Below are 57671 nucleotides of genomic sequence, written 5' to 3' on the forward strand. Positions count from 1 at the left end.
CTAATGCGTTTAATGTTGCGATATGAATCGCCGTTGGGAATGCATCGTTTGTTGATTGCGCCATGTTTACATGACTATTTGGACTAATATAATGATAGTCTCCCTTTTCCATTCCTAATAATTCAAGCGCACGATTGGCAATGACTTCATTTGCATTCATGTTCATTGAAGTACCTGCTCCGCCTTGGATTGGATCTACGATAAAATGATCATGCCATTTTCCATCGAGAATTTCTTGAGCAGCTTCTGCGATCGCGCCGCCCTTGTTCAATTCCAATCTTCCTACATCTGTATTCGCAAGCGCTGCAGCTTTTTTTACAACTGCGAACGCTCTAATTAAACCTTCATGGATTTTGTATCCTGTAATTGGGAAGTTTTCAACTGCACGCATTGTTTGTACGCCGTAGTATGCATAGTTTGGTACTTCTTTTTCACCTAAAAAGTCTTTTTCAATTCGAATACCATTTTTAACTTCAGTTAATGTTGCCATGATTATTCACTCCTTAACGATTTCTTATGCTGCTTTTGTTTCTTTGACTGTTTCTACATATTGTTTTGCTTTCTCATTATCGAATTCGCCTTCCCACTTCGACATAACAATGGCCGCTAATGCATTTCCTAATACATTGACAGATGAGCGAATCATATCTAAAATGCGGTCAATTCCCGCAATTAACGCGATACCTTCTAGTGGTAACCCCATTGAACCTAACGTTGCTAATACAACAACGAACGATGCACCTGGAACTCCCGCCATACCTTTGGATGTTAACATGAGAACGAATAATAACGTTATTTGCTCTGTCAGTGACATGTGCACACCGTACATTTGTGCAACAAATAATGCCGCTAACGCTTGATAAATAGCCGATCCAGTCAAGTTAAATGTATAACCTGTCGGAATTACGAAAGAGGCAACTGCCTTTGGACAACCGAACTCTTCCATTTTTCTCATTATATTAGGTAGAACAGCTTCTGAACTTGCTGTCGTAAATGAAAGAATAAGTTCTTCTTTTAAAATTTTCATTAATGTAAAAATGTTTACGCCAACCATTCGTGCATTTATACCTAATACAATCACAACGAATAGTATAACAGTTACGTATACAGCTAGCACTAGTTTTCCTAAAGGAAGTAGTGTTGCTACACCAAATTTTGCAACCGTAACAGCAATTAATGCGAATACACCAAATGGTGCAAATTTCATCACTTGATTTGTAACCCAAAACATCGCTTCGAGTACACCTTCAAAGAAGTTAAAGACAGGCTTTCCTTTTTCCCCAATTGCTGCGACTCCTAAACCAAATAATACTGAGAAGAAAATAATCGGTAATAAGTCACCTTGTGCAATCGATTCAAATACATTTTTCGGTACGATATGAACAATCGTCTCAGCGAATCCTTGCTTCTCTGTAGCATCTGCTGTTTGTTTATAAGAAGAAATATCACTTTGCTGTAAGTTATTCATATCAACGCCAGTACCTGGCTGGAATATATTCGCCGCAAGTAATCCCATTAAAATAGCGATTGTCGTAATGATTTCAAAATAAAGAATTGTCTTTCCGCCTAGTTTCCCAAGCTTCTTCATATCGCCTACACCAGCTACTGCAACAATTAATGCTGAAATAACAATCGGTACTACAATCATTTTAATTAAGTGAATAAATATATCCCCAATTGGTGTAATATAAGAAATCGCCGTTTTATTGCCATAAAAGACTGCCCCTACTACAATCCCTAAAACAAGCGCGACAAAAATTTGTGTTGCCAATCCGAATTTTTTCATTTATGTTCATCCCCTTTATGCGAACGCTTTCATTTCGTATTTATAAAAGCTTACTCACACATCATATAGGCGAACCTACAAAATCATACAAAAACCTACAAGTTCGTCACAAAAAATTCAAATATTTTTCTTCTTTTTTTCATTGACACCATTTTGTTAAAAAACGATAAAATAAACTTGATAAGTAGTCAGATTGTTTCGTATAATCAAAAAGATATATACTTACAACAAATCAAAATGAAAAGGAGTGGATGATATGAAAAATTATGTGCAAAAATTCGTTCTATCTTCTTCTTTTCTTTTTCATTTTCTTAAAAAGGAACAAAGGCATTCGCCTTTGTTCCTTTTTTATTGCAATCTATATAGGGGGAATTGTTATGAGACCATATAAACGTGTCTTAATTAAATTAAGCGGCGGTGCACTTGCCGATCAAACTGGAAATAGCTTTAACTCCAAACGATTAGAACATATCGCAAACGAAATTTTATCCATTGTTGATTTAGGTATCGAAGTATCCATCGTCATCGGTGGCGGTAACATTTTTAGAGGTCATCTAGCTGAAGAATGGGGAATCGATCGTGTAGAAGCTGACAATATCGGGACGTTAGGTACAATCATTAACAGCTTAATGCTACGCGGCGTTTTAACAAGTAAAACAAATAAAGAAGTGCGCGTTATGACTTCCATCCCGTTTAATGCTGTAGCTGAACCATACATTCGCCTACGTGCAGTCCACCATTTAGATAACGGGTATATCGTTATTTTTGGAGGTGGTAACGGGCAACCGTTCGTTACGACAGATTACCCAAGTGTTCAAAGGGCTATTGAAATGAATAGTGACGCAATATTAGTCGCAAAACAAGGAGTAGATGGCGTCTTTACTAGTGATCCAAAACATAATAAAGCAGCAAAAATGTACAAAAAACTAAACTATAACGATATTGTTAGGCAAAACATACAAGTAATGGATCAAGCCGCTTTATTGCTTGCCCGTGATTATAATTTACCAGCACACGTCTTTAACTTTGATGAGCCTGGAGTAATGAAAAGAATTTGCTTAGGTGAACATGTGGGGACGTTGATTAATGATGATGCTTCATTGCTTGTGCATGAAAAATAATTATTTCCCATCAAAAAAGGGCGTCTTTTCTAGACACCCTTTCTTCCTTTATCATCACAAATAAAAATCAATCCATCCCGCAAATTTCTCCTTACAACGCTCCCAAAATGATAACTTCTCAAAAAATTCTTTCGTCATTTCTTTTGAATCATGAAAATCCTCCGTTAATGCATTATTAACTTGTCCTACAATTGAACCACCATGAATATACAAGTTCATTTCATCATTTATATTGAAGCTACGCGAAGTAAAGTTTGTTGTGCCAATAACGGTTAATTCATTATCAATAAGCATTAATTTTCCATGGAACATTCCTTTTTTATACCCATATACAGTAATCCCATTATTAATAGCTTGACGTATGTATGGATACGCCGCTTCTTTTATAAGAGGTAAATCTGGTTTATATGACCAAAGTATTTTCACTGTAACACCACGCTTTTGTGCTGCGATTAAAGCATTCATGCATTCTTTATTTTTCGGTATAAAATACGGCGTTGCAATTACAATTGAGTGCTGAGCTTGTTTTATTAGCTCTATATATTTTTCAGCAACGTAATGCCCATTGTAACTGACCATAGTATGCAATGTATTCCCTTTACTAGCCTTATTCGTACTCCTCTTTATATCTTCTTTCGTATCTCGTTTCCAATCTAAAGCAAATTGTTCCTCTAAATCTTTTGCTCCTTCCCCTTTAAGGCGCACATGATAGTCACGCCAATATCCAAAATGCTTATCTTTACCTAAATACTCATCTCCTATATTAAAACCACCTGTATAGCCAATCTCCCCATCAATTGTCGTAATACGGCGATGATTACGATGGTGAAGTGAATAAAACCCGAATGGTAATTCAGGCTTTCTACTATATGTAAAATGTACACCACTTTCCCGCAATTCACTTATCATCTTTCTTTCAAATGATAAATCATTAATGCGATCCACTGATAAATAGACGTTTACTCCTTCTTTTGCCTTCTCTTTTAATAAACTTAAAAAAGTATGGCTACTTTTATCATCCGACAAAATAAAAAAATATGTATAAATAGATTGCTTTGCTTCTCTTATGTCAGTAAATAGCTGTTTATAAAACGACTTCCCTTCTACATATAATTGAAAATCACTATAGTGAGGGACATACTCTGTCGGCATATTTTTGCCAGCTTCCATTTTCCTTCCTAAGGTAACGTCAATATGCATCCAAATTAAAATAAAAACGAAAATAGCAATAATAATAGAAGTAACTCGCAATATTTTTTTAATCATTTTAATTTCCTTCCGCTCGTTTTCTTTCCTCCTTTCTATTTTGTCATTCAAATTTAGATTTCATGCTTTATACAAAAAAGGATGTGACTTTACATCACACCCTTTTTGTATTAAACAAAGTTTCTCGCATCATTATTTCTTCCAAATTTATAAATGGCAATTAAGAAGAACGCAATCGCAAAAGCGAATAAAATTAATATGTTTAAATACAACTCAGAGAACGGAATTCCTTGTTGTAATTTTGCTATCGTATCTAATAACCAACGCTGCGGAAGAAAATTAGCTACTTTTTGTACTGCATTTGGCATAATGTCGTACGGGAAATAACATCCAGCAAGCAAACATGTTGGTACTATCACTAAATTTTGCATTGCATTTGAAGCAGCTGAACTTTTTGAAAAAGACACAATGACTAATGATAAACCAATTGCAATTAAAGCGAATATCATAAGCACACCAATCATTACTATGAAAGGCATATTAATATTTGTATGAAAAACATTCGTCAGAAATAGTACTGCAATGACAATTTGCAATGTTAATATCATCATATTTACTGCCACATTGGACAATATAAATTTCTTTCCGTCAATTGGTGTTGATAATAATCTAAAGTACGTTCTATTCTCTTTTTCTTTTAAAATAAATCCTGATAAGTTCACTGCTGAAAACAACATAAACATAATAAGATAACCCATCGTTTGATTTGTCATATCTTTATTTTTCGAAGTATCTTCTAGCGTCTCCGTTTTCATTTTAAATGAACTTTTTTGATACCCTGCGTACATCTTATCAAATGCACTTTGATCTGTTCCTGCTACTTTACTAATAGCTGCTACATTATCAATATAATTGTATAAATATGATTTTATAAATCCTGTTACTTGATCACCTTTAATCGATGCAATTTCAATATGATCTGGTTTCCCTTCTCGAACGCTTTTTGAAAAACCAGAAGCTAATGTAATAACTCCATCAAGTTTTTTAGAAGTGAGTTTATCTTCTATTTCAGACTCCTTAACCTTACTCACATTCACATGATTTAATCCTTCTAAAAACTTTATCGTATCGTTTGCTATCGGCTCATTTTCTTTATTTACAATCCCGATATTTAACGTTCCTTGCCCTGCATTTCCGTATATCGAAAAAGAGATGAGCGTCCCAATTATTGGCAAACTAATAATAATCAATAACCCTTTTTTATTTTTCAAAAGTACAGATAACGTTTTTTGTATGAGCCATAAAATATCTTTCATACTATAGCCCCTCCCGTCTACGTAATGCAATAATTGCAATTAATAAAAAGAGTGCTGATATTCCAATGTTTAAAGAAATGACTGGTAGTGCTGCCCCTACATCATTCGCATAAATAATTTTCATAACAGCTGTATTTGCCCACGTTAATGGTGATAAATTCGTAACGAAATTTTCTTCTATTACGAAATATGCACCGCCAAAAATAGAAGCTAATTGCACTACCACCATAATAATTGCTCTAGACGATTCAGGTGTTTTTGTAATATATCCAATCCCTAAACCGAAGCTAATTGCTAGAAAGACTTCTGTTAATAAAATAAGAAATATGATTCCAAGGTGATCTCCCCAATTCGCTTGAAAGACAAATTTACTAAATAACATAACGAGTAATATGCACAGGGCATTTGCTACTAGACTACCAAGCACTTTCCCAATGAAAATTTCAGCCTTACTTATAGGTGCAGCAATAAGGCGATCTCCTGTTTTACGTATTCGTTCTCCTCGAATTAGAAAACTTGCTCCCATCGCAGCATACAGCGCAATCATCGTCGTCATTACAACCGCATAGTAATCCATAGAACCCGGTTTATTCGCAGCTTGTAAAGATGTTTCTTTTATATAATCATTATGATTTCCATTTGAAATAACTGCGCTCACCTTACTAGGATCAACTTTTGCAACTTCGGCTGCTACATTGTACTTATCAACAAATGTTATAAGCATACCTTCCACAATACTTCCCTCAATACTACTTTTGTCACTTCCGTAAGTTTTTGCACCATCTTTATTTAATTCTACATAAGCAGCATATTTATTTTGCTTCACTGCTTCCTTCCCATCTATACCTTCAGAAGCTTTTTTAAAATGAATCCCCGATTTATCAACTTCTTTCGCAAATGCTTCAAATGCTTGAGAAAACGTGCTACTCGCTTCATCTTTATATAGCACCTGTATATCTTTAATTGAATGACTATCACTATTAAACGCATTACTTAATGCTGTACCTAACACAAGCATAAGCACAATCGGAAAAGCTAACATAAAAACTAAAGTTCTTACGTCTCTGAAATCCCTTTTCATATGCATAATTGCAATATTGAAGATGTTCAATTGATGAACCTCCCTTTACCTTTTCTTCATTTACTCTTTATTTATCTCGTAAGTTTCTTCCAGTTAACGTAAGGAATACCGTTTCTAAGTTAGGAGCCTGCTCCTCTAACGAACGGATTTCAATGTCATGATTGATGAAGTGCTGAACAATTTTATTTAAATTATTTAATCCTGCATCAGAATTTACTTTAATTACGTTCTCTTCAATTTGAACAGCTTTCACACCGTTTATCTCTTTTAATTTTTCTACATCTAAATTCTCTACCGATTTCACTTCAATCCAAATATCTTTCGTATCAGTAATAATCGCTTTTAACTGCTCTTTCGTTCCTTCTGCAATCACTTTACCGTGATCTACTATCGCTATTTTCGTACAAATCTCTTCTACCTCTTCCATATAGTGACTCGTATAAATAATCGTACTTCCCATTTCGTTTAATTTCCGAACAGACTGCAGGATATAATTTCTTGACTGTGGATCAATTCCAACTGTCGGCTCATCCATAATAATTAACTTTGGTCTATGAGCAATTGCACAAGCGATATTCAGTCTTCGTTTCATCCCACCAGAAAAGTTCTTTGGATAGCTTTTCTGTTTATCGCTAAGTCCTACAAATTGAAGAGCTTCCTCGACCCTAGCTTTTAATTCAGCTCCTCGTAATCCGTACAATCCAGCAAAGAATTTCACATTTTCATAGGCTGTTAACTCTTCATAAATTGCAATATCTTGCGGAACGATACCGATATTCATCTTCGCAAATCGATTATGTTTCTTTATATTTTTTCCTAGTATGCTAATTTCACCTTCATTACTTCTTAACAAACCAGCAATCATGTTGATTGTCGTACTCTTACCAGCACCATTCGATCCTAAAAAGCCAAATATTTCTCCTTCTTTAATAGATAAAGACATATTATCAACTGCGATGAAATCACCAAATTTTTTCGTTAAATTTTTAATTTCTAAAGTATTCATCGTTTCACCCCTATTTCGGTTTCTCTGCTTTTAGTATAAACAAAAAGAATGAACCTGCTCAGTGCAGAAGTTCATTCTTTTCACATGAGATTATTCACTTTTTTCATATGAGATGATTCATCCTCATATCGGTAGCAACATTGTTACTGAAAAACCACTTGTTCCATCTACAATAATTTTACCATTTACAGACGCCGTTCGTTCCTCCATCCCCATAATCCCGAGACCTTTTTTAACAAGTGTTGCACCTTTTCCATTATCCTTCACTTGCACTTTCACCATCTTGTTAAGTACATGAATATCGATTGAAATGACTGTCGCATCAGCATATTTCATCGCATTTGTTAATGCCTCCGTAACATTTTCACCGATAATCTTCCACTGAATTGGTGAAATCATATCTAAATTCCCTTTATATACGAAAGGAATATTTATATCATGCTTACCGGCAAATTCCTCTATGAATAATTTCATACGATGAATGCCAATTTGCTCAGTTGGTGGCTTCATATTTTTTAATGTAATCCGAATGCTTTCAATACCATCTTTTGAAATATGAATTGCATTTTGTAATAACTCAGCTGATTTTTCTTTATCCATCTCCATTAACCTCTTTGCTGCTTCCATTTGAATGAGTGCCCCTGTCATCGAGTGGCCAATTTTATCATGAATTTCCTGTGATAACCGGTTTCTCTCTTCTAACTTAAATGTGTACTCTGATTGTCTTATATACTCTTTATTTTCATTTAAGCTTTTCGTCAGCCGCTGCATATCTTTTCGCCTCTGATCATTTTGTGATTCAAGCTTTAATACGCGCGATATATACCGTTCTGCCATAGTTAATACGAGAAAGGAAAATGCAACAATTAATCCATATGTCATTCTAATACTTTCATTTGTAAAGATAATAGGAATCATCATAATGATAAATAGCTGCCATTTCTTCTCTATATAACGGAATATAACTTCATATAAGTTCAATGGCAAAAACAAAATAAAAAACGGATGAATCTTCCATGTAAATAACATAACTAGACCAATTGATACGCAAGTTAATATGTTTTTGTACGTATCTTTTTTACATATAGAAATCAGCACGTTTACAGAAAGATATAAAAGCAAAGTAAGTATAATCCATGGTAAGTTCGCAACATTTAAATACATGTAACTAAACACAATATATATAAAGACAATTAATTTACTTACAATTAACCAAAATTCCATATCTTTAATCTACTTTCCCTGTTAAATAATAAATCGCGATTTGTGTACGATGTTCCAGTCCAGTTTTCCCTAAAACTGACGTAATATAATTTGCAATTGTTCCTTCTGATATGAAAAGTTGCTTCGAGATTTCTTTATTCGAAAAGCCTTTTGCAATTAATGCGATAATACTCAGCTCTCTTTCAGTAAAAAGACTTTTATCTATTTTACATTCTTCCTCTTTACTTTCCATTAAATTAGACTTAATTTTATCGAGAACTACATCTTGCATAACGGTTTGACCGTTATATACTCCTTTAATCGCATCTCGAATACGCTCTGGATCATTATTTTTTAATAAATAACCTTTTGCTCCGTTTTTTACTGCGTCCAAAATATATTCATCATCATCGAACGTCGTTAAAATAAGCGGTTTCGTTTCTGTCTCTTCACAAATCAATTTCGTTGCCTCTACCCCGTTCATATTTGGCATACGAACGTCTAAAAGTGCGATATCAACGTCGTTCTTTTTGCAATATTCCACTGCTTCTTTCCCATCATTTACTGTATCTACCACTTCGAACTCTTCATATGTATTTAAAATAATTTTCATACCTTCTCTTATAAAAGAGTTATCATCTGCTATTAATATTTTAATTTTCATGTTTGTTAGTATGGATCTTCCCCTACTAACATTCACATCCTTTCTTCCCGTAACATTTCTTACTTGCTCATTATATACTTCTCTTTACCATTTTTTCACACCTTTTTTCATCTAGCCCCCTTCCTAAAAATATATTATTCTTTTTTTACAACATGTGTAGGGTGACTTATCATTCTTTACGTCTATATAATAGAATGCGTCAAAAAGGAGGGAGAGACCCATTGAGGAAAAACAATTAATTGAAAAAGCACAGCAAGGAAGCGAACATGCTTTTCGTATCCTTGTGCAAACATATCGTCATTATATTTTTCAAGTTATCTTTTCTATTTTAAGACATGAAGAAGATGCGAAAGATGTTACACAAGAAGTATTCGTAAAAATTCACGCCTCTCTCCCAAATTATCAATTTCGCGGATTAAAAACGTGGATGGCGCGTATTGCCACCAATCACGCTATTGATTATAAGAGAAAGAAAGCTAGAGAAAACGAAGAACTCTCTTTATGTAAAGAAACTGAGGAAAATATAAAATCCTCTCATAATATTGAGGCTTTATTATTGACGAAAGAGCAGAAATTACTCATTGCTCAAAAACTGAGAGAACTTCCCGATAATTACCGTGACGTCGTTCTCGCACATTACTTAGAAGAAAAAAGCTATCAAGAAATTGCTTTACAGGAAAACATCGAAGTGAAAACAGTCGAAATGAAACTGTATCGGGCAAGAAAATGGATTAAAAAACATTGGAAGGAGGAAGAGTTTCTATGATGCATTATTCAAAAGAAGATTGGCGCAATTATACATTAAATGTTATAGAAAGCAATGAACGTGAATCTATGGAAGAACATCTTTATGAATGTGATCATTGTTTAGCACTTTATATGGAAAGTATTGATGAACAACAGGAAAACCTTCCAATGATAAATGATGATTCATTTACGAACGAAGTTATGACGCAAATTAATTTTGAAACGCTACAACCTAATGAAAATATAAAAACAAACTCACTAAAGCGCACCATCGTTCACTACATAATTGCGACTGCGGCTACAATTATTTTTATGGTAAGTGGTTTATTCCAATATATTTTCACAGCGACATCAAATTTCGAGAAATCTTCAAAACATAACGAGTCTTCTATCTCACAACAAATTGTAAACAAATCGGTAGATACATCAAAAAAGGACGGAGGTTCAAAGCATGAATAAAAATCCCTTTTTAGCACTTGTATTAGGGCTAATTCCTGGGCTTGGACATTTATATTTAAAGAAGTTTGGACGGTTTATTTTATATGGTGGAGGAGCTTTATTACTATTTTCCATTGCAGTTTTTTGCGTAGTAGAATTAATAGCGCGCGAACTTGCTTTTCTTTCTCTATTTTTACTAGCCGTGTTATGGGTGGTCAACTTACTAGATTTAGTTATCACAATTATTAACCAATCGAAAAAACAAGCAACCGGAGAATTGACAGAGTCCTCTAAAGAGAGCGAACGATTTTATATCATTCTTCTTTCCATCATCCCTGGACTTGGTCATTTTCAATTAGGACTTATGCAACGTGGCCTTACATTTTTAGTAGCTTGTACAGGAATCGGAAGTATGATCATTTTCGTTGCTCTTTTAACATCTCAAGAAAGTTTTCTTATCTTTCTCGTGACGTTACCTGTTTTATGGATTTATAATTTCTTCGATGTTGTTCAGCAACTCCAGAAAAAAGAACGTGGTGAGCAATTAATTGATCGTACCATTTTCGAAGATTTTGAAGAGCACCGTGAACAAGGAAAAAAAAGTAAAACATTCGCTTCTATTTTAGCGATGTTTCCTGGAGCAGGACATATGTATTTAGGCTTACAGCGCCGTGGTCTTCAGCTTATGGCAACCTTTTTACTTTCAATATATTTACTCGACTTATTAAGACTTTCAGCGTTTTTATTTTTAGTACCCATCATTTGGTTCTATAGCTTTTTTGACGCTTTACAACAAACTGCAAAATATGGAAAAGAACGTGTAAATGATGAACCTATCATTGATTATTTTATCAATCATCAAAGGTGGATCGGTATTGGATTAATTACACTCGGTGGTTATTATTTATTAGATCAAACAGTCCTTCCTATTTTGAATGATTACTTCGCAACTATATTTAACATTCATCTTAGCGAGCTGTATTATCGCTATTTCCAAACATCTATCGTTGCACTCCTCTTAATTGGTGGCGGCTTTAAATTGTTACTTGGAAATAAAGAAAATAAAGGTGGTACGAAAGAATGAGAACATGGCGCGTTGGAACATTTTCAATGGGGCTTTCTATTATTGCATTAGGTTGCTTCTTACTATTTTCAGTTATAAAAGGTACTGAGGTATTAGATTCCTTAACAGCATGGTGGCCTGTTTTACTTATTATACTTGGCGCGGAAATTTTACTTTACCTTCTATTTTCTAAGAAGGAACAATCATTTATTAAATATGATATTTTTAGTATTTTCTTTATCGGTGTTTTAGGAAGTGTTGGCATTGCTTTTTACTGTTTATTATCAACTGGATTACTAGATGAGGTTCGTCATTCTATTCATACTACTCGCCAAACGAGTAATATTCCAAGTGGACAACTTAATATACCTGAATCTATAAAGAAAATTGTAGTGGATGCAGGGCAGCACCCTCTAACAATAGAGGGAAATGATACAAATCAAATTCATCTTCTTGGAACATATGAAATGACGACGAAAGCTAATGAAAAACTTAATTTAAAACAAGAAGATTTTCTTTCCGTTCAAACAGCCGGGGAAACGATGTATATCACTTTAAAATCATTACCAATTCAACATACGTTATGGAATTCCGCACCACAGGTCAAACCGACACTCGTTCTTCCACAAAATAAAAATGTAGAAGTTCGTGCTTCAAATAACGAACTATCCCTTTATCCAGGTCAATTACAAAATAATTGGTTTGTACAAGAAAGTTCAAGAGTGTCTGTCCATCTTGCAAAAGAGAGTGATGTATCTTTAACAGCAGTAACAAACCAAAAAGAAGCTATCGGAAATACACCTTGGGAACAAGTAGAAGATTTAACGAAAAAAGAAAATAATTCTTCAGAAGAAAATCCAGAATTCAACGGGCAAGAACATTGGTATAAAAATTCGATTAAAACTGGAAATGGAACGTACAAGTTAAATATTGAGAAAGCTTACAATTTAAATATGAGCGTTATTGAAAAATAAAAAAACCTTCCGCAATTGCGGAAGGTTTTTCTCATATAATCGCTTTAATTCCCTCTAACACTAAGCCAATCATAAATCCGCAAACAGCTCCGTTTACTCGGATCCATTGCAAATCTTTACCGACGTTATTTTCAATCATTTCAATTAACGTTTTATCATCTAACTTATCAAGATTTTCTTGCACAAGCTTTCCGATTTTCGAATGGTTATTCTCAACAAGCTTCACAACTTGTTTTTGTAACCAATCTTCTATTTTTTGAACAGTCACTTCGTCATCTTTTATTTTATTCATTTGTTTTTGTAAAAATGGAATAACATACTTATCCGCAAATTCTTCATTGTTTACAAAGGCAACTGCTTTTTGCTGCACTTGTTCCAGCATCTCTTTAATTTTGTCAGTAGCGTTCCAATTGGCAATCCATTTTTCTTTCCAATTTTCTAATTCTTGTAGTAAAGCTTCATTTTCTTTTACATTTATTATTTCTTGACGAATTTTCGCTAATATAAGTTGTCTCGTGCTATTATCAGCATCTTGTAAGCTGCTAATATTACTAATAATAAACTTCTGCAAAATACCGCCAATTTTATCTTCATCTACAATATTCATAAATGATTTCAAAGTAAACTGCAAGAATCCATCTACTTTTATATTTTCCATCGCCTTCATACCTAAGCTTCCGAGTTGGTAACGCGCTTCATCTTGCGCTGTCCAGTCTTTCACTTTTACTAATATGTAATCAAGTGTCTTTTCATCATATTCTTGCACTACTAATTGATCAACAAGCACTTGTAAAATGTTACTTGTATTCATTGTATGCAAATACGTTTTTAATTCTTTTTCAATAATAACCGCTAATTTTTCAGTATCTATTGAAACAATCGCTTTCTCCGCAATCGTTACAATCCCTTTTTTCACAGCATCAGACTGCATTTCTCTCTCTGCAATTTGCAGCACCATTTGTGCTAATTGCATTTCTTTTACTTTATTCGTAATACTTTCTTTCGTTAGCCACTCATTTTCTAACGTATTGATGAGCCCTTTCGTTACTCGTTTACGATTTTTCGGTAACAAAGCTGTATGCGGAATTGGAATTCCCATCGGGTGACGGAATAATGCTGTAACTGCGAACCAATCCGCAAGTCCACCAACTAACCCAGCTTCAAATCCACCTTGAATAATCTCACCAGCTACCGACCCTTGAAAAGGAATAGAAGCCGCAAAACCTACCCCCATAACCCCAAGCGAAATACCCGCTATATATTTAGTCTGTAATGACATCGTATACACATCCTCTTATTATGTAAAATAAAGCTTTTTTGTTGTATTTATTCAATATTAGTTATCCTTTATCTATACTATAAAGAACTATTGTGAAAATAACAAAGATTTTTATGTACATGAAAAAATGAGGCTACAACTAGCCTCATTTTTCTAATATTGTTAATGCCTCACCTGTTTTATAATACCCATTCATCACATCTTCTGGAACCATACTACCGCCCGTTCCCCATACAATATGAGTACCTTTTTTCATCTTCTCCATTAACTGTTGCTCTTGTAAATACGCATCTTCTTTACATACTTTTACTGGTCCTATCATACCTGCTAATGCAGAAGGTTCTAAATAAATATTCTCTGTATCAGCTAGTTCTTTTAACAATCTATATAACTCTTCATCGCTTACTGTGTAATTCCCACTCAAAAATGGTTCCATCGTTTTACCAACAAATCCAGATGGCCTTCCTACCGCAAGTCCATCCGCGTCTGTTACATTATCAATTCCGATATCTTGAACGGCGATTTTATCATGAAGTCCTGTCATTAACCCGATTAACATACATGGAGAATGTGTTGGCTCTGCAAAGAAACAGTGTACGTTGTCTTTATACAATAACTTTAAACCAAATGCGACTCCGCCAGGTCCGCCACCTACTCCGCATGGCAGATAAACGAATAAAGGATGCTCTTCATCCACTACAATCTCTAACTCTTCTAATTGTTTTTGTAAACGCGATGCCGCTACTGCGTATCCTAAAAATAAATCATGTGAGTTTTCATCGTCTACAAAATAACAGCTAGGATCAGCATCTGCTTGCCTTCTTCCTTCTTCTACAGCTTTACTATAATCAGCTTCATATTCAATAACATTTACACCTTTACTTCTTAATAAATCTTTTTTCCATTGTTTCGCGTCTGCTGACATATGAACCGTTACGTTAAAACCTAGTTTCGCACTCATAATCCCAATGCTTAGCCCTAAATTCCCTGTTGAACCGACCGCAATTGAATATTTGGCAAAAAACTCTCTACATGTATCACTATCTAAAATGGAATAATCATCTTCTTCTGTTAACATACCTTGCTGCAAAGCTAATTGTTCAGCATGTTTCAACACTTCATAAATGCCGCCTCTAGCTTTAATTGATCCTGATATCGGGAGATGACTATCACATTTTAATAATAATTCTCCTAATATAGGTTGCTCGTAATTTTTCTCTAAAGACTGTTTCATAGAAGGTATCTTCACTAAAGGTGATTCTATAATACCGCCTGTGTCTTTCGTTTCAGGAAAAACTTTCGCAATGTATGATGCAAAACGCTTTAACCTCTCCTCCGCATCTTTTACATTCTCTTCACTGAGTGGCGAATCTTTTATTGCCGTTTCATACTTTTCCATGTTCGGATTCACCCAAAACACTTCTTCTATTTCAATCAATTTATTTAATAGTGGATATTCCCCTTTTAATTTCTCTATTTCCTTCATTCCTCTTCCTCCTCATCACCTTGTAGCTTGCGATTTAATAAATTATAATTAAATTAATTTTAATATAGTTTAACATAAATTACCCACTTTAGTTAATTTTAATTTAATTTATTTAAATATAATTTAATAATTAGTAAGGAGATTTTCATTATGGAAAATATAGATATTGGTAAAAAAATTGAAAAACAAAGAAAAGAAAAAGGTTTAACGAGTAAAGAACTTGCAAAGATGGCTGATATTACACCATCTATGTTAAGTCAAATTGAGCGTGGATCTGCTAACCCTTCTATCCAAACATTAAAAGTACTCGCTAAAGCTCTTGATGTTCCAACATTTAGCTTTTTACTTGAAGATACAAATACAGACGATTTAATTGTACGTTCTCATAAGCGCAAAAAAATGATTATCGATAATTTATCATATGAAATGCTATCACCTGATTTCACAGGAAATTTAGCAACAGCAATTATGACCGTCCCGCCGAATACAGCTTCATCAGAAAATGTGCTAGAACATAAAGGTGAAGAATTAGCATTTGTATTAGAAGGGAAAATCACATTACATTTAAATGAAGAAGAATACATATTAGAAACGGGTGATAGCGTAAAAATACCCGCTTATTTAAAACATAAATGGGTAAATCAATTCGAGAAAAATGCCATTGTTTTATTTTCTGTTACTCCGCCGATTTTTTAATAGATGTAATAAAAATAGCCACGTGCGGATTCCTCCGTACATGGCTATTTTTATCTTTTCGGCACGAACAAAATCCCTAAACTCATAACAAAAAAACTTAGTATTTGCTGCATCGATAAACCAAATAGAACCGAATTCTGTTCACTAACAAGCGAAATAGTAATATGAGCAAACCCCTCAACTATTAGAAAAACACTTATATTCTTTCCATTTCCCAGTCCTTCATTTTTCATCCATAACAAGCCCACTATACAAAGAGCCAGGATGATCTCATATACGAATATAGGATGATATAAAAATTTAGATTCATATATTTTCACACCCCAAGGCAGTGTCGTTTGTACACCTATTTTGTGGTGGAATAGAAAATAAAAAATAATACTCATACAAAACCCAATAGGCAATGCATCAAGTAAAATACGAAGCGAAAATTGCTCCTTTTTACTTTTCCAAACAATGTATACACTCGCAATTATACATCCTACTATAATATGTTTCATACTTCCTATAGCTAATAATGCTTGCAGTGGCGACCTAATAGCCCATACTGGATTTATAATTGCCGGTGCAAATTTCCATACAAATACAATGATTAGAAAAGCATTTGTTACTGCATCCATCATTTTTTCATATGGTACACTTTCGTTCTTCATCTTTCGTTTCATCAACATAAATCCAAATAGACTTCCAATTATAAGAGCTACAGGTTGTAACCTCACGATCCACTCCATTAATACAAAATCCCCTCTTTAACTCTCAATTAATTTCTTAAACTTCTCTTCTAATTGATCTGGAGGTAATACGCCTCGTACTTGCTCTACAATAATTCCATCTTTATTAACAAAAAACGTCGTTGGTAAAGAAAATACTTTATAGTCTAATCCAGCTACTCCGTCCATATCTAGTAAAACAGGAAACTGAAATCCGTGACGATCCGCAAAAGCGCTCGCTTCTTGCACTGGATCTCCTATTGTTGCATTTACCGCAAAGATTTCAACATCCTTTTTATATTTATCATACATACGAACTAAGTCAGGTGCCTCCATTTCACATGGACCACACCATGATGCCCAAAAATTAATAAGATATGGTTTACCTTTTGCATCATTTAACGAATACAGCTTCCCGTCTAATCCTTTTAATGTTATGTCTGGTGCTTTAAATCCTACTTGTGGTAATACTTCTGTTTTCTGTAATTCCGCTTGTTTCGCTTTTCTTTCTTTTTCTTCTTTCTTTGCATTATAAAAATTAACTCCGGCCCAAATTAGTGCTCCGGCTAGTATAATAGCAATTAGTTTCTTCACTTTTCTTCCTCCCAAAACACTACATAAAGTAGTGTTAATTCTTAAAAAAAGAGGCTATATGCACTCTCCTACAATCAGTACAACCGACATACAGAATAAACCTACTGTTACATATACCGAATTCGTATGTAACGGAATAGTAAGCTTAACAACTTTTTCATGTAACACTTGCTCAATTCGTAAATTTATTGCTGTTTTTGCAAATGAAGCTGTCACACATCGGTTTTCCATTGCCTTTATTTTAATTAATTTTAATAACGCGCTACCTAACTCAAACGAAGACTCCATTTTTTGCATCGCATATTTATCAGCAGCTAGCTCCTGATACGTGTGATACCGCTGTAACAACCCTTTTAAGATTGGTATGTACGTCATTCCTTCTGCTAATAACGTAAAACAAAATAATTTTAACGGATCATGATTATTTTGATGATATTCTTCATGAAAAATAATTGCATCCATTTCTTCATCTGAAAATGTTTGAATCATCCCTTCTGATATGACAACTTTCGGACGAAATAGCCCAATTGTAAATGCCGCAACTTCCGCAGTCGGCAATATATATATTTGCTTTCCTTTTCGGATGAAAGGGATAAGTACTTTTTGTAATCTTTTACTATAAAAAAATTGTCGCCATATCCTTTTACACACGATAAACACAGTAAGTAGTAGAAATCCAGCGATTATAATACGAATGAGCGATAACTCCTTCATATGTTTTTCTAATTGAAACAAGCAAAAATTCGAAAGAAAGAACATCTTATTTTGAAACAGAAATGGATATGTAACGTAATACACTAGCATACTGAAAAAGAGTATACTAACAATTCCTGCTAACAATACGATTTTACGCATTTGCCATTTCATTTCATTAATCCTCTTTTTTTAACTGACTCAATTTTTCTTCTAATTTTTTTATTAAATTCGGATCAGCTTGCTCTAATTCATCTAGCATATGATTTACAACTAAATCTCCAAATTCCCCCATCAATTCCTGTGTCATTTTCTTCGTTTGATTGGATAAGAATTCATCTTTTGTCTGTACAGCACGATATATGCCACTTCTTTTCACAGTTTGTTTTTCTAAGTGTAATTTCTCTACTAACCTGTTCATAACTGTCATCACAGTGTTAAAATTCACAGGTGATTCTTCACTTAATTTCTGCTGCACTTCTTTAATCGTAATCCCTTCGCTAGACCAAACAATCTCCATAATTTTCGCTTCAAGCGGTCCAAAGAAATGATTTAACCCTTGCTCATTTAGCTTATAGTTTTGAGTAAACATCGCATAGCTCCTTTCACACTACGGATTGTAGTATAAATTAAACGAAAGGTCAAACGTAAATGATATATACGAAAATTCACTACCTATAAATACATAGGCTATTCCATTCATTTTAAACCTAATTTTTCTCCAAATGTATCAAAAAGATACTGCTCTAATATTTGTACACTAAACTTCTCATTACGCCCAAGTGCAAATAATTCCCGATCTTTCGCTACGATCGTATCTAACGGGATAACGACATTATCTACTATTTTTGAAATTTCAATGATGTTACTTTTTACATTTACCTCTGTTTTAAATTCAATGTTTTCTAATACGATATGCGAGCGTCTTCCTGATGCAAAAAAAGTAAAGTTAGGATTTTTATAAATACCAATTTCACTCTCTAGCGGATATAAATACTGAAAAATGATATCTCTATGTCCATCTTTTATTATTTTTTCATCCTTCTCATCATCCAAGTATTCTTTCACCTTCGTTGTAAATTCGAATCGAAAATCCACTTTTTTCACGCTCCCTCTTTGTATTTTTATATTAAATAAATATATTGAAATAATTTTACCATATTGTAATACAAGTTCCTATTAAAAGTAAAAACTCATTTGTAAAATCTCTATTATTTCCGATTCCTTTTTAAAGTATAAGCACTCATTCAATATGAATACATGCTTCTTTATATCCATTTAAACATATTGTTTCCATATTTTGAAACAATAGTATGAAGTATTGTATATTAATAAATTGTTTCTAATTCATTTCCCAATATAACCAGCCCTTGCTTTACTATTCCGATATATTTAAACTATATTTTCTACTTAATCATTACATCACAGAAGGAATGTAACTCTCTTCTATCGAATTTTTATATAACAAAAATGATTAGGTGGTGCTTTACTATGAAATTAGCTGTCATTGGTGGCGGTGATTTACAAGATTCCAATCACTCGCCTATTAATGAGCGACTTATAGAATTAACAAATAAACAATATCCGAAAGTATTATTCATTCCTACAGCTAGTCATGATGATGAAAGCTATATAAAATTATTTTTAAACACATTTGAAAAACAATTACACTGTGACGTACAAATTTTACGTATTATAGCTGATACACCTTCTAAATATGAAATAGACGAAATGATTCAGTCTGCCGATTTAATTTATCTCGGTGGCGGGAACTATATTCAAATGGTTACAGAATGGAAAGAACATAAACTCGATGAAAAATTACTATTGGCTCTTGAGAAAGGCACACTCATTGCGGGATGTAGCGCTGGTGCTATGTGCTGGTTCACATCTAGTATCCGCTCAGATTATGAAGGTTCTGGTTATATAGAGAGCAACGGCTGGGGAATTGTGAACAAAAGATTTTGTCCACATTATAATCAATTAAATAGAATGAACGCCTTCCATTCCTTTTTACAAAATCATCAAGGTAATATAGAAGGCATTGCTCTAGAGGATAATTGTGCCTTATATATTACAGAAGAAACTTTTGAAATTATCGGTGAACCAGAAAAAGCTTGGGAGTTTTATATGAGTGATAACAAACTCATTAGACAACATTTTGATATTACTTTAAAAAGCTATTTATAAAGATACCTTTACAAAAATGTCCCTAAGTAAAATAACTTAGGGACATTTTCAATATTTAACTCACTAATCGTGTAATTCGTTTCTTCTGCCATGAAAGCTTATAATATGCATATTGTAGTATTAAACTGACAATAAACGCTGCTGGGTACCCAATCCATATCCCTTCTATGCCAAGACTTGTATGGTAAGAAAGGTAATACGCTACAGGTACTTCTACAAGCCATATTGATACGACGCCGATAACAGTTGGCCATAATACTGTACCACTTGCTCGCATTGTTGCACTAATAATTTGCGCATGCCCGAAAATTAAATAACTCCATAATGTAATCATAACGAGGCTATGAGCAATTTCAATTGTAGTTTGACTCGTTAAAAATAGTGATAGAATGTCTCTTGAGAACAAGTAAATGAGAGATATTAGCACACCACCGATGACGTAATTCATAATAATTCCGGCCTTCACAACTTTCTGCAATCGATCAAATTGATTCGCACCAATTGATTGGGCAGCAAAAATGGAGACTGTAATACCAAGACTAACTGCTGGCATTTGCACATAACTTGCAACTTGGTTCACAACGCCATAAGCTGCTGTTGCATCCGAACCGTAACGATTTACAAACGCGATTACCGCAATTTCTGATAATGAAACTAATATCATATTAATACTCGCTGGAATACCGAGTCGTAGCAATAGCTTTAATAAATCCCAATCCATTCGAAGATATTTCCTTACCGTACTATCTAATTGTAGTGGGTGATTTTTTTTCTTTAAATACACTAACATGACAATAAACGTAATAACTGTAGATATAACAGAAGCATAGGCTGCTCCATACACATCTAATTTTGGAGCACCTAACCATCCAAAAATAAGGATTGGTAATAAGATCATATTTAGCGCTGTACTTACAATTAAAAAGTAAAATGGCGTTTTAGAATCTCCTGTACCTCTCATAAACGTTGTGTATGCGAAATATAAAAATAAGATTGGCATCGATATAAATAAAATACGTGCATAATGTACACTTATTTCAATAATATTTTCTGGCGTCCCCATAAGGCGCATAATATCCATTGCAAAAATACTACCTACTATCGCTAACACAACTCCAATAATAAAAGTAAATGTCAACGTCGTACCAACAATCGCTTTTAAACGATCTTCGTTTTTTGCCCCAAATGCCTGACCTATTAAAATAGAACTACCTGAACCAATACCAATTACAAATGAAACGAGTAAGAAAAATAGAGGAAAGAATGCCGATATGGCCGCTAAATCATTCACTCCAAGCCATCTTCCTACTACTACCATACCGAATAATTGTCCAACTGATTGTAGTACATTACTTAATAGTAACGGTACTAAAAACATGGACATCGATTTCCAAATCGGTTTACTCTCACTTTCTAACTTATGTGACTCCGCACCTTCTTTATTGTTATTTGTAGGTGGTTTCAAATTTCATTTCTCCTTTTATTAAAAATCTGTTTTTCAACTTCTATCTCTTTGTATAGTTGTTATAACAATGTGCTTCTATTCATTTTCTTGTCCCTATATTATAACTTCACCCAATATTGGCTTCCATCAGCTGTTCTATCTAAAAACCCGTATTCGATTAAATATCTTCTCAAAGTTACAAAATCCGGATATACGCTTTCTATAATAGCATTTACTTCTTTTTCATTGTACTTTTTATTACTATCAAACTTCGTCACTAAATGACGTAATATAATTAATTTACGCTTTTGCTTTTTTGGAAATTTAGAAAGCGGTCCATCTAATCCCTCTGTAAAATGCGTTTTTAACACTTCATCATTTTCTTCTTCTGTAATATTGTAACGATCATCTACCATCGTTGCTGTTCTATGAATGGGTACAAATTTCGTTTGTACTTTTGATTTTTCTTCTGACAGTTCCATTAACGCTAAAAACACTTTCGCTTGCTTCATTTTCTCTCGAAGTGTAAACCGATGATTGCGGATGGTTGAAGTACTTCCGCCATCCATCTCTTTCACAATCTCTTTATCATTCAGCCCCATATGGAAAAACTGAACCATCTTCTTTTGCAAATCCGTTAAACCCGTATACTTCTTATCTAGATTTAATAAATAATCAAATATCGACGTATGTTCGTTTTGCACATGCAATTGTACAAACTTCTCTGCTTCATACAAAACTTGATTATCTTGATAAATAACCCCCTTAATAAACGTTTCTCCACAAGCTAAACAAATATACTCTTCCGTTTCCTCATCAAACACATACCCTTTTTTCAATTCCTCTACCGACGCATCCCAAAACTTCTCTGAAATATCACTCATACTAAACACTCCTTTAAAATGTCCGTTTTAAAATAAACAAATTTTAATAACGTCTATTATCACTTCATCATCTTAACACAAACGAAATAAACACTTCAATGTTTCGTTTACCTATTTTGCAAACTTTTATAAAAAATGTCTATAATATATTCTTTATAAAGGACATGAAGCAATAAAAAGCGAATGTATTTAATAAATAAATTACGATAGGATGTGAAACAAAACATGACTATTCTGCACGACCCTTGGTTTACTGTTAAACAAATTGCCCAAAATACATATGCAATTAGTGAATATGGACATTGGGAGAAAGTACATTCAATTTTAACTACAAAAAAGGTGTTTCCGTATACGAAAACACCTTTATCTTTTAAAGATTCTATTTACAGTCTCAACTAAAACCTTACTTACTTGTACAAATGTATGCTTTCGGTTTCTATCTTCAACAAATGTATTAGCACAACTCCCCATAATCATCATACAACTAATTATGACTAACACTATCTTTCTATTCTTGTAAGTCACTTCATGCCACTCCACTATTACAAAACTTCTTTTGAATGTATTCCATCAAGAAATTTTACATGAATAATAAAACGTGTGAATATGCAATTATGCATATTCACACGTTTTATTACGATGTTATGATTTAATTTAGTTAAAGTACACGTATACCGAGGTGACTAACTTGAAATTTAAAGCGAAAAAAAATCCATTTCACGTCATTTCTATTACATTATTTATCATGATTTTTTTCATTTCACTATTTTTCCAAAATGAAAATTCTATTTTTTTCACCCTCATGATGCTGCTAAATATCGTGAATCTTTCTTCATTCTATTTCTCTCACTACAACGTAACGGAATCATCTCTTTTCGTAAAACATGGTTTCATACTACGTACTGAAATTCCCTTTGAAGATATTCGCCACATTAAATACTCTGGTAAAAAACTTCATTCAAAGAAATGGACTAGACAGCAATTAGAAATCCATTATAATTTATTCGACTCTGTGACAACTTTCGTACCACAAGAAGAAGAAAAATTCATTGCACTTTTAAAAGAAAACTGCCCACATATGAAAATATTGAATATGTCTGCTAACAAATAATATATTTTGGCATTTACAGTAATAAAAAAACCAAGATTCTAAACAAAGAATCTTGGCGTTTTTATTACTCTTTCGGAGCAATCATTTTTTTCGGATCGACAATTTCATCAAATTGCTCTTCTGTTAGTAGTCCAGATTGCAATGCTGCTTCTTTTAAAGTTAACCCTTCTTTATGAGCATGCTTCGCAATTTTCGCTGCATTTTCATATCCGATATGCGGATTTAATGCTGTAACAAGCATTAATGAACGATTCACATTCTCTTTAATGACTTCTTCATCTGCTTCAATACCAACTGCACAATTATCATTAAATGAAACAATTGCATCTGCTAATAAGTGAGCAGATTGTAAGAAGTTATATGCAATAACAGGTTTAAATACATTTAACTCAAAATTGCCTTGGCTCGCTGCAAATCCGATTGTTGCGTCATTTCCCATCACTTGTGCTACAACCATCGTTAACGCTTCACTTTGCGTTGGATTTACTTTACCTGGCATAATAGAGCTTCCTGGCTCATTTGCTGGAATAATAATTTCTCCTAGCCCACTACGTGGACCACTTGCCAGCCAGCGCACATCGTTAGCGATCTTCATTAAATCCGCTGCTAATGCTTTCAATGCCCCATGCGTATATACAACTTCATCATGACTCGTTAATGCATGGAATTTATTTGGTGCAGACATAAATTGCTTACCTGTAAATTGGCTAATTTCCTCAGATACCATCTCACCAAATTTAGGATGGGCGTTTATACCTGTTCCAACTGCAGTACCACCAATCGCAAGCTCTTTCATATATGTATTGCTCTCTGCAATCATACGCTCTGTTTTTTCAAGCATACGGTGCCATCCACTAATTTCTTGTCCTAATGTTAACGGTGTCGCATCTTGTAAATGTGTACGACCAATTTTTATAATATGTTCAAATGCAATTACTTTTTCTGCTAACGTTTCTTTTAATTTCGTAATTGCTGGTAACACGTGATTTTCTACTGCGAGTACACATGCTACATGAAGCGCCGTTGGAAATGTATCATTTGAACTTTGAGACATGTTCACGTCATCGTTCGGATGAATATGTACATCAGATCCCTTTTCTTTCAAAATTTGATTCCCACGATTTGCAATTACTTCATTCACATTCATGTTTGACTGTGTACCACTGCCTGTTTGCCATACGACAAGTGGAAAATGTTCATTCCATTTCCCTGCAATCACTTCGTCAGCTGCTGTCACAATTGCTTCTGCTTTTTCTTCTGATAACTTTCCTAATTTTTGATTGGTAAGTGCTGCACTCTTCTTTAAAATTGCAAATGCTTTTACAATTTCAAGCGGCATTTGCTCTGTTCCAATCGGGAAGTTTTCTTTACTACGTTGTGTTTGTGCTGCCCATAATTTATCAGCTGGAACTTTTATTTCTCCTAATGTATCTCTTTCAATTCTGTACTCCATGTTTTCATCCCCTTGAAAATATAATACCTACATCTCTTATAATAACAGACTTTCTCTTAAATGATAAGAATTCTCACTCTTATATGTAGATATTCTATATTTATTTAAAAAAATTCCTCTTGACCTAAACTTAAGTTTAGGCTGTATCCTTTCCTTTGTAACCTACTATAACACTACTGGAGGAATTCAATATGAAAAAGTATGCTTTTATAACAGGTGCGAATAAAGGAATTGGATATGAACTTGTTCGTCAATTAGCCGAAAAAGATTATCACGTATTTTTAGGTGCTCGCAATAAACAGCTTGGACAACAAGCTGTACAATCTTTACATGTATCAAACGTTTCCTATATTCAAGTAGATATTTCAAGTTCACAATCCATTCAAGAAGCAATGAAGAAAATTCATGAAACGACTGACCACTTAGATTTATTAATCAATAACGCAGGGATAGCACTAGACTTCAATACGCTACCTAGTGAATTAAATATTGAAACTTTACGTCAAGGATTTGAAGTTAACTTTTTTGGAACATTCCAAATGGTGCAAGCCTTTTTACCATTATTAAAGAAATCAAACAACAGTAAAATTATCAATATAACAACTGACATGGCTTCCTTAACACTGTTTGCTAATGGTGAAACACATCCAATTAATGCGTTAGGGTATAATTCTTCAAAAACAGCTATTAACGCTTTAACATTAGCTTTTAGTAAAGAATTTAGTACGAACGGCCCAGAAATTTTTGGAGTAACTCCCAGTTTTACAACTACTGATCTTAATGGTAACTCCCCAGGTGGCCATACGACCAATGAAAGTGCTAAAATTATTATTAAATATGCAGTAAGTGAAACAAACTATAATGGTAAAATACTAAATAAAGATGGCATTATACCTTGGTAATAAAAGGATGAATGATATGTATTATACAATTGGGCAAGTCGCCAAAATGCAACACTTAACTATTTCTCAAATACGTTATTACGATAAACAAGGACTGTTCCCTTTTCTTAAAAGAAATGAAAAAGGGGATCGAGTTTTTGACGAAGAAGCACTGAAATATTTAGAAATGATTTTATGTTTAAAAAATACCAGTATGCCGATTCTAAGAATAAAACAATTTATCGACTGGTCTATGGAAGGAGAATCTACTATCCTTCAACGATTGGAATTAATGAAACAACAAGAAACTAATGTCTTACAACTCATTCAAGACACTGAAAAAAATTTAAAAAAGATACAACAAAAAATTGCTAAATATGAGGACGAGATAACTTCTTCGACCCCTATTAGAAAATAAAAAATCACCTTCTACAACACGTAGAAGGTGATTTTTTATTTATGACGCTTCTTTTCCTTTTTCAGCATCATCTACATACCAAATGAACTTGCCTGTATATCCGTAAATAACTGCTAAAATTAACGATACGAAGCTTAACCACATAAATGGAATGTATGATATCGTCGCAACACCTAAAATACCAGCCATAAAAATACCGTTATCCGACCATGGAACCATACCTGAAGTTAATGTTCCACCTACTTCTGAGTTACGCGCTAATACGCGGCGGTCGATTTTTAGTTTATCATAACTTTCTTGCATAATTTTCGGTGTTAAAATAAGTGATACGTACATCGCACATCCAAATATGTTCGCTAAAAATGCAACGATTAATGTAGATAATGTTACATTACCAGCAGAATTTAATTTCTTTTCGAATTTTGATACGATTACTTTTAAAACACCTAATTTTTCAAGTAATCCACCAAACCCTAAACCGAAAATAATTACGGCTACTGAACCGAGCATACCGTTAATTCCGCCACGGTTTAATAACTTATCGACAAACTCAACGCCTGATTGAATTGAGAATCCGTTATATGCTGTTCCAATTGCGTCTCCAAAGTGCATTCCTTGGAAAACAGTTGCCCAAATTGCGCCAAGTAAAGCTCCCATTGCAATTGTAGGCATAGAAGGCTTCTTCATTGCTAATAGGACAATAACAATAATCGCCGGAACTAACATCCATATTTTAATATCAAAGTGTTTTAATAATGATTCCTTTAAAAATTCTACTCGATTTAAATCTACGTTATCTCCGCCATACATCCAACCAGCTACAGTAAACATAATGCTAGTAATAATATACGCTGGAACGTCTAATACAAGCATAGCTCGTACGTGTGCAATAACATCTACTTTTGCCATAGATGCTGCAAGTACTGTACTATCAGAAAGTGGCGATAATTTATCCCCGAAATAAGCACCTGAAAGAACTGCACCAGCAACAAGTGGTAATGGTAACCCAAGACCTTCACCAATCGCCATCATAGCAATACCTGCTGTTCCTACCGTTCCCCAAGATGTTCCTGTTGCGATAGAAGTGATCGAACAAATAATTAATGTTGCTAATAGGAATATACTAGGGTGAATAAATTCTAATCCATAATAAATTAATGTTGGTACTATCCCACCAGCAATCCATGTTCCAATTAAAGCACCTACTGCAACTAAAATGAGTATTGCTTCTAATCCGTTAGAAATCCCTTTTGTAATTGCATCTTGCAATTCTTGATAACGAAATCCTAATCTTAATCCAAGCGCAATTACTAAAAACCATGAAATAAATAGCGCTAATTGAATTGGGAGATCAAAAATCGTTTGGAAGGAAAAGACAACAGCAAGAAATAATAATAAAAGAACTATGATTTCTAGCATCGATGGTAATCTTACACTTTTCATTTTTTTCTCTCCTTACAAGTCGATAACATGACGTGTGTCGTCTTACATGTATGTAATATACAATTAGCGAAGACAAAACAAAATTTTCATATTATTTCGATTTATTTTTCCAGTATAATATATTGGACACCTTTTCTATTGTAAAAGTAGATGCTACTTTTCGCAATGGAAAATATAAAAAATGTTACATTTTTTATATTTAACAATCAAAGAGTAACTTTTTTAATATTTGCCAACATAAAACTTTTTACTATTATCCTCACCGTTTAAAGGAATATCATTATTCCCCACACAAAAAAGCACGCATCATTCAAATGATGCATGCTCCACTTTTATTTATACATATTTTGTATTTCTTCTTTATTTTTAAGTATTTCCATAAACTTATCGCTACAACCTTTCGGAAATAATACGCCGAGTCCATATGAATGCTGGAACTGAAAATGAGGGTGCTTTGCTGTGACTTCATCCCAAAACTTATACACGCCGAAGTTTCGATCTTTCACCTCAATATCATGAAATAACACAATACCGTTATTCGCAAGTTTCGGTAACCATGTTTTATAATCATGAGAAACTGCTTCATACGTATGATAGCCATCAATATGCAACAAATTTATCGTTCCATCTTGAAATTGATCAACAGCCTCATCAAAAGTAGATTTAATTAAATTACCTATATTGGGATAGCTCATTTTCACCACTTTATCTACGATTTGGAAAACACCTTCTCCATATGGACCTGTATGCCCGTCTCCAGTCCAAGTATCTACAGCAAAACATTTTGTAGATAATCCCCCATCCTTTACCCCTTGACAAAAACTGAAAAAAGAAGCGCCTAGATGTGTACCTAGCTCAACTAATATTTCTGGTTTTTCAAATCTTACTAAATCGTATGCGAACTCCAAATGCCCAAGCCACGCAGTATTCGCACGAATAAATGGACTAAAATTATCAAATTCAAATGTTGGTTTATGAGTAACCCAGTTCATCGCGTATCTCCTTCTACACATATTTTTAACAAACCAAATTACTCTTATCTTTATTTTTTTATCCTGTTGATTATGATTTAATTTTATAATTTTATCTCTCTTTATTTAACCTACTCGCTTGTATCGTAAATATAACTGGAACTATTCAAATCTCCACCATACAACACAGAAATTTCAGTTTATTTTTTATTCATTTCGTGATATATTGCATATTGTATACAATATATTTTCTGAAAGGAGGACTCTATACATGATGGATCCAAATCGTTTAAAAGGAATCATTATGGTTGTCATCGGTGCTTGTTTATGGGGCTTGTCCGGAACAGCTGCACAACAACTTTTTCAATATGACAATATTTCTACTGAATGGTTAGTTACAATCCGATTACTTATATCTGGCATTATCTTACTCATTATTGCATCATTCGGAACAAGCAAAAAAGAAATATTCGGCATTTGGAAACAAAAATCTGATGCTTATAAAATGATATTGTTTGGTTTATTCGGTATGCTTGCTGTACAGTATACGTATTTTGCTTCTATTAAAGAAGGAAATGCCGCCGTTGCAACATTATTACAATATTTAGCTCCTATATTTATCACTGTATACTTACTTTTCAAATGGAACGTTCGTCCATCAAAAATTGATTTTATTTCAATTACCCTTTCATTAGTAGGTACTTTCCTCTTACTAACAAACGGGTCTGTGCATAACTTAGCTGTTTCTACACCAGCTATTATTTGGGGGATTTTATCTGGATTATCTCTCGCTTTTTATAGTTTATATTCAAAGGGATTACTAGAAAGATGGTCTTCCTCTGTTATCGTTGGATGGGGCATGATTATTGGGGGTATTGGTGTAACGATTGTACACTTTATTTCTACGAAAGAATTTATTTTATTATCAACTATGAAATATGTAAAACTCAGTACCCTACCGCTCATCACATTTGTCGTCATTTTCGGAACACTTATTGCTTTTTATTTATACTTAGACAGCATACGATACTTGACTCCGAAAGAAACGACATTATTCGGTTGTACAGAACCACTCGCAGCTATTATTTCTTCTGTACTTATATTGCACGTGCCATTTCAATCTTTTCAGTTAGTAGGTGCTTTTTGTGTCATTGTAATGGTGCTTATCTTAAGCCAAAAACCGGATGAAGGGAAACAAAAATTAAAGCTTGTTACTGCGAAAAAGGAAAATATACAATGAAAGGATTGAATTCACTATGCCTGTCCCTCAAAATTATAAAAAACAAGGAAGAGTTTCAGCAAAATCACTTGTTTTAAATCAACTACAAGATTGGATTATTGAAGGTGTACTGAAGCCCGATGAAAAAATTAATGATGGGGAATTGGCTGAAGCACTAGGAGTAAGTAGAACACCTGTAAGAGAAGCCCTTCAAATATTAGAGCTTTCTGGATTAGTGGAAATGGTACCTGGGCAAAAAACAAAAATTGCTCCTATTAAGTTAGACGACATACCTACTATTTATGAAACGATGGCTGGTCTTCACTCTATTATAGGTAAGCAAGCACTTCAACACACTACAGAAGCTGATTTGAAACTACTTTCTGAAATAAATAATGATTTTCAGTACTCTATAGAGAAAAAAAACGCAAAACAAGCTTTAGAATTAGATATACAATTTCACAATGCAATTTCTTCTATTGCTAAAAATCAATATATTGAACCCTTTCTAGAAAATATGCAACTTCACGTTTTACGCCTTGAATATTTATTTTTCCAAAACTTTGTTCCAGCAAGTCAATCTATTGATGAACATCACGCTATCATTCAAGCACTGCAGAAGCAGGATGAAAAACAAATGGAACAAATGATGACTCAAAACTGGCTCCGTCCAATGAAAGAAATACAAAAAATAATTTCTACGAAATAGAAAGAGAGCTGGCTACATAAAATCGTAACCAGCTCCCTTTTTACTAATCTATATAGTTATGCCTGAATATCTGCATAATCTTCCATATCTTCGTATTCTTTTTCCAATTCCTCTAAAGACAGCTCGTATAATTGTCGGTCGCGAATTTTAAACACACCTGCTCCAATTAACTCATCAATTAAATGCCTCTTACGATTTTCAACAGCAAAACGGAGTTGACTACTCATCTTTTAAAAAAACTCCTTTCTACGATTATTGAAAATGATAATCTTTATCAATTACCACTTTTGATTATAAAAGATGACTCTTTATAAGTAAAGTAATTTCATGAAATATTTACCTTACAAAGTATTTGTGGCCACATTATATATATGTATGCCGCGCGAAAAATGTTATGACACTTTTTCTTATCCTTTTTCTTTCATACTTTGCAAGTTGTCTCACTATGATGAAATTCACCATCTATTTCTACTTGAATGGTGACATGTTCTACATGAAACTTCTCTTTTAATACTTCCGTAGCCTCTTTTAATACACTTTGTGTTTCATTTCCTTTAATAATCAAGTGGCAAGTTAATACTTGAAAATCCGATGTGACAGACCATATGTGCAAATCATGAACTTCTTTTACAACCGTAATATTTAACAATGTACTTTTTACCTCTTCAATATTTATGTGCTTTGGTGCACCTTCCATTAATATATGGACCGTATCACGTGTTACACGCCATCCACTAATAATGACTAAAATAGACACAAGAATACTAGCAATCGCATCTGCAGCAGTCCATCCGAAAAATTTAATAAGTAACGCAGCAATAATCGCTCCAACTGATCCTAATAGATCACCTAATACGTGTAAGAAAGCACTTCTTAAATTCAAATTCCCCTTTACATCTCCGCCTCTCATTAATATCCAAGCTGATAAAATATTAATAAGTAGACCAAGTACAGCAATAATAAGCATCCCATTACTAGCAATCTCAACTGGCTCTTTAAAACGGCGAATTGCTTCAATAAAAATGTATATTGAAATGACAATAAGGACGACACCGTTACATAATGCCGCTAACATTTCGACTCGCTTATATCCATATGTTTTCGCAGTTGTTGCTGTTTTTTCTCCGAGTTTAAACGCAAGTAAACTTAAAGCTAAAGATACTGCATCACTTAGCATATGCCCCGCGTCAGATAGTAGTGCTAAGCTATTTGTTACAAATCCCCCAATAACTTCAGCAATCATAAAACTGGTTGTTAGTAAGAATGCAAGTAGTAACGCTTTTTTATTTTTAGAATGCCCATGATCATGCGAATGTCCCATACAAAATGCTCCTTTAAGTGCAATATCTGTATGTTAGTATGAAACAAATTCCCTATCTTTATCCCGCTTCCTCTGTATACACACTTCGATACTTTTCAAACAAGTCCTTTTTCTCAACAAAAAATAAGACTACTTCTTTCTCAGCTTCATATTGTTTACTAATGAAAGAAATTTGAAGGAGGTTATTGAATTGAAACGACTATTTCTCTGTATGGAACGTGAACTTGTTGTAGTAAAAGAACGATATGGTAACTATGAAGCAGCGTATCACTTACAAAATATGCAACCTACCTGTATCGCTGTTGATCCATTTCAAAAGAATCGTGTCTATTGCGGCACATTTGGACGAGGTCTCTGGTTAAGTGACGATAGTGGAGATTCATGGAGGCCAATTGGAGATTCGTATCGTTACTTTGATTTTCCAAAAGAAGATGGTATTTTACATTCTTCGATCACTTCCATTACGATAAGCCCGAATGAACAAGTTAACGGCTATGGCGTCGTTTATGTCGGCACAGAACCGAGCGCTTTATTCCGTTCAGAAAATGGTGGTGAAACGTGGACAGAACTGAAAAATATGAAATCATTATTATCTTCTTATACGTGGGCTTTTCCGCCTAGACCTTTTACCCATCACGTACGCTGGATTACAGTTGATCCAAACAATCCAAATACAATCCACGTTTCAATCGAAGCTGGTGCTGTTATTCAAAGTAACGATAAAGGGCATACATGGATTGATAAAAAATTCGGTGCTCCTATCGATGCTCATCAATTACTTATGCACCCTGAAGTCCCAAATCGCCTTTATGCATCATGTGGTGACGGCTTTATGGGCGGACCTGATCGCGCATATCTTGAAAGTTATAACAGTGGAAACAGCTGGATTTCATGTAGTGATGGACTTGAACATCATTATTTATATAGCATGGCTATCGATCCAGCTGATTGTAATACAATTCTCGTTTCTGCCGCACCGAGTGCAGATCTCGCTCATCACCGTATTCCTTATGAATCTTATATTTATCGTAAAACGAAAGACACTCCGTTCCAGCAAGTACAGCAAGGACTACCATCTGCAATCGGTACAGTCATTTCGATGTTTGCTACAAACGAAGCCGAACCACATACGTTCTACACGTTAAATAACAATGGCGTCTTTCAATCCAATGATAGCGGCGAATCGTGGGAACAACTAAACATTCCGTGGAAAGATGAATATAAAACGCAGCACCCGCATGCACTACTCGTTACTAGTTCTTAACGAAAAAGAGACTGCCTAAATGGTTTTAGGCAGTCTCTCTTTTATTTCTTTAAATCAATAACGATATCATCTAAAACAATATCTTTCTTTTTCGCCTCTTTATTCGGCACTTCAATTTTTTTCTCTTTCCCATTAACATACTCTACTCCACCATGATTTTCAGGTGTATGAACTCGTAAGTGTACACGAGGTGTAACGATAAGCTTTGTTGCATTTTCGTTTAACTTTTGGAATGTAGCACTCCATCGAATATTGTAAGGATCGTTGCCACTTCCCCCATTTCCTTCACCCGAATAATCATTCCCTAAATCATCCTTAACCGTCAATTCAACATCTACACTATCCCATTCTTTCCTCGCACCCTTAGAAACTTCTTGATTGTAATAAAGAATAAATGAAACCGGCGACATTGCGACCTTTTCCATATTTGCTTTTATACCTTCTTTTTCCGAACTTCCACCAATTGTTCTCTCTTTACTATCCATTGATTTTACAGTTAACGCGAAATTCCAATGACCTTGTATTGATTTTTTCCTATCTGGTATCTCTATTCCCTCTATATTCCATCTAAAGTTTACTTTGTCCTTTTTATTACTATCATGGTGCGTCGTTGTTACCATACCTACATACTTTTTTTCAGTAACTTTAGTCATTTTCCCACTTCCTGAACTACCATGAGCGTCCATTATATCCAACCCGCCTAATATGATAGGATCATCCCCTAAGTCTTGCTCACTTTCCAGTGAATACGTTATAGATAATGTTCTTCCATCAGAAATTACATCATTAATTGTAACCTTAACTCCATTACTCTCCCGCGTCATATTCAATTCAGTCGAAAACTCTTTATAATTTTCATATAACCCTGTTCTACCATTATCTAAAAATCGGAATATGTCACCTACTATTGGCAATCCCCCGGCATATGTAGGAAAACCAATACCAAGAGTTGCGACCGATAATCCTACTAAAATTGATGCAGCAGCAACACCTTTTTTCCAACTTTTCATCTTTTTCTTCGTTCGTATCGATTGTTTTACATTACGCTTCACTTTTTCTTTTTCAATTTCAGAAGCCTCAATTTCCTCAAGTTCTTTTTCATCTATATCAATATCATTTAATAGTTCATAAATGTCTTTCATATTACACTACCTCCAAAACTAATATTCGTAGCATTTTGTTGTAGTTTCTTTTTTCCACGATACACACGATTATCTATCGCTGCCCGAGTTAACCCTAACTTGTCTCCTATTTCTTCTGTCTTCATACCAAGAAGATATTTCATAATGAACACTTTTTGATCTAGCGGCTCTAATTGATTAATAAGCTTCAATAATTCTTCTCTATCTTCCATAATGATTAATTCGTCTTCCGCTGACTTTTCCGTACTAATATGAAACTCATCCGAAATAATTTCTACTTTTTTAGTTGCCTTCCGGTAATAATCAATTGCTTTAAACTTCGCAATTGCTGCAATCCATTTTTTAAAATCACTCGGCTCTCCATGAAACTTATTTGCGTTATTCCAAATGGATAGGAAAATATCATTTACACATTCCTCTATCAACCCATCATTTTGAACTGGAAAAAGAACTTTGTGCGTGATGCCCTTTATGAGTGGTAAATATGTATCAACAACAAATTCTAGCGCATCTTCTTTTTGTCGCTGTAATCTTTTTATATAATTTTTCTCATTTGATTTCATGTAGCGATTCCCCTTATTTTTTGTAAAAGCTTTTACACCCTATATAACGTCTAAAAAAATATTTTCTCTCATCTTTTAATTATTTTTTGTATGTAATGGCATACTTTCCCTTAGTTATTGTCTCACATAACTATGCATTCAAAGAAATTTTTCTCAAGTCTACAATTTAATTCACGTAGTATACTATTCACATAGTCACTCTTTAACTTAGTGTACATTTTACCCCACATTAACGGGCAGTAAATCCCACCTCAAAATTGTGCGAATGCGAAGAAGTTAGGTGAGAGATAACTGCCCGTAAAAGCCCGATTGGTTCAACTAATAATCAGTGGGGGGCTGGCCCCCACTGATTAAAGTTTCACTTTATTTCATTAATCTACTTTTTAAAATTAGGAGATGAGATGTGTATGTGTGGAATTACAGGTTGGGTAAATTGGAATAAGGATCTTTCCAATGAGCATGGTATTTTAGAAAAGATGGCAAATCGTATTCAGCATCGCGGTCCTGATGCTGAAGGATTTTGGTTTTCACCTCGCGCGGCTTTTGCACACCGCCGTTTAATTGTAATTGATCCAGAAGGTGGGACACAGCCGAAGACATTTCGTGCTGGTGATTATACGTATGCTCTTACTTATAATGGAGAAATTTATAATTTCCGTGAGCTGAGAGAACAACTAAGGAAATGTGGTCATACATTTGAAACGCATTCAGATACAGAAGTGTTACTACATGCTTATTTAGAATGGAAAGAAGACTGCGTGCAACATTTAAACGGCATTTTCGCTTTCGCCTTATGGGATGATCAGAAGCAACAACTGTTTTTAGCACGTGATCATTTAGGTGTAAAACCGCTCTTTTATACAGAAAGAAATGACAGTATTATTTTCGGATCTGAAATTAAAGCATTATTAGCTCATCCATCTGTTCCTGCTGAAATTGATGCGAATGGCATAAATGAAATATTTGGATTAGGGCTATTTCGAACTCCAGGATGTGGCGTCTTTAAACATATTCAAGAAGTGCGTGCTGGACATTGTATAACGTTTACACGTCATAAAAAAGTAGTTACGAAGTATTGGAATTTAGAAAGTAAGACCCATACAGATTCTATAGAAGATACATCATCGCATATTTTATCTATTTTACAAGATACAGTAAAAAGACAATTAATTGCCGATGTCCCTCTCGTTTGCATGTTATCAGGGGGATTAGATTCTAGCGGTATTACTGCACTAGCGGGGAAAGAATTTGCTGCTGAAAATAAAACACTTCATACGTATTCCGTTGACTTTGTAAATAGTGCAAAAGATTTCGAGCTGACCTTTGCTCGCACAGGTTTAGACGCTCCTTGGGTAAAACGCGTTTCTGAACATGTAGGGACATCTCATCATGATATTATTGTGAATGCTGAAGAATTAGCAAATCACTTATTCGTTCCCCTCCGTGCAAAAGATTTACCGAGTGCTGGTGAAATGGAAACTTCACTATATTTACTATTTTGCGAAATGAAAAAAGATGCGACCGTAGCTTTATCGGGCGAATCTGCTGATGAAGTATTCGGTGGATATCCTTGGTTTCATCAAGAAGAATTACTATATGTAGATAAATTTCCTTGGCTAACAAATTGGAAAAATACATCTCCTCTTCTACTACATGAAGTAAGTAACCAATGTAATCTAGAAAACTATATTGATGCACGATTCCAAGAAGCGATACTTGAAGTACCTACTCTTGAAGGTGAAAGTAAAAAATCCGCGAAACAACGTCAAATGTTTTATTTATTTTTAACGAGATTTCTTCCGTTCTTACTTGACCGTAAAGACCGTATGAGTATGGCTGTAGGATTTGAAGTTCGTGTACCGTTTTGCGATTATCGATTAGTTGAATATTTATGGAACGTTCCTTTCAACATAAAAAGCATTGATAATATTGAAAAAGGCATTTTACGTAGAGCACTGAAACCTGCTTTACCTGACGATGTACGCAATAGAAGAAAAAGTGCGTATCCAACTTCACAAGACCCACATTATTTACAAACAATTCGTCATTTATCACTCGACATGTGCAGTAATAAAAACAATCCTATTTTCTCACTTATTAATCATTCCACATTACTTGCCATTGCCGATCAAAGTAATAAAGAAATTAACAATTTCGAAGCAAGAAGTGCTATGGAATACATGCTACAAGTAAATGAGTGGTTAAAAACGTATCACATCCATATCGCTTAACAAAAAGAAGTTCAAGGATAAAAACCTTGAACTTCTTTTTTATTAATTAGCACATTGTTTGTTATCAGTATCAATGGACCATCCAATAATTGTGGCACAATCTCTCCCTTTCCACTGCAGTACATTTGTTAATACTGGTTCAATCTGTAAGCAACTTCCGTCGTGCAATATTTCTACTAAAGATTGATCATCATCAAACCTTCGTTTATCACACTCTAAAATACCGTCCGTTGCCATTACAATGTGATTCATTCCTTTTTCTAATCCTCTTACACCTGACGTAAAGCAAGGTGTATTTGCTGCAAAAATATTTTTCCTACCGATATATTCGTAATTCTTCCGTTTATTTAATCGCCCTTTCCCATTCTTCGTTTTCTCAGAATGGAATAAATATGCGAAACAATTACCAACTGATAACCAATATAAAAATTCACCTTTTCGCAAACATATTAAACATGCGAGTTCCTCATCATCTTGATCACATTTTTCAATAAACAGCTCATCTGTAAATAATGCTAATAAGTACATATGTGTATGATGAAAAGCTAAATGTATCGGGTAGGAAAATAACTCGTTTAGTTTCTCTTTTCTTTCTGAAATTGCTTCTATTATATAATCTATATTTTTTGTTTTGTGGTGTGTATCAAAAATCATAACAAATTCAAATTGTAATTCAGGATCCCACCAAGCAAGCACCGCATCTCCTCGTTCATATGCATCACTCTCTTGATTCCCCCCATATACGCCGACTGAAAGAGGACCACATTTTTCAACATGTATTTCATCTACATACATCTGTTCATGACTCATCCATTTGAATGTATTCACAGCTATCATCCTCTCTCTTGCTAAATGTATACCTTTACACATAGATTACCTTATATTTCAATAAAAATAAACTTTTTCAACATTTTTTATCCAAATAAAAGGATTTTATTTCTATATTAACGAATATATCTTATTATACGATATAAAAACAGGAGGATTTATTATTATGAAAGACATCAATCAGCATTGGGAGAACATTTATTATCACTTACGATATGAATATGAAGACAATCTTTCTCACCAAGCCATTCGTATTTTACAAATCGTTTCTCGTGAGAAAGATATAACAATTGGAAAAGTCGCTACTGAGCTTTCTCTCTCTCATAACACAGCATCTGAACACGTAAAGCGCCTTATTCAAAAAGGTTTTATCATGAAAGAAAGAAACAAACAAGATGAAAGAGTTGTGAACCTTACTTTAACGAAAGAAGGCATTGAAGTATTAGAAAAGCATACTTTACTAGATAAAGAAAAGATAAAAATATTAGAATCGCAGTTATCGAAAGAAGAACAACAATTAATCGAAAAAGCTTTTTCGTTATTAGCGAAGGAGGCAAAGTATGCATTTCCTCGTTAAAGTAATCGTTTCGGCACTTATTATTGGTGTTATTACTGAAGTCGCTAAACATTATAGTACGATTGGCGGGTTTATTGCTGCCCTTCCTCTCGTAAGTTTACTGAGCCTATTTTGGATTTCTTTCGAAGGCGGGAACAAACAAGAATTAAGTCAATTTGCTATAGGTGTATTATATGGATTTCCTGCATCAGCACTACTATTATTTATCGTTTATATCGGTTTAAAAAACTCGTTTTCACTTAGTACATCTGTCCTATTCGGTATAGGTGTTTGGTGTATTGTTTTCGCTTGTCAAAAATTATTTCAAGCTTAGTTAGGAGGGTTTACTATTTATAAATTTGTAGAGGTATTGGGGCAAACTATAGAAGTATATATAAAAGGATGTAGTACACAAACTTTAGTTATTCAGACCGGAATGACTTGCTCATTTTATGATTGGTTTCCTATTATAGAAAAGCTTTCACAACACTTTACAGTCGTTTCATACCATCGCCCAGGTTACGGAAAAAGCGAACTAGGGAATCATTCACGTACTACAAGACAAGCGACACAAGAACTACATATGTTACTACAAAAACTAGATATTCACGACCCAATCATTCTAATCGGTCATTCCTATGGAGGCCTATGCGCACAACATTTTGCGATGTTACATGAAGATAAGTTGCAAGCACTTATTTTAGTTGATTCTACTTCCATGAACTTACACCGATTAGATGAACTTTATTTACCAATTTCTGATCAAACTGATTCTGATGATATGTGGCTTCAAAAATATAATACATATTCCAAAATGGATGTACACATGCTTTATAATGAACTAAAGCCTATGCTAGCCGATCAATCAAGACAGCAAATTGAATTTTCTACCTCTCCTACATTATATAAAGCCACAGCTTCTGAACTATCGGAGTGGAAAAATTGTGCTCGCTCAATAAAAGAACTCTATAAAACATTAGAAGTACCATTAATCGTTATCGGTAGAGACCCTCAATATTCTATTACTCAGTTGACTGAGGGCAGCATGCAAAAAGAGGAAGCGACACAACTTGAAGCAATGTGGCAAGAACTGATTCATGAACAATTACAACTCTCAATAAACAGCCAATATATACTTGCCGAACATGCTGGTCACGGAATAGAAAATGATCGACCAGATATTATTATTGGGGCTGTTCACTCCCTAAAAATAAAAAAAGGAAGCAACTAAAGCTGCTTCCTTACTTATCTATTCATAATCTTCTTCATCATCGATTTCTTCGTAATACGCATTCCCATTACTTACATATATAGGACCATTCGCAACGTCAATACGTAATACCCATGCCCATGGCACAGCTAAACGCTTATGTATTGCTCGCCAAAAGCTCATTGATTTTCTTTCGTACTCCTGGAACTCCTGAAGTAACTCTTTGTAGGAGGAACCGTCTAACTGAATATTTGTTTCTAACAAACGAGAATGGGCATAGTACTGCAGCTCTAGCTCAGCAGCAATTTCCATTTCTTCTTCCGTTGCCATTCCTATAATTGTTCCATCTGCTGGTGCAATTTCATATACGTTGTGAACTTCAATAAGCCCTTCTTTCTCTTTCTCAAACATGTAAACAGCCTCCTTTAACATATATTTTTTATGTTACAAAGTCATACTTCTACAATAACATCTCTCTTTCCTCTTTTTTTGATAAACTTTTACAAATTATTTATCTGATGACCCGTATTCTCTATCCTTTCGGCAGAAACTAAATCTTCATTATGAAAATTCAACTTAAATATATCAGGCATACGAATTGTTTTCCAAAATCGAAAATCATATTTTGAATCAAAATAGTTCATGAGTAATACCATAATATTCCCATGAGTTCCTATTACAATATTCTTATCTTTATATTTTTTTAATATATTTTGCATACATATTACAGCACGCCTTTGCGCTACATCATTCGATTCTCCGCCTTCGTGTGCAAAATCCCAATCTTCCCACACCTTTTGGACTGCATCATTAAAATCTGTTACTGACTCTGAACTTAATAACCTTTCTCGTAAATCTTCTTCTATTTGTATCGATACATCATATGTATTCGCAATTCCTTGTACAGTTTGAATTGCTCTTTTGTACGGGCTAGAAATCACTACATCAATATGTGCATCTTTTAATAAGCTTGTAACGTTTTCTGCATCCAATTGTCCTTTTTCAGATAAAGGTCGCTCCCGTTCTTCTTTTGTATAGGTAGAATGGGCATGGCGAACGAAATATATTGTTGTCATTTATTCATCTCCTTTTTCCGTTTCTACCCAAATTCAATACATTATTATCAAATCCCTTTACCTTTATAATAAGTGCTGTCAATTTTAAATGTTGATTTTCATATTAATAAAAGGGAAACACCCCATATGGTGTTTCCCTCATTTAAAATAGACTACATTCAATTAAATATTTTATCGATTTTATTTCGATCGTAATCTAATATCCAATCATTATATGTATGATACATATCCCTAATTGTATTAGGAGAGATAGCTAATACATCACAACCTCTATCATCATAAATGTGAAATATAGTATTCTTGTTAACATTTATGAAATACACCATATGAAAAATACGCGGTTTGATTCCCATATCTTGATTACAAATTGCTTTTAGCATAGGAATGTATTTCAAGTCTGAAACTTTACATTTCAAAGTAAATCTATGTGTTTTATACAATCCATCTTCATCATCTTCTGGAAAAACATAAGGGATTGTATTTTTCTGTAACTTAAACAAATCAGACTTCTCTTTTACATACTTAGAAAAGATATTCAATTTGTGTTTAAAAGTTTCACCGTCTGCAAAATCATTTACATCCACTACAATATAAATATCGTCTGTTTTGGAATGTAAAGACTGAAATAAAGTAATGGCTCTATTATAAACGCCTTCTAAATATGGGCAGTTTTCATAAATATTAGTGCAATCATAGTTCACACCTAATTTAAAGCGAATACCAATATCCCCATTATAAAATAGAGGTGGGCTAAGTTCTAAATTTGGAAACGTTTCAAGCATATACTCATTCAACCCCATCTCAACACCTACCTGTAACAGCATCTTGTTTACATAATAAAATTATTCTATTGTAACTTCTTTCTAAACTCTTCATCCACTATAGCATCTTGAATAAAATAATCTATATTATTTCTCAGTTTTTGATATGAAACTTGATCTTCTATATCGTTAAACATAATGACAACTTCTACTTTATTCCCTTTCTTATCTGTAGTATACAAGCTTTTGGTCAATACGAATTCGGTAGAACCACCTTTTTGACCAGCATATTCGAACTTATTATTTTTAACTGTTCCTTTGAAAATGTTCTCGATTTCTTCTTGCATTGATTTTGGAAAATACTTTCTACTATTTATCTTTTCCATTATACTCATATAATCTTTAGCGTTTGCACCCACTAATTGATCTGACCAAATATGTTGAAATTCCATATCTACTTTTAATGGAATATCCCGTTTTTTCCATTCTTCTTCATCTTTCATCCATTCCTGTATTTGTAACACATGTTTATTATATTCATCTTTTGACATGTTACGTAACGTTTTTAATGACTGATTTTCTGGCACATGAAGTTCTTTTTCTACGTATCCTCTCATATATAGTGCAGCCGTATAAGAAGTAAACTTATCATGACTAGTAAGCTCTAACTCTTTTATACTTTCATTTACTCTTTCTATTCCAAGCTTTTCTAACAAATATGTTGTATTTGCATTAGAACTATAATGAATCATACCTTTAGCGACTTCTTCTAAAGCGATTTGTCCATTTTTCACTAACTTTCTAGCTGCAGCGCCTGCTAACCAGTCAGGATGTGCTCCACCATCAGTATTTTTAACGTAATATTTTTCTAGCTCCTGCAATGAAATTTGTTCATCTCGGCTTATCTTTCCTTCTGACACTTGCTTAGCAAATTCAACTGCTATTACGATTTTTGCCATACTTGCTAATGGCAATTTTTTATTTTCATTTATAGAAGTTAATACTTCTCCATTTCTTTTAATAAGTAATGAACATGTTTCATCTTCTTTATGTTCTTTTATGTACTTTAATACGTAATTAGGATCTTCTTTTGACAAATAGTATTTCATAATAAAAAAGAAAGCTATCACGGCTACTATAATAACTGCTGCAACAATTCCTATAATCTTTAATATGTTCACAATGTGCCCCCCTTTACTAAATTCCCTTCTATATGATTATAACGAATAAAATTACAAAATTATACAAAACAGAGTAACTCTTCCTAAAAAAGAAAGAGTTACTCTATTTCACATGATGTTATATGTCCATTTAACGTAACGACTATATTCGAGTCGTCACTTTCTTTAGCACCTTTTAGTCGATTGGAGTTAGGGGGACCAATGACAACTGACTCCTTAATTGGCGAAAGGTCCTTTCCTAATTTTTCTGCACTCACACCGTATGCAGCTTGAAATACTTCTGGCGGTGTTAATCTAAGTATGTCTGATCCTTCTGCTGTTTCAAACTGATCGTTATTGAAGAACAAATGTAAGTGTACTTCTTCTGTTACCGCTGTGATCCAATGCCACCATCCCATTGGAATAAAGACAGTTTGCCCCGCTTTTACATGATAATTTTGCAATTGATTCGTTTCGGGATTTAAAATGGATGTAATTGCTTCTCCTGATACAACAACATCTAATTCCCACGCATTCGGATGCCAATGCGGTTCTCGCATATGTCCTTTTGTCATAAATAAATCAACAAATGCTCCACCTATCATCGCTGGTAACTGCGTTGACGTAACTTCATATGCAACGTTTTTCTCATCTCTCTTAAAAAAGATATTTTTTCTTGAATCAAAGAAAAGATTTGGAGTTCCTGAACTTTTCTTTAAATTTTTATTATCTGGAACATAACCTGAACTACTCATTTTATCCCTCTTTTCCACTCCGAACATTTCGACTTTCACACTGTATCGTATGGAAAAAATGTATAAATGTGCCTAAGCATTGATATAACAAAAAAACATGCCTTCATAAGGAGAGCATACTTTGTGATATTCTTCACATTATTTAGCTGAAAATAAACTTTTTACTTACCATGATGTAACATTAAATCACTAAGTTCTTCTTCAATGTGATTTAATTTCGCAACGCCTTCTTTCCATTTATGAATATAACGTGAAACCCCAACGAAAAACAAAACAATAATTGTGGAAAGAATAATACCATACACGATTGCTACAGTACTCATAGTTACACTTCCTTATAATTAGTAATGTGGTTATTAGTTATATTTTTATTATAAACCTTTTTCTTTTAAAATACTTCGATTTCAACTTTTTGTAACAAAATTGATTTTTCTAATAATAGTACATAACATTATAATGCTAGAAGAAATCTCTTTCTGATTCCTTCTAGCGTTATAATTGAAAGAAATAAAACTCTCATTCATAGTCCTTTTACTTTACACCGACTGAAACTGTTTCTGGCAATGTGCTACCACCATCAATGACAATGTGTGTACCTGTTATGTAGCTTGATTCATCGGATGCTAAAAAACCTGCTAACTGACCTACTTCTTCAATTTTCCCTAAACGTCCTAAAGGAACACCAGAAGCAATTCCATCGATTACATTACTCGGCTCATTTGGATCAGATTCATTTGCTATTTGCTCTGCCATTGGTGTCATAATGTAACCTGGACAAATTGCATTTACAGTAATATGATGTTTTGCAACTTCTCGTGCTAATGCTTTTGTAAATCCCCAAATTGCTGCTTTCGTCGTTGCATATGCAGTTTCACCTTCATCAGCAACCAATGTTCCTGTTACAGAAGACATATTCACAATCTTTCCGTAATTTTTCTCAATCATATATGGCAATACCGCTTTAGAAAAATTCCATACCCCATTAATATTTACTTGGAATTGAAAATCACGCATTTCATCTGACATATCTAAAAAATTTGCAAGTCGAATAACACCAGCGTTATTTACTAACACATCAATCTTTCCGTACTTCTCATATGCATCTTTCACTACTTCTTTAACAGCATTCATATCAGCTACATCGACGACATAACTCACAGCATCTAACCCTTTACTTACGATATTTTTGGCAGTCTCATGAACTGTCTCTGAAATATCAACAAGTAATACTTTCGCCCCTAGCTCTGCAAATACATGTGCAATTCCAGCTCCGTTCCCCATCGCAGCTCCTGTAACAAAAGCGACCTTACCATCTAATTTTCCCATTTTATAACCCCCTTATAAAATATATAACGTCTTTACATTTTCATCATACCAAATATTCCCTCTCATTCTTTACAAAGCTCCATTTGTTAAAAAACGTTCAAAAAAAGAAAATTTTTCACAAATTATACAAAACTTCACCTTATGTACTATTACCATATGAGTTATATTATTTAATAGGAAAAAGGGGATGATATAGTATGACGACTTGGTTTATTGTTATGTTGGTTGTATTTGGAGCATTTAAAATTATCGTTTCGAGCCTTCCTAACACTGTTATTGAATCCATTATTAGCAAGTACGAAACACATCCACAGCTCGAAGAAGAGAATGCGACTGTTACAATCAATGGAAATAACGTAGAAGGCGAACAAAAATCCAAAATTATTCATGATTTTAACGAAGGTTTATTTTTAGATCGCTATTATGCACCGCCACACAATGAGGGTACGCCTTTAATTATTAATGCAAAGCGTGGCAAAAAGGATTTTATATTTTATATTTATAGTCACGAAGAGCATGTTGATGTTGTAAAGCAATATAAAAAGAAGGTAGTTGCTTATAGTTTACGTTCTAAAAACCTTCAAAATAGTGATATGTTCGTGTCAGCTGATTTAGCTTAGTGCTCATATATTAAAGAAGGAATCCATGGCATATGGATTCCTTCTTTAATAATTACTGAAAAATAAGCTCTGTCTTCAAACCATCTTTCGGTAACAGCCATCCTTTTTGTTCTAAACTCTTCATTAATAATTCTCTTTTTTCTTTTGCTATACTTTCCTCATTTGTTTTAAACGACACTTCTATTACGAAATCATCTTCTATTTTCCCTGTATTACTTAGTGGCCAAACTTCAATATTCGTTTTACTATTTTCAAACTCCCCTGTATACCTTTTCATTAATACAGGACCGTAAATACGGGAATCCCTTAACATCTCTTCTCCCCAATTCGTATACAACCATTTGTTCATTTTCCCCGGTAACTTTTCTACTAACATGTTTTGAGCAGCTTTTTCGTTTGGTAAATCAAGTACTCCATATCCTTTCGCACTGTAACTTTTCTTATTTGAAATACTTAACGTTTTCTTCTCAAATCCCCAGTCTATTTCCGCCTCATAACTATCCGTATTACTATCGAATCCTTCTTTTTTAGCTACTTCTAGTGCATCTTGAATTACACCGTTTGGAATAGGATATCTTTTTTTATATGTTAGCTCAAAATCTTTACTAAATTCTTTCTTTCGTATTCTGGCAAACCAGCCTTCATTACTTAAATTTTTATTTGCAGTATCTAAAAACTGTACTTGTATTCTTTCATAATTTGTACCAGCCTGGAAATGCTCTAGTACATCTTGCTTCATCTCTTTGTTAGGACCTAGTACTTGTTCTGGCTTTAATAATAACTTCACTTCAAAACTAGGTGTCATTGGACTAGCAGCAAACCCTTCCTTATCGGAATAAAGGAAACAACAAAAGAAAATACTCACGAATACAAATACTTTTTTCATATACCTATCCCCTTTACATGTTAAATAACTTCTATACGTTCCATAGTAAGTGAATATACATTTTCATACCCTGCCGTGCTAAGCTTTTTCTGTAATCGATCTGTATCCTCTTTCAAAGCGTGTACTAACACCGTATGTTCTGGTGATAATGTATTTAACATCTCTTTCACATCTCTTATACTTTGGTGAACTTTATATGGCACTCGCTTCATCCTACATTCTTTACCTACACGTTCCTTCAAAACTTTTTCTGCAAAACTCCCTTTCGCAATATGTCCAGTAAAGATAATAGAATTTCGTTCGTCACGTCGAATTTGTTCATAATATAACTGCGCTCGTTTCGTTTGCATATTCGCATCACTCATTACAATTATTCCAAAACTATGTTGCGTACCGCTTTCATCATCCATAACTATTATGTTTCTTTTTAAACTCTCCAACAGCTCTTCAAGTTCTTCATTATTTTTGATCCAATCTTTATATACGATCATTTCTTCGAATCCATCCAAAATTTCTTGATCTACTATAATGGGAAATTCTTTATATTTTTCATATAAATACAACACGATATCTTGCGCCCTACCAAGGGGTGGCAGAGGTAGTAATGCTATCCCTTTTTGCCCCGCAGCTCGTTCAATTTCTGCACATAGTTCGTTTACTCGTTCATGTTGCGAAACATCATCAGTATGATAAGCGGCATCTACGATTGCGACTTTTATATCGCCGTGCAACTTCTCAGGTAAATTAGCTCGCAATATGTTAGACTCTGCTGAGTAATCGCCAGAATAGAATACATATGTATGACTCATATCCACTAAAAACCAAACTGATCCTAATACATGCCCACTATACCCCCATTGAAACCGCAATGTAGGAGTAATCTGTACCCATTCATTCGGATTGCTAATCTCATCAATATATACATAATTTAAATCTTTCACATTTTGGTCGGTATAAGGTACATGCCATCCTTGCGCCAAATTGTAGTTTCTCCATTTTTCATAGTAAGCTGGGAGTTGCTCCTTCGTATAACGAGTTGTCCATATTTTTTTCTTATATCCATACTTCGCTAATAAAGGTAAGCCCATCGTATGATCTTCATGAATATGTGACAAAAATACTGCATCTAAAAACGGTACAACTTCTCGTTCTATTTTTGGATAACTATCCTTATATGACCGATTAATACCACAATCAAATAATATTTCTGTCTCTTTATTTTTTACGAAGTAGCAGGAGCGACCGTATTCTCCCGCTCCTCCCCATACTTCTACCCTCATCATGCTACCCCTTTTCGTTTGTGCTCCATATGCTGCAGAAGTAATAAACATAGTGTTGTAAGTCCAACTGAAACGACAGCCATCGCCATTCCAATAGATACTTCTCCTTGTTCAAATTGAGCAAAAATAAATGTTGCTGACGTTTCTACCGATGGAGGTAGTACGAGAAGCGATGCTACTAACTCCCTTATCGAGATTGTAAATGTCATCGCCCATCCGGCAAGAATACCCGGGATAATAAGAGGGAATATTATTTTTCTAAAAATATACATATAATTCCCAGAAAAAATACTTCCTGCCTGCACGAGAGAATCATCAATTTGCCCGAGCGATGCTTTTACATACTGCACTGTATAAGGTAAAAAAAGAACAACGTACGTTACGATTACCATGACTGGTGTATTGTAAATGGACAGGGGCATATAGGGGGAATTCCAAAATAAAATAAGCCCTACAACCATTACGATTCCTGGTACCATGTTCGGTAACATACCGCACATATCCAGCCATTTTTCAGAGGACTTTTTCCCCTTTCGAATCATAAGTGCTAAAAAGACGCCAATCATAACAGCAATAATCGCTGTTATAAGTGAAAAAAGAAAACTGTTCCATAGAGCTTCTAATCCTGGAGATCCGATTGTAAATAATGCTTCATAATGACTCGTTGTAAAGTTATGTAACTGTAAGCCTCCGCCTCTTAATTTTGACAAAGAAGCAATCAGTATAGAAAAATACGGGATTCCAATTGATACGATTAATAAACCAATTACATAAACCCATGCTACAACGCGCACATATATAGACAAAGTGTACCTTTTAGATTTCACACCTTTTCCACTAACCATTGCATATGAATACTTTCGATTTAATACGTTTTGCATATACCAAATGAGCATACATGCACTAAGTAATAAAGAAGATAATGCTGTTGCACTACTAAAATCAATTGGCCAACTCGAAATAAATTTATGAATCTCTGATGTTAACACATGAAATCCGATTCTTCGTCCAAATGTAGCCGGTGTTCCAAATTCAGCAATCGTCTTTACGAAAATGAGTAAAGCACCCATTACATAACTTGATACTAATAACGGTAATATTATTTTTCTTAAACGATAGAAAAAGCTTCCACCATGAACTGCTGCCGCTTCTTCTTTACTACTCCCAATTTGAAGTAATGTATTCTTCAACATGAAGTAAAGAAATGGGAATAAATGCAGACTCATAATTAAAACCATACCTCCTAAGCTAAAGAACGAAGATGAAACCGTCTTTAGCATTGGAAAAAACTGTTCAAAATATCCGTTCGGTTGCATGAACAAAATCCAGCCCATCGATCCAATATACGGCGGTGTCATAAATGGAATCATAAAAACAATATCTAACTTGCTATGCTTTCCAACATCTGTTTTGCTCATAATGAAAGCTAGTGGAAATGCAAAGATAGTTGCCCCTATTACTACGAGTACACCTAGAAGCATCGAATTCAGAAAAATCCCAGCTAATCCACCACTCTGCATCACTTCAAACGGCTTTAAAAAATTCCAACTACTATTTTCATATACACTAGAAAGTAAAATGAGAAAAAGCGGAATGACGATTAACATCGCCACAAGTAACAACGCTACCGTCATCCCAACTTGCCTTACTGATCCAAATCGATTTACCATGTAATCACCATCTTATTGAAATACTTTCTTAAATTGTTTTCCTATTTCATCTTGTTCTTTCTCAACTGTCTTCCAATCAATATGTAATACTGGAATCTCTTCCACATTTGGTCTATTTTCCGCTTTTATATCTGTTCTACCGGGTAATAAATACGCTTTAGAAATTTGTTTTTGTACATCATCTGATAATAAATAATCAATAAACTCTTTTGCACCTTTTACATTTTTACTATCCTTCATAATACCTGCTGCACGTGGGCTAATCACTGTTCCGCTTTTTGGATAAACAATATCAACTGGTTCACCCTTTGCTTTTGCACTGTACGTCATATAATCAACACCCGCAATGACCATATCTTTTGCTCCTGTTACAACTGGATCTAACGCTTCTTGGTTTGCCCCTGCTACTGTAACTTCATTTTTCTTAAGCTGTTCAAATAAATTCCATCCATCTTTTCCATTCTTTTTCACATATCCTGTCACAAAGTCTAAAGCTGAACCTGAAAGTGCTGGATCTGGAAGATTCACTTTCCCTTTCCATTCTCCTTTTGTTATATCGCTCCAATCTTCAGGCGCTGTCTTCACATTTTTTGTGTTATACACAATTCCTAACGCTGAAGCACTATATCCAAAATAATGTCCTTTATCATCCGACCATTCAGAACGAAGCTTATCAGCTTGTTTCGCTTCTTTATAAGCTAACGTTTGTCCATCTTTTTTTAATCCTTCCATCGCTGGTAAAGATGCAAGTACGACTACGTCAACGACTGGATTTTTCTTTTCGGCTTCCATTCGCGCTAAAATTTTACCTGTTGTTCCTTGAAACATTTCCACTTTTATACCCGTTTTCTTTTCAAAGTCCTTTTGAATTTTTTCTGCTAATCCTTTTGGTCCTGCACTATATACAACAATCTTCTTTTCATTCGTAGTTTTACTTTTTGCATCTGCATTACCTGTCTTTGAACTACACCCTGTTACTACGGCAGAAAATAATAAAGTACATACGAATAAAGACTTAAGCGAACTGAATTTCTTCATACGATTCTCCCCCTATATGATGAATACATTTTTTCGGTACATATAACGATACTGGCTTTCCGATGCTTAGCTTACTATTGTGATAAGCTGTCCATATTCCGAGTGTCCCCATGTTTACTTTCACTTCATAACGTTCCCCTACATATGTAACGTGCTGAATTTCACCTGTATATATTTCGCACACTTCATTTTTCGTCCAACTTACATGCTCTGGACGAACCATTTGTTTCCCCTCTACAAGCCAATTTGCCTTACCAACAAATTTTGCAACAAATTCATGAGATGGCTTCACATAAATATCTTCTGGTGTTCCTTTTTGTAATACTTCTCCTTGTTGCATGACAATAATTTGGTCTGACATTGACATAGCTTCTGTTTGATCGTGCGTTACATACAATGTCGTTAAACCAATGGAATGAACGATATCCATAAGCTCTAATCGCATTTCTTCTCGCAAAATTGCATCGAGTGCACTGAGCGGTTCATCAAACAAAATGAAATGCGGCTTTGTTACAATCGCTCTAGCAAATGCGACACGTTGCTGCTGTCCGCCAGAGAGTTCATGCGGATAACGTTTCTCCATCCCTTGTAAGCGAACTCGCTTTATTGCCTCTTCTACTTTTTCCCGTAATTGATTCGTTTGCTTTGTAGCTCTTAAACCAAATGCAACATTTTCAAATACAGTCATGTGTGGCCATAAAGCAAAATCTTGAAATACCATACCGATATTACGTTCATGAGGAGATGTTTTTATTTTTTTAGAAGAAGAATACATGCACGTATCTCCGAAATATATTTCACCTTTATCTGGCTCTTCCAGTCCTGCAATCATTCTGAGTAATGTCGTTTTCCCGCATCCCGAAGGTCCTAAAAGTGTGGTGAATTCACCTTGTTTCATCACAATTTGTAACGGCTTTAACGCTTGTACTTTTCCAAATGATTTTTCTAATCCACTAATTTTAATATCCATCGTTTCACCTCTCTCCCCTCACTCTTAACCTGCTTTCATTCTATATGGAAGATTTATACTGAATGTTAATGTACTGTAAAGATTAAATTAAAAAACTTCTAATAAACTATTTATTTCTATAGATTTTTTCTACAGTTAGAAGAAAAAGGGGCAACTCGCCATGAATCTCTTAAAATTAGAAATTGTAGTGCTTATTAAGAAATACAAAAAGCTCACGATTGTTGCAGAACAGCTTGGAGTTAAACAACCTACTATTACATTCCATATAAAAAGCTTAGAAGAGGAACTCGGTGTACCTTTATTTGAATTACGTTCTGGAAGATATTTCTTAACAGAGGCTGGTGAGGCATTGCATCATTATGCTTGTAAAATAGATGCGCTTATGAAAGAGGCTAGACGGGTCACGCAAGAGTTTAAAGATTTTCATAAAGGCGCTATAACAATTGGCGCTAGCTATGTACCAGCGACTTATCTTTTACCAGAAATTGTTTATCAATTTCAATGTGAATTTCCAAATATAAAAATAACACTCATGGTAAAAACAGCCCCTGAAATTCGAACGATGCTACAAAATCATGAAATCGATCTCGGTGTAATTTCCGCAGCACCGTTTGATGAATCACTTTTAAAACAGACGAATGTAATGCCTGATACACTTGTTCTTGCTTTCTCCAAAGAACATCATTTTTCAAAAAAAGAAAATGTATCATTACAAGATATCGAAAAGGAACGAATATTACTACATCGTAATCCATCTACAACGAGAGATTTACTTACAAAATGGATGTTAGCTCATAACATTACATTCCAATCAAAAATTGAATTAGATTCATTAGAAACGATGAAACAAATTTTAAAATACGGTAATGGGGTTGCCTTTATTTCTAAACTTGCTATTGAACAAGAAGTACAACGAAATGAACTACGCTACATACCGATCCCTGAATTTGAATTTCAACGTAACATTTATACCATTCATCATGAAGACAGATGGAATTCTAAAATTATTTCTTTTTTACTACAGAGTATCACTTCTTATGCAGAAAAAAGTTAAAAGGCTGTCGTTATACACGACAGCCTTTTACACTATGAATCTATTTATTTTTCTTCGCTTCAATTTTTGCTTGTGCCTCTTCAGCCTTATCTAATGCTTCTGAAACTTTTTTCTCTTTTTCTTTCACATCATCTATACTATCGACAGCCTTAATGAGTTTATCAATTCCTTCTTCTTCTACTTTTCTCCGCTTTGCTACTCTTTCATTCACTTTCTCTTCTACATCTTTTGCTTTTTGAAGCATATTCTCTGCATTTGATGTTACAGCTGTTTCAAGTGCATCGTCTTTTTTCATTTGTAACACTTCATTTGCAATGTCTTTCGCTTCTAAATACTTACCGTCTTTTAATGCCGTTGCTCCGTGATCCATTTTCTCGGCCATTTCTTTATATGATTTCGCTTCATTTCCTGATTTCTCTTTTTCTGCTTTTTCAAACCACATTGTTGCATCACTATATTTTTCATCTTTCAATGATTGCATACCTGTTTCAATATATGTGTCATAATTGCTACATCCAGCCATTACGACTAATAGAAAAAGCATAACAAAACTTAATTTTTTCATGCTGTTGTCTCCTTTTCTTTGCCTGCTCACTATACTGTAACATACATGAAAAAGAGTTTCAAAAACTAAAATACTAATTTGGTCATTTTTATTATTTTCTTGTTTTTAAGCCGACACATCCACTTGTTTTTTCGCCATATGTTGCCTTACTCCAACTAATACAACTAACAATAAACCTCCGCCTATTGTCATCATAACAATGCTAGTTGGCAACATATCTAACAATAACCCATATACAATCATACCGAGCGGTGCGATTGCAGTCGCAATTGTTTCAAGTAGGCCAAACACACGCCCTAGGTAGCTCGGATCTGTCGTCTTTTGCATATGTACTTGCATTGGAATATTTACAATCATAATTGCTATACCAGTTAACATCATGAAAGCAATATAGTAAATAAAACTTGCTACTTTTGGAATGGTAACTAACAACGGGAATACTGTACATAAACTTAAACCTGCAAACAAAAACAGTCCAGTATAAATAGAACGAAACGGATTATTCACTTCTTTACGCACTGATAAAGTAATCGCACCCATTAGCATTCCGACTGCTAACATTCCCTCTACAGTTCCGAGTTGCTTTGAAGATAAATGCAATGTACGTATGATAATGTATGGCAGTGCAACGGTTAGCCCACAAGCAAAAAAGTTTACCCACAATGCTATTTTCATTAAACCATATATTTCATGTTGTCGTTTTACATATGAAAAACCTTCTTTTATACTCGTCAAGAAATGCTCTTTACTCTCAGCCACTTCTTTTTTATATAAATCAAATACAATAAATAATTGCAAAATAACCGCTAAAAAGAATGTAATGCTATTTAACAAAAAGAACGACTGAATTGAAAGGAAACCAAATACAACTCCGCCAATAATTGGCCCTAAAATATTTGATAAAGAAGCTGCCGTTTGATTTAAAGCACTCGCTTTTTGAATACGCCCCTCATCTACTAAATTAGGAATAGACGAAGTTAATGCAACAGAATAAAAACTTGCACAAATTGATAATAATGCTGCTGAAACATAAATAAAAAGAAGTGATGGTCCAAATATAGTAGCAAGGATAAACATGATAAGCATCGTTAAACTACTTAATAAATCTGTACCGATGACAAGCCATCTTCGACTCACACGGTCAGCTACAGCACCAGCAATTGGTCCACAAATCATCCGTGGAAGTGACCCGCAAACGAGTGTAGTAGCAAAGCCCATCCCAGAACCTGTTGTCTTTAATACATATAACCCCATTGCGAACGTATAAATACCTGCGCCTAATAAAGACGTCATTTTTCCAATCATCATTAAAATGATATTTCTCGTTGCAATCTTCATTCTTGAATCAGTTTGATCTATACTTACATCTTCCATTATGACACTCTCCCTTCAAAAGTTAAATTGTGTTAAACTTATTATATAATCAACTTTCCAATTATTACAACAAAAAAGTTTAATTGTATTTAACTTTTTGATTATAAAGGAGCTACAATATGGCAACTCTCGGCGAAAAAATTAAAGCATTACGAAAAGAAAAAAAACTTACACAAACTGAGCTAGCAGGTTCTGAACTGACAAAAAGCATGCTTAGTCAAATTGAAAACGGAAAAGCTACACCTTCGATGAAAACATTACAATATATTGCAGAAAAACTTGGATGTGAAACGAGTTTTTTATTAGAGGAAGACGATGATGAAATTGTAGAACTCATTCAAAAAATGGAGCGACTCATAAAGAATAAATGCGATGAAGTATATGAAACTTTACTACCTATCGTTCAAAAAGAGCTACCTTCTACTTTAAATACAGCTCGTTTATATAAACAGTTCATAACAGCAGCAGCTGTTATGAATGATTATAATATTGAATATTACGTTGAAACCGCTGTTTCTATATTTGAAAAATATACTTTGTATCGCGAAAGTACTGAAACGAAACTACTGTTTTACTATATGCTCTTCAAGCAGAAAAAATATAAAGAATGTTTACAGATGATCGCCACAATTCGTGATGAATATAAGGCGAAGAATCTAGAAATGGATCTTATTACACATATACAACTATACTTAAAAGAGGCAATTATTTTACTCGCATACGGCAATTATGAAAAATGTGAAAAAGTCATTTTAGATGCACTTGCATTTTCAAAAAAACATCAAGTGTATTATAAAACAGATGAATTTTATCGCATTTTATCTTATCAAAAAATCATCACAACTGATAAAGAACAATATTTATATTACATAAAAAAATCGGAGCAATTTGCCATTTTTACAGAAGATACTTTATCCGCTGCAAATGTAGATATATTAAAAGCTTATTACTACAACACTGTTACGAATGAATATACAATCGCATTGGAACATCTAGAACAATTTCGAGAAAAACTAAAAAATGATCCAATTTTCCAAGACGATGGGCTGTATTATCTTGAAAAAGGAAAATCTTTGTATGGTTTAAAACGTTATAAGGAAGCTTTGGAAACATTAAAACACGCTACCATACCAGATTATATGAATCATCCACTTGATCAATCGTGGGTATTAACAGCTGGGTCTTATCGTGCCCTTTGCTATATAGAACTTCAAGATAAAAAATCTGCCTTAACAGAGGCAAAAGAAGCTGTTCAAGCAATAGATAGCTATCCTGATTCGATCTTCACTTCATTTATTAAAGAAACATTACAAATAATACAAAAACTTTAAGAATGTCTCGAAATGGTATATTATTCCTCTTTTTTAGCAAAGATAATAATGATGGGAGGAATATAAATGAATATTCAACGTGCAAAAGAGCTTTCTGTGTCAGCGGAGCAAGCGAATGTTAGTTTTCAAGGCATGCCTGTTATGATTCAACACGTCGACGAAAGCAATGAAACCGCCCGCATATATGAAGTAAAAAACCCAGGACGCGAATTAACAGTTCCAGTTAATAGCTTAGAGGAAATATAAGAAATGCCACTTCATTTTTTGAAGTGGCATTTTTCTTTGTTCTATTTAAGTATCATCATCCCTATTTGCTCCTTAGTAATCCATACAAACCAATACAAATTACAATGAAACCTACTATTCCACAAGCTAGTTTTATAATTATATCTCTTGTTTCATAACTTCTAACTTCGACTATACTCTTTTTCAGACGTTCCATTTCCTTTTGCTCACTTTCTACTCGCTCCCCATATACTAACAAACGATATTTACTTGATGTATATGGTTCACATGTAAGCAGTGTAACTTTGTCTTTTCCTTTTACTACATTTAATTTATCCACTTGATTTGGATTAATGATTTCACGTCCAATTATTTTATACACGTGCTGCTTTCCAAATACCTTTACATAGAATACGTCTCCTTCCCTTAATCGATCAAGATGACGAAACATCGTTGCCCCGTGATATCCACGATGTCCTGCTAATACAGCATGTGTATCTTTCCCACCAATAGGTAAAGAAGTCCCTTCAATTTGCCCTACTCCTTTACTTAAGTTTTCTTGACTTGCTCCTAAGTATATTGGCAACTCCTCATTTATTTTTGGAATTGAAATCGTACCAAATATCTCCTCTTTGTTTATAAAATTTAACTGTTCATTTTCTATTTCAGCACCATGAACAAATGGATCATTCATGTTGAAAGTAGTTCTTCCTAACAAACGATTATAGGTTTCCATCTTACGAAATTTCTCATTTATATCTTCTACTTTTAAGCCATCAACCATTTTTTCATAACATATTACTCTTGTTTTATACACATAATTGTTTATATAATTAGCAACCATTGGATATAGAAATAGAAATAATCCTGCAAGGAACAATACTAAACTTATTACTCCCCTTCTCACACACTCACCACTCTATACATACCATTTTCGTCTTTTTAAATATATCAATAAGAGTATGACACAAATCATAATGATAGGAAGAATAATCATCCAATCTTCTAAAATGAATGTCTTTGGAATCATTTCTTTTTCTCCGTCATTAAATGGAACACGATGTCCTCTTACCAATAAACGATGTGTGTTCACTCCATAAGGAGTACACGTGATTAATGTTGCATAATCTTGACCTTGTACTACTAATAAATCCTCTATCTCATTTGGTAATACAACTTTTATTTGATCTACCTTGTAAGCAAGAATTTTATCTAATGAATGAATATAAAATATATCATTCTTTTCAATTTTATCTAGATGGGTAAACATTAGCGCTGAAGGCAAACCACGATGTCCAGTTAATACTGTATGTGTATTTTCTCCCCCTACTGGTAATGAAGATTTATTCAGTTGTCCAATTCCACGGCTTAACACTGCTTCCGTCGTTCCTTGATAAATTGGTAGATTCACATCTATTTTCGGAATTTCTATATATCCCATAACATCGCCGATATTTAACATATCTACATATGAACTTTTTTTCTCATCACCATTTTCATGAAACGGATCCGAAAATGTTTGCGTCGTATTTTGAACCTTCTTATTATATTCTCGCGCTTCCGTTTCTTTACGATCAATCTCTTCTTTCTCTAACTTCTTTACCGCTTCATCATACATACTTACTTCTGTATAATGAGTTCTCGTGGCAAACCAATTGCTTACAGCCGGATATAGAAAT

63 protein-coding genes (1 of these 63 running past the window's edge) are annotated in these 57671 nt (G+C 34.1%); 22 read left to right on the forward strand and 41 right to left on the reverse strand.

The window, feature by feature from the left end; translation table 11 throughout:
- Together RCJ96_RS06125 and RCJ96_RS06130 are read right to left on the reverse strand one after the other, a co-directional pair.
- Positions 1-490: lyase family protein (locus RCJ96_RS06125; RefSeq protein ID WP_446699743.1), on the reverse strand; the 490-nt coding region annotated here is incomplete at its 3' end.
- 24 nt (positions 491-514) lie between these two features.
- Positions 515-1786: a cation:dicarboxylate symporter family transporter gene (locus RCJ96_RS06130; RefSeq protein ID WP_000713289.1), complete on the reverse strand. Its 1272-nt coding sequence runs from the start codon at positions 1784-1786 to the stop codon at positions 515-517.
- A 377-nt stretch (positions 1787-2163) separates the two neighbouring features.
- Here RCJ96_RS06130 and pyrH point away from each other — a divergent pair, with 377 nt between their 5' ends.
- Complete coding sequence (gene pyrH / locus RCJ96_RS06135) at positions 2164-2907, forward strand: UMP kinase (protein ID WP_001248049.1); 744 nt, start codon at positions 2164-2166, stop codon at positions 2905-2907.
- A gap of 54 nt (positions 2908-2961) precedes the next feature.
- Here the strand turns inward: pyrH and cls are convergent, their stop codons facing one another.
- The 6 genes from cls to RCJ96_RS06165 all read right to left on the reverse strand — a co-directional run bounded on the left by cls (position 2962) and on the right by RCJ96_RS06165 (position 9383).
- Positions 2962-4173, reverse strand: a complete 1212-nt coding sequence (cls, locus tag RCJ96_RS06140; protein WP_270794705.1) for a cardiolipin synthase — start codon at positions 4171-4173, stop codon at positions 2962-2964.
- Positions 4174-4283: 110 nt separating this feature from the next.
- Positions 4284-5429: an ABC transporter permease gene (locus RCJ96_RS06145; RefSeq protein WP_000651873.1), complete on the reverse strand. Its 1146-nt coding sequence runs from the start codon at positions 5427-5429 to the stop codon at positions 4284-4286.
- A gap of 1 nt (position 5430) precedes the next feature.
- Complete coding sequence (locus RCJ96_RS06150; protein ID WP_001020164.1) at positions 5431-6540, reverse strand: ABC transporter permease; 1110 nt, start codon at positions 6538-6540, stop codon at positions 5431-5433.
- Positions 6541-6577: 37 nt separating this feature from the next.
- Positions 6578-7516, reverse strand: a complete 939-nt coding sequence (locus RCJ96_RS06155) for an ABC transporter ATP-binding protein (RefSeq protein WP_001093819.1) — start codon at positions 7514-7516, stop codon at positions 6578-6580.
- Between the two features lie 123 nt (positions 7517-7639).
- Positions 7640-8740, reverse strand: coding sequence for a sensor histidine kinase (locus tag RCJ96_RS06160; RefSeq protein WP_416503651.1), 1101 nt, complete (start codon positions 8738-8740; stop codon positions 7640-7642).
- Positions 8741-8744: 4 nt separating this feature from the next.
- Complete coding sequence (locus RCJ96_RS06165) at positions 8745-9383, reverse strand: response regulator transcription factor (protein ID WP_074610815.1); 639 nt, start codon at positions 9381-9383, stop codon at positions 8745-8747.
- Between the two features lie 283 nt (positions 9384-9666).
- On the opposite strand from RCJ96_RS06165, the gene RCJ96_RS06170 reads away from it, so the two are divergent.
- Genes RCJ96_RS06170 through exsE form a run of 4 tightly spaced genes read left to right on the forward strand, consistent with a single transcriptional unit; the run spans position 9667 to position 12605 of the window.
- Positions 9667-10149 (forward strand): RNA polymerase sigma factor, encoded by a 483-nt coding sequence (locus RCJ96_RS06170; RefSeq protein WP_001195469.1) that lies wholly within the window; start codon positions 9667-9669, stop codon positions 10147-10149.
- Complete coding sequence (locus RCJ96_RS06175; RefSeq protein ID WP_000972367.1) at positions 10146-10589, forward strand: hypothetical protein; 444 nt, start codon at positions 10146-10148, stop codon at positions 10587-10589. The genes RCJ96_RS06170 and RCJ96_RS06175 overlap by 4 nt, the downstream gene beginning before the upstream one ends.
- Positions 10582-11652 carry a hypothetical protein gene (locus RCJ96_RS06180; protein WP_242277348.1) on the forward strand — a complete coding sequence of 357 codons (1071 nt, stop codon included), beginning with the start codon at positions 10582-10584 and terminating at the stop codon, positions 11650-11652. The genes RCJ96_RS06175 and RCJ96_RS06180 overlap by 8 nt, the downstream gene beginning before the upstream one ends.
- The gene (gene exsE, locus RCJ96_RS06185) at positions 11649-12605 is read left to right on the forward strand and encodes an exosporium protein ExsE (protein WP_416503650.1); all 957 of its coding nucleotides are present in this window, start codon (positions 11649-11651) and stop codon (positions 12603-12605) included. Before RCJ96_RS06180 ends, exsE begins: the two co-directional genes overlap by 4 nt.
- Positions 12606-12636: 31 nt before the next feature.
- Here exsE and RCJ96_RS06190 read toward each other — a convergent pair whose 3' ends face one another.
- Together RCJ96_RS06190 and dsdA are read right to left on the reverse strand one after the other, a co-directional pair.
- Positions 12637-13884, reverse strand: a complete 1248-nt coding sequence (locus tag RCJ96_RS06190; protein ID WP_270794702.1) for a DUF445 domain-containing protein — start codon at positions 13882-13884, stop codon at positions 12637-12639.
- Positions 13885-14029: 145 nt separating this feature from the next.
- Positions 14030-15370 carry a D-serine ammonia-lyase gene (dsdA, locus tag RCJ96_RS06195; protein WP_416503649.1) on the reverse strand — a complete coding sequence of 447 codons (1341 nt, stop codon included), beginning with the start codon at positions 15368-15370 and terminating at the stop codon, positions 14030-14032.
- A 150-nt stretch (positions 15371-15520) separates the two neighbouring features.
- On the opposite strand from dsdA, the gene RCJ96_RS06200 reads away from it, so the two are divergent.
- Complete coding sequence (locus tag RCJ96_RS06200; RefSeq protein ID WP_000427640.1) at positions 15521-16066, forward strand: helix-turn-helix domain-containing protein; 546 nt, start codon at positions 15521-15523, stop codon at positions 16064-16066.
- Positions 16067-16116: 50 nt separating this feature from the next.
- On the opposite strand, the gene RCJ96_RS06205 is transcribed toward RCJ96_RS06200, so the two are convergent.
- From RCJ96_RS06205 to RCJ96_RS06225, 5 genes are all read right to left on the reverse strand, one after another.
- On the reverse strand, positions 16117-16797 hold the full coding sequence (locus tag RCJ96_RS06205) for a prolipoprotein diacylglyceryl transferase family protein (protein ID WP_416503648.1): 681 nt from the start codon (positions 16795-16797) through the stop codon (positions 16117-16119).
- Positions 16798-16815: 18 nt separating this feature from the next.
- A complete protein-coding gene (locus tag RCJ96_RS06210; protein WP_046197751.1) occupies positions 16816-17370 on the reverse strand; it encodes a TlpA family protein disulfide reductase in 555 nt (184 codons plus the stop codon).
- A gap of 54 nt (positions 17371-17424) precedes the next feature.
- On the reverse strand, positions 17425-18237 hold the full coding sequence (locus RCJ96_RS06215; RefSeq protein ID WP_416503647.1) for a M56 family metallopeptidase: 813 nt from the start codon (positions 18235-18237) through the stop codon (positions 17425-17427).
- 4 nt (positions 18238-18241) lie between these two features.
- On the reverse strand, positions 18242-18655 hold the full coding sequence (locus RCJ96_RS06220) for a BlaI/MecI/CopY family transcriptional regulator (protein WP_416503646.1): 414 nt from the start codon (positions 18653-18655) through the stop codon (positions 18242-18244).
- 107 nt (positions 18656-18762) lie between these two features.
- Complete coding sequence (locus RCJ96_RS06225) at positions 18763-19161, reverse strand: DUF3942 family protein (RefSeq protein WP_416503645.1); 399 nt, start codon at positions 19159-19161, stop codon at positions 18763-18765.
- Positions 19162-19554: 393 nt separating this feature from the next.
- On the opposite strand from RCJ96_RS06225, the gene RCJ96_RS06230 reads away from it, so the two are divergent.
- Entirely contained in the window at positions 19555-20253 is a 699-nt protein-coding gene (locus RCJ96_RS06230; protein ID WP_072192907.1) for a peptidase E, read from the forward strand.
- Between the two features lie 55 nt (positions 20254-20308).
- Here the strand turns inward: RCJ96_RS06230 and RCJ96_RS06235 are convergent, their stop codons facing one another.
- Both RCJ96_RS06235 and RCJ96_RS06240 read right to left on the reverse strand, forming a co-directional pair.
- A complete protein-coding gene (locus tag RCJ96_RS06235) occupies positions 20309-21718 on the reverse strand; it encodes an MATE family efflux transporter (protein WP_416503644.1) in 1410 nt (469 codons plus the stop codon).
- A gap of 98 nt (positions 21719-21816) precedes the next feature.
- Positions 21817-22581 (reverse strand): DUF2087 domain-containing protein, encoded by a 765-nt coding sequence (locus RCJ96_RS06240; RefSeq protein WP_416503643.1) that lies wholly within the window; start codon positions 22579-22581, stop codon positions 21817-21819.
- Positions 22582-22806: 225 nt separating this feature from the next.
- On the opposite strand from RCJ96_RS06240, the gene RCJ96_RS06245 reads away from it, so the two are divergent.
- Both RCJ96_RS06245 and RCJ96_RS06250 read left to right on the forward strand, forming a co-directional pair.
- The gene (locus RCJ96_RS06245; RefSeq protein WP_000153821.1) at positions 22807-22980 is read left to right on the forward strand and encodes a hypothetical protein; all 174 of its coding nucleotides are present in this window, start codon (positions 22807-22809) and stop codon (positions 22978-22980) included.
- 289 nt (positions 22981-23269) lie between these two features.
- Positions 23270-23692: a PH domain-containing protein gene (locus RCJ96_RS06250; protein ID WP_074611010.1), complete on the forward strand. Its 423-nt coding sequence runs from the start codon at positions 23270-23272 to the stop codon at positions 23690-23692.
- Between the two features lie 64 nt (positions 23693-23756).
- Here RCJ96_RS06250 and fumC read toward each other — a convergent pair whose 3' ends face one another.
- Positions 23757-25145, reverse strand: coding sequence for a class II fumarate hydratase (gene fumC / locus RCJ96_RS06255; protein WP_416503642.1), 1389 nt, complete (start codon positions 25143-25145; stop codon positions 23757-23759).
- A 191-nt stretch (positions 25146-25336) separates the two neighbouring features.
- On the opposite strand from fumC, the gene RCJ96_RS06260 reads away from it, so the two are divergent.
- Positions 25337-26047: an SDR family NAD(P)-dependent oxidoreductase gene (locus RCJ96_RS06260; protein ID WP_416503641.1), complete on the forward strand. Its 711-nt coding sequence runs from the start codon at positions 25337-25339 to the stop codon at positions 26045-26047.
- 7 nt (positions 26048-26054) lie between these two features.
- On the forward strand, positions 26055-26444 hold the full coding sequence (locus RCJ96_RS06265; protein ID WP_416503640.1) for a MerR family transcriptional regulator: 390 nt from the start codon (positions 26055-26057) through the stop codon (positions 26442-26444).
- A 39-nt stretch (positions 26445-26483) separates the two neighbouring features.
- Here the strand turns inward: RCJ96_RS06265 and nhaC are convergent, their stop codons facing one another.
- Positions 26484-27887, reverse strand: a complete 1404-nt coding sequence (gene nhaC / locus RCJ96_RS06270) for a Na+/H+ antiporter NhaC (RefSeq protein WP_000843974.1) — start codon at positions 27885-27887, stop codon at positions 26484-26486.
- Between the two features lie 332 nt (positions 27888-28219).
- Entirely contained in the window at positions 28220-28879 is a 660-nt protein-coding gene (locus RCJ96_RS06275) for a class I SAM-dependent methyltransferase (RefSeq protein WP_074609919.1), read from the reverse strand.
- 253 nt (positions 28880-29132) lie between these two features.
- Between RCJ96_RS06275 and RCJ96_RS06280 the strand changes: the two genes are divergently transcribed.
- Both RCJ96_RS06280 and RCJ96_RS06285 read left to right on the forward strand, forming a co-directional pair.
- Positions 29133-30098 (forward strand): DMT family transporter, encoded by a 966-nt coding sequence (locus RCJ96_RS06280; RefSeq protein ID WP_139302884.1) that lies wholly within the window; start codon positions 29133-29135, stop codon positions 30096-30098.
- 16 nt (positions 30099-30114) lie between these two features.
- A complete protein-coding gene (locus tag RCJ96_RS06285; protein ID WP_001145068.1) occupies positions 30115-30786 on the forward strand; it encodes a GntR family transcriptional regulator in 672 nt (223 codons plus the stop codon).
- 56 nt (positions 30787-30842) lie between these two features.
- Here the strand turns inward: RCJ96_RS06285 and fbpA are convergent, their stop codons facing one another.
- Positions 30843-31013 carry a Fur-regulated basic protein FbpA gene (gene fbpA / locus RCJ96_RS06290; RefSeq protein ID WP_000098301.1) on the reverse strand — a complete coding sequence of 57 codons (171 nt, stop codon included), beginning with the start codon at positions 31011-31013 and terminating at the stop codon, positions 30843-30845.
- A 194-nt stretch (positions 31014-31207) separates the two neighbouring features.
- A complete protein-coding gene (locus RCJ96_RS06295; RefSeq protein ID WP_074609917.1) occupies positions 31208-32107 on the reverse strand; it encodes a cation diffusion facilitator family transporter in 900 nt (299 codons plus the stop codon).
- A gap of 190 nt (positions 32108-32297) precedes the next feature.
- Here RCJ96_RS06295 and RCJ96_RS06300 point away from each other — a divergent pair, with 190 nt between their 5' ends.
- Positions 32298-33371, forward strand: coding sequence for a WD40/YVTN/BNR-like repeat-containing protein (locus tag RCJ96_RS06300; protein WP_416503639.1), 1074 nt, complete (start codon positions 32298-32300; stop codon positions 33369-33371).
- A 41-nt stretch (positions 33372-33412) separates the two neighbouring features.
- On the opposite strand, the gene RCJ96_RS06305 is transcribed toward RCJ96_RS06300, so the two are convergent.
- Positions 33413-34513: a DUF4179 domain-containing protein gene (locus RCJ96_RS06305; protein ID WP_416503638.1), complete on the reverse strand. Its 1101-nt coding sequence runs from the start codon at positions 34511-34513 to the stop codon at positions 33413-33415.
- Complete coding sequence (locus RCJ96_RS06310) at positions 34510-35076, reverse strand: sigma-70 family RNA polymerase sigma factor (RefSeq protein WP_327923117.1); 567 nt, start codon at positions 35074-35076, stop codon at positions 34510-34512. Before RCJ96_RS06310 ends, RCJ96_RS06305 begins: the two co-directional genes overlap by 4 nt.
- 407 nt (positions 35077-35483) lie before the next feature.
- Between RCJ96_RS06310 and asnB the strand changes: the two genes are divergently transcribed.
- Entirely contained in the window at positions 35484-37307 is a 1824-nt protein-coding gene (gene asnB, locus RCJ96_RS06315; protein ID WP_446699744.1) for an asparagine synthase (glutamine-hydrolyzing), read from the forward strand.
- A gap of 42 nt (positions 37308-37349) precedes the next feature.
- Here the strand turns inward: asnB and RCJ96_RS06320 are convergent, their stop codons facing one another.
- The gene (locus RCJ96_RS06320) at positions 37350-38177 is read right to left on the reverse strand and encodes a protein phosphatase 2C domain-containing protein (protein ID WP_416504142.1); all 828 of its coding nucleotides are present in this window, start codon (positions 38175-38177) and stop codon (positions 37350-37352) included.
- 124 nt (positions 38178-38301) lie between these two features.
- On the opposite strand from RCJ96_RS06320, the gene RCJ96_RS06325 reads away from it, so the two are divergent.
- From RCJ96_RS06325 to RCJ96_RS06335, 3 genes are read left to right on the forward strand one after another with little or no spacing between them, the layout of a single operon-like run.
- Entirely contained in the window at positions 38302-38712 is a 411-nt protein-coding gene (locus tag RCJ96_RS06325; protein ID WP_416504143.1) for a MarR family winged helix-turn-helix transcriptional regulator, read from the forward strand.
- Positions 38696-39025, forward strand: coding sequence for a DUF3147 family protein (locus RCJ96_RS06330; RefSeq protein ID WP_000545632.1), 330 nt, complete (start codon positions 38696-38698; stop codon positions 39023-39025). The genes RCJ96_RS06325 and RCJ96_RS06330 overlap by 17 nt, the downstream gene beginning before the upstream one ends.
- A gap of 36 nt (positions 39026-39061) precedes the next feature.
- A complete protein-coding gene (locus RCJ96_RS06335) occupies positions 39062-39922 on the forward strand; it encodes an alpha/beta fold hydrolase (RefSeq protein WP_416504144.1) in 861 nt (286 codons plus the stop codon).
- Positions 39923-39940: 18 nt separating this feature from the next.
- Here the strand turns inward: RCJ96_RS06335 and RCJ96_RS06340 are convergent, their stop codons facing one another.
- From RCJ96_RS06340 to ucpA, 7 genes are all read right to left on the reverse strand, one after another.
- Positions 39941-40312, reverse strand: a complete 372-nt coding sequence (locus RCJ96_RS06340) for a hypothetical protein (RefSeq protein WP_000461770.1) — start codon at positions 40310-40312, stop codon at positions 39941-39943.
- Positions 40313-40401: 89 nt separating this feature from the next.
- The gene (locus RCJ96_RS06345) at positions 40402-40977 is read right to left on the reverse strand and encodes a histidine phosphatase family protein (RefSeq protein WP_318582239.1); all 576 of its coding nucleotides are present in this window, start codon (positions 40975-40977) and stop codon (positions 40402-40404) included.
- 158 nt (positions 40978-41135) lie between these two features.
- Positions 41136-41777: a DUF3885 domain-containing protein gene (locus RCJ96_RS06350; RefSeq protein WP_416504145.1), complete on the reverse strand. Its 642-nt coding sequence runs from the start codon at positions 41775-41777 to the stop codon at positions 41136-41138.
- Between the two features lie 47 nt (positions 41778-41824).
- Positions 41825-42919, reverse strand: coding sequence for a serine hydrolase (locus RCJ96_RS06355; protein WP_446699745.1), 1095 nt, complete (start codon positions 42917-42919; stop codon positions 41825-41827).
- 98 nt (positions 42920-43017) lie between these two features.
- Complete coding sequence (locus RCJ96_RS06360; protein WP_416504147.1) at positions 43018-43653, reverse strand: cupin domain-containing protein; 636 nt, start codon at positions 43651-43653, stop codon at positions 43018-43020.
- Positions 43654-43814: 161 nt separating this feature from the next.
- On the reverse strand, positions 43815-43976 hold the full coding sequence (locus tag RCJ96_RS06365) for a hypothetical protein (RefSeq protein ID WP_000108701.1): 162 nt from the start codon (positions 43974-43976) through the stop codon (positions 43815-43817).
- Positions 43977-44184: 208 nt separating this feature from the next.
- A complete protein-coding gene (gene ucpA / locus RCJ96_RS06370) occupies positions 44185-44979 on the reverse strand; it encodes an SDR family oxidoreductase UcpA (RefSeq protein WP_416504148.1) in 795 nt (264 codons plus the stop codon).
- A 197-nt stretch (positions 44980-45176) separates the two neighbouring features.
- Here ucpA and RCJ96_RS06375 point away from each other — a divergent pair, with 197 nt between their 5' ends.
- Positions 45177-45599 carry a YfmQ family protein gene (locus RCJ96_RS06375; protein WP_416504149.1) on the forward strand — a complete coding sequence of 141 codons (423 nt, stop codon included), beginning with the start codon at positions 45177-45179 and terminating at the stop codon, positions 45597-45599.
- 52 nt (positions 45600-45651) lie between these two features.
- Here RCJ96_RS06375 and RCJ96_RS06380 read toward each other — a convergent pair whose 3' ends face one another.
- The 5 genes from RCJ96_RS06380 to RCJ96_RS06400 are packed head-to-tail and all read right to left on the reverse strand — an operon-like array spanning position 45652 to position 51443.
- A complete protein-coding gene (locus tag RCJ96_RS06380) occupies positions 45652-46485 on the reverse strand; it encodes a hypothetical protein (RefSeq protein ID WP_416504150.1) in 834 nt (277 codons plus the stop codon).
- Between the two features lie 20 nt (positions 46486-46505).
- Entirely contained in the window at positions 46506-47768 is a 1263-nt protein-coding gene (locus tag RCJ96_RS06385; protein WP_416504151.1) for an MBL fold metallo-hydrolase, read from the reverse strand.
- Positions 47765-49435 (reverse strand): ABC transporter permease, encoded by a 1671-nt coding sequence (locus tag RCJ96_RS06390; protein ID WP_044790328.1) that lies wholly within the window; start codon positions 49433-49435, stop codon positions 47765-47767. The genes RCJ96_RS06385 and RCJ96_RS06390 overlap by 4 nt, the downstream gene beginning before the upstream one ends.
- Before the next feature lie 12 nt (positions 49436-49447).
- Positions 49448-50473: an ABC transporter substrate-binding protein gene (locus tag RCJ96_RS06395; RefSeq protein ID WP_000714696.1), complete on the reverse strand. Its 1026-nt coding sequence runs from the start codon at positions 50471-50473 to the stop codon at positions 49448-49450.
- On the reverse strand, positions 50451-51443 hold the full coding sequence (locus RCJ96_RS06400; protein ID WP_416504153.1) for an ABC transporter ATP-binding protein: 993 nt from the start codon (positions 51441-51443) through the stop codon (positions 50451-50453). The genes RCJ96_RS06395 and RCJ96_RS06400 overlap by 23 nt, the downstream gene beginning before the upstream one ends.
- Positions 51444-51603: 160 nt before the next feature.
- Between RCJ96_RS06400 and RCJ96_RS06405 the strand changes: the two genes are divergently transcribed.
- Positions 51604-52497, forward strand: a complete 894-nt coding sequence (locus RCJ96_RS06405) for a LysR substrate-binding domain-containing protein (protein ID WP_416504154.1) — start codon at positions 51604-51606, stop codon at positions 52495-52497.
- A gap of 40 nt (positions 52498-52537) precedes the next feature.
- Here the strand turns inward: RCJ96_RS06405 and RCJ96_RS06410 are convergent, their stop codons facing one another.
- Entirely contained in the window at positions 52538-53062 is a 525-nt protein-coding gene (locus tag RCJ96_RS06410) for a DUF4398 domain-containing protein (RefSeq protein WP_000736430.1), read from the reverse strand.
- 105 nt (positions 53063-53167) lie between these two features.
- On the reverse strand, positions 53168-54436 hold the full coding sequence (locus tag RCJ96_RS06415; RefSeq protein WP_416504155.1) for an MFS transporter: 1269 nt from the start codon (positions 54434-54436) through the stop codon (positions 53168-53170).
- A 119-nt stretch (positions 54437-54555) separates the two neighbouring features.
- On the opposite strand from RCJ96_RS06415, the gene RCJ96_RS06420 reads away from it, so the two are divergent.
- Positions 54556-55767, forward strand: coding sequence for a helix-turn-helix domain-containing protein (locus RCJ96_RS06420; RefSeq protein WP_074609870.1), 1212 nt, complete (start codon positions 54556-54558; stop codon positions 55765-55767).
- Between the two features lie 66 nt (positions 55768-55833).
- A complete protein-coding gene (locus RCJ96_RS06425; RefSeq protein ID WP_001025740.1) occupies positions 55834-56013 on the forward strand; it encodes an H-type small acid-soluble spore protein in 180 nt (59 codons plus the stop codon).
- A 61-nt stretch (positions 56014-56074) separates the two neighbouring features.
- Here RCJ96_RS06425 and RCJ96_RS06430 read toward each other — a convergent pair whose 3' ends face one another.
- Both RCJ96_RS06430 and RCJ96_RS06435 read right to left on the reverse strand, forming a co-directional pair.
- On the reverse strand, positions 56075-56899 hold the full coding sequence (locus RCJ96_RS06430) for a class C sortase (protein WP_074609868.1): 825 nt from the start codon (positions 56897-56899) through the stop codon (positions 56075-56077).
- A 12-nt stretch (positions 56900-56911) separates the two neighbouring features.
- Positions 56912-57671 carry the 3' portion of a class C sortase gene (locus tag RCJ96_RS06435; protein WP_074609866.1) on the reverse strand. The gene runs 50 nt beyond the window's last position, so the window shows 760 of its 810 coding nt (coding positions 51-810); the start codon falls outside the window, past its right edge; it ends in the stop codon at positions 56912-56914.

Source organism: Bacillus sp. BSL6 (assembly GCF_052928345.1).

Coding starts and splice junctions, on each gene's coding strand:
- RCJ96_RS06275 (WP_074609919.1), bottom strand. CDS start 28,879: ATGAACTGGGTTACTCATAAACCAACATTTGAATTTGATAATTTTAGT.
- RCJ96_RS06240 (WP_416503643.1), bottom strand. CDS start 22,581: ATGAGTGATATTTCAGAGAAGTTTTGGGATGCGTCGGTAGAGGAATTG.
- RCJ96_RS06375 (WP_416504149.1), top strand. CDS start 45,177: ATGACGACTTGGTTTATTGTTATGTTGGTTGTATTTGGAGCATTTAAA.
- RCJ96_RS06425 (WP_001025740.1), top strand. CDS start 55,834: ATGAATATTCAACGTGCAAAAGAGCTTTCTGTGTCAGCGGAGCAAGCG.
- ucpA (WP_416504148.1), bottom strand. CDS start 44,979: ATGGGAAAATTAGATGGTAAGGTCGCTTTTGTTACAGGAGCTGCGATG.
- RCJ96_RS06340 (WP_000461770.1), bottom strand. CDS start 40,312: ATGTTTGAGAAAGAGAAAGAAGGGCTTATTGAAGTTCACAACGTATAT.
- RCJ96_RS06395 (WP_000714696.1), bottom strand. CDS start 50,473: ATGAAGAAATTCAGTTCGCTTAAGTCTTTATTCGTATGTACTTTATTA.
- RCJ96_RS06155 (WP_001093819.1), bottom strand. CDS start 7,516: ATGAATACTTTAGAAATTAAAAATTTAACGAAAAAATTTGGTGATTTC.
- RCJ96_RS06205 (WP_416503648.1), bottom strand. CDS start 16,797: ATGGAGTGGATCGTGAGGTTACAACCTGTAGCTCTTATAATTGGAAGT.
- RCJ96_RS06220 (WP_416503646.1), bottom strand. CDS start 18,655: ATGTTTACTCAAAACTATAAGCTAAATGAGCAAGGGTTAAATCATTTC.
- fbpA (WP_000098301.1), bottom strand. CDS start 31,013: ATGAGTAGTCAACTCCGTTTTGCTGTTGAAAATCGTAAGAGGCATTTA.
- RCJ96_RS06305 (WP_416503638.1), bottom strand. CDS start 34,513: ATGAAAGACATTTATGAACTATTAAATGATATTGATATAGATGAAAAA.
- RCJ96_RS06345 (WP_318582239.1), bottom strand. CDS start 40,977: ATGACAACAATATATTTCGTTCGCCATGCCCATTCTACCTATACAAAA.
- RCJ96_RS06420 (WP_074609870.1), top strand. CDS start 54,556: ATGGCAACTCTCGGCGAAAAAATTAAAGCATTACGAAAAGAAAAAAAA.
- RCJ96_RS06285 (WP_001145068.1), top strand. CDS start 30,115: ATGCCTGTCCCTCAAAATTATAAAAAACAAGGAAGAGTTTCAGCAAAA.
- RCJ96_RS06180 (WP_242277348.1), top strand. CDS start 10,582: ATGAATAAAAATCCCTTTTTAGCACTTGTATTAGGGCTAATTCCTGGG.
- RCJ96_RS06390 (WP_044790328.1), bottom strand. CDS start 49,435: ATGGTAAATCGATTTGGATCAGTAAGGCAAGTTGGGATGACGGTAGCG.
- exsE (WP_416503650.1), top strand. CDS start 11,649: ATGAGAACATGGCGCGTTGGAACATTTTCAATGGGGCTTTCTATTATT.
- RCJ96_RS06410 (WP_000736430.1), bottom strand. CDS start 53,062: ATGAAAAAATTAAGTTTTGTTATGCTTTTTCTATTAGTCGTAATGGCT.
- RCJ96_RS06295 (WP_074609917.1), bottom strand. CDS start 32,107: ATGGGACATTCGCATGATCATGGGCATTCTAAAAATAAAAAAGCGTTA.
- RCJ96_RS06380 (WP_416504150.1), bottom strand. CDS start 46,485: ATGAAAAAAGTATTTGTATTCGTGAGTATTTTCTTTTGTTGTTTCCTT.
- asnB (WP_446699744.1), top strand. CDS start 35,484: ATGTGTGGAATTACAGGTTGGGTAAATTGGAATAAGGATCTTTCCAAT.
- RCJ96_RS06265 (WP_416503640.1), top strand. CDS start 26,055: ATGAATGATATGTATTATACAATTGGGCAAGTCGCCAAAATGCAACAC.
- RCJ96_RS06165 (WP_074610815.1), bottom strand. CDS start 9,383: ATGAAAATTAAAATATTAATAGCAGATGATAACTCTTTTATAAGAGAA.
- cls (WP_270794705.1), bottom strand. CDS start 4,173: ATGATTAAAAAAATATTGCGAGTTACTTCTATTATTATTGCTATTTTC.
- RCJ96_RS06190 (WP_270794702.1), bottom strand. CDS start 13,884: ATGTCATTACAGACTAAATATATAGCGGGTATTTCGCTTGGGGTTATG.
- RCJ96_RS06215 (WP_416503647.1), bottom strand. CDS start 18,237: ATGAAATGGCAAATGCGTAAAATCGTATTGTTAGCAGGAATTGTTAGT.
- dsdA (WP_416503649.1), bottom strand. CDS start 15,370: ATGAAGGAAATAGAGAAATTAAAAGGGGAATATCCACTATTAAATAAA.
- RCJ96_RS06405 (WP_416504154.1), top strand. CDS start 51,604: ATGAATCTCTTAAAATTAGAAATTGTAGTGCTTATTAAGAAATACAAA.
- RCJ96_RS06280 (WP_139302884.1), top strand. CDS start 29,133: ATGGATCCAAATCGTTTAAAAGGAATCATTATGGTTGTCATCGGTGCT.
- RCJ96_RS06350 (WP_416504145.1), bottom strand. CDS start 41,777: ATGGGGTTGAATGAGTATATGCTTGAAACGTTTCCAAATTTAGAACTT.
- RCJ96_RS06320 (WP_416504142.1), bottom strand. CDS start 38,177: ATGTGTAAAGGTATACATTTAGCAAGAGAGAGGATGATAGCTGTGAAT.
- RCJ96_RS06415 (WP_416504155.1), bottom strand. CDS start 54,436: ATGGAAGATGTAAGTATAGATCAAACTGATTCAAGAATGAAGATTGCA.
- RCJ96_RS06385 (WP_416504151.1), bottom strand. CDS start 47,768: ATGATGAGGGTAGAAGTATGGGGAGGAGCGGGAGAATACGGTCGCTCC.
- RCJ96_RS06245 (WP_000153821.1), top strand. CDS start 22,807: ATGACTATTCTGCACGACCCTTGGTTTACTGTTAAACAAATTGCCCAA.
- fumC (WP_416503642.1), bottom strand. CDS start 25,145: ATGGAGTACAGAATTGAAAGAGATACATTAGGAGAAATAAAAGTTCCA.
- RCJ96_RS06230 (WP_072192907.1), top strand. CDS start 19,555: ATGAAATTAGCTGTCATTGGTGGCGGTGATTTACAAGATTCCAATCAC.
- RCJ96_RS06160 (WP_416503651.1), bottom strand. CDS start 8,740: ATGGAATTTTGGTTAATTGTAAGTAAATTAATTGTCTTTATATATATT.
- RCJ96_RS06310 (WP_327923117.1), bottom strand. CDS start 35,076: ATGAAATCAAATGAGAAAAATTATATAAAAAGATTACAGCGACAAAAA.
- RCJ96_RS06145 (WP_000651873.1), bottom strand. CDS start 5,429: ATGAAAGATATTTTATGGCTCATACAAAAAACGTTATCTGTACTTTTG.
- RCJ96_RS06330 (WP_000545632.1), top strand. CDS start 38,696: ATGCATTTCCTCGTTAAAGTAATCGTTTCGGCACTTATTATTGGTGTT.
- RCJ96_RS06365 (WP_000108701.1), bottom strand. CDS start 43,976: ATGAGTACTGTAGCAATCGTGTATGGTATTATTCTTTCCACAATTATT.
- RCJ96_RS06130 (WP_000713289.1), bottom strand. CDS start 1,786: ATGAAAAAATTCGGATTGGCAACACAAATTTTTGTCGCGCTTGTTTTA.
- RCJ96_RS06200 (WP_000427640.1), top strand. CDS start 15,521: ATGGAAAATATAGATATTGGTAAAAAAATTGAAAAACAAAGAAAAGAA.
- RCJ96_RS06175 (WP_000972367.1), top strand. CDS start 10,146: ATGATGCATTATTCAAAAGAAGATTGGCGCAATTATACATTAAATGTT.
- RCJ96_RS06325 (WP_416504143.1), top strand. CDS start 38,302: ATGAAAGACATCAATCAGCATTGGGAGAACATTTATTATCACTTACGA.
- RCJ96_RS06260 (WP_416503641.1), top strand. CDS start 25,337: ATGAAAAAGTATGCTTTTATAACAGGTGCGAATAAAGGAATTGGATAT.
- nhaC (WP_000843974.1), bottom strand. CDS start 27,887: ATGAAAAGTGTAAGATTACCATCGATGCTAGAAATCATAGTTCTTTTA.
- RCJ96_RS06360 (WP_416504147.1), bottom strand. CDS start 43,653: ATGAGTAGTTCAGGTTATGTTCCAGATAATAAAAATTTAAAGAAAAGT.
- pyrH (WP_001248049.1), top strand. CDS start 2,164: ATGAGACCATATAAACGTGTCTTAATTAAATTAAGCGGCGGTGCACTT.
- RCJ96_RS06400 (WP_416504153.1), bottom strand. CDS start 51,443: ATGGATATTAAAATTAGTGGATTAGAAAAATCATTTGGAAAAGTACAA.